This is a genomic window from Metabacillus sp. KH_069, assembly GCF_057838075.1.
Genome location: NZ_CM174460.1, coordinates 3259613 through 3317283, shown reverse-complemented (window position 1 = coordinate 3317283; position 57671 = coordinate 3259613). Strand labels below are relative to the sequence as shown.

Sequence of the window (57671 nt, the reverse complement as noted above, 5' to 3'; positions counted from 1 at the left end):
CGGGATCGCAGGCGATACACCTGGGATTACAGAGAAAGAAGCTTCAAGCAAAATGGGGGAAGGCCCGCAGATTATTCTTTATGATGCATCAATGGTTTCTCATAAAGGACTTCGTGACTTTGTTGTCGGGGTTGCCGATGAACTCAGCATTCCATACCAATTTGATGCGATTGCAGGCGGCGGAACCGACTCAGGCGCCATTCATATGACAGCAAACGGTGTACCTGCGCTTTCCATTACAATTGCAACGAGGTACATTCACTCTCATGCAGCTATGCTTCATCGCGATGATTATGAAAATGCAGTAAAACTGATTACTGAGGTTATTAAACGTCTTGATGAAGAAACCGTTAAAACAATTACCTTCGATTAATCATAAAAATGCTGGGCAGATTGCCCAGCATTTATTTCTTTTTTAAACCTTCTTCAAGAATCGTCAGCATTTCATTTTTCTCATCCTCGCTTGAATTCTGCCAGATTACCTCGAACAGAACGCCTAAGCCAGGAAGCATTTTTTCTTCTCCGTTTTGAATGGCATCTACAATTGTATCCTCCAGCTGACCTTGATCATTGCCTGATACATTTGAGATAATGGCATTTCTTAAATTTAAATCCATCATTATCACTCCATATCTTATAATATTTACCTACCCATATCCTGTGTTATTTTGTGTTTTTTATGTATGTTTTATAAGATATAATATAAAAAGCTGGACAAGAGAAAAAAGTGATTCAGAATCACCTAATTATATAGAAGAAATGCAGCAGTAAAGGAGCAGTATACTCGTGAAACGAATTGAATCTTTGCAAAATCAGAAGGTTAAGCAGTGGCGTAAATTACATACAAAAAAAGAACGTGACACAACAAATACATTTTTAATTGAAGGCTTGCATTTAGTAGAAGAAGCTTTAAAGGATAAATCCGTGATTAAAGAATTGATTATTTCAGAAGAAACGGACATTCCATCTCACTGGAATGCGGATGACCTGTCAATTACATATGTCACAAAAGAAATCATGAAAGCTATCTCTGAAACCGAATCGCCTCAGGGTGCAGCCGCAGTCTGTGTTCAATCAGAAAAGCACGAAATCAGTGCCTGGAAAAAGGTCGTACTGATAGATGCAATCCAGGACCCTGGTAATTTAGGGACAATCATCCGGACTGCAGATGCTGCAGGCATGGATGGAGTCATTCTTGGTGACGGGACAGTTGATGCATATAATTCTAAAGTTGTCCGTTCCAGTCAGGGATCAATCTTTCACATTCCTATTGTAAAAAGGAAATTGAATGAGGCAATCTCAGAGCTTAAACAGCAAAATGTCTCCATATACGGAACCTCGCTCCAAAATGGTGTTGATTACCGCAAAACGGAAGCAGCAGCTTCATTTGGCCTGCTCATTGGCAATGAGGGTAGCGGAGTAAATAAAGAATATCTTCACCTTACTGATCAAAATCTGTACATTCCAATCCTCGGAAAAGCGGAATCCCTAAATGCAGGGATTGCAGCGGGAATTCTTATGTATCACTGTATTGGGGATCAATAAGGGCGGAGTTTTCGCAGCTCCTTATTTATTCCGGTGTGTCTGGAAAATAAAATTTCAAATTTGGCTAGATGCCCCTCGGCCAGAACAGTCGGCTCCGCTTTTCGGTGTTGTCTAGCTCCATCGCCCAACTCCTCAGCCAGAACGGATCCGGCAGTAAAGGCAAAAAGCGCCTTTTCTGTCGGATCCTTATCTGTCTGTCGGAGCTAACCGGGCGATTCCGCTTTTCGGCGGTGTCTAGCTCCGCCTCCTAGTCCCTCGGCCAGAACAAATTCCCCCAAAAAGTCAAACCCGGACTTTTCGGGTGAATTCTTATCTGTCTGTCGGGCCTGAACAGTCGGCTCCGCTTTTCGGTGTTGCATGAACAATTTCTTTTCATTATAATAAGATACAGTTACATACTCTAACAGCGATGATAGAGAAGAGTAGTTTACGGGAGCGTCAATCAGGGAGAAAATGCCGGTGACTGAGAGCATTTTTTTGACTGCGGTAAATGAATTCACCTCTTTAGCTGGCATCAGGACCATTCGGCTTTTGAATGTAAAGGTGTTCCGGATCAATTCCGTTATCTTAGAACGAAGTGAACAGCTTATGTTTTTTGGGCTGTTAACAAGGGTGGTACCGCGATATTCAACTCGTCCCTTTTTTGGGCGGGTTTTTTATTTTGGAAAAAAATGATCATTCATTTGAAATAAAGGAGGAAACAGCATGCAGGAACAACTGAAACAGCTTCAGTTAGAAGCACTTGAAAAAATACAAACAGCAAATGATTTAAAAAGTCTGAATGACATCCGTGTCTCATACTTAGGAAAAAAAGGACCGATTACAGAAGCGCTCCGCGGTATGGGGAAATTATCTGCAGAAGAGCGTCCGTTAATGGGTGCCCTTGCAAATGAGGTCCGTGAAAGCATTGCGACGAGCATTGCAGCAAAACAGGAAGGCCTTGAGGAAGCTGCGGTTGAGGAAAAACTGGCTGCAGAAACAATTGATGTGACTCTTCCTGGACGTCCGGTTCGAGCTGGTAACCATCATCCTATTACAGCAGTTATTGAAGAAATTGAAGATCTGTTCCTTGGCATGGGTTATTCAGTTGAAGAGGGTCCTGAAGTTGAAACAGATTACTTTAACTTTGAAGCATTGAATCTTCCAAAAGGGCATCCTGCTCGTGATATGCAGGATTCGTTCTATATTACAGATGAAACGCTGCTTCGTACACATACATCCCCTGTTCAGGCCAGAACGATGCAAAAGTACAAAGGTCTAGGGCCTGTTAAAATTATTTGTCCTGGTAAAGTGTACCGCCGCGATAACGACGATGCGACACATTCTCATCAATTCACTCAAATTGAAGGGTTAGTAATCGATGAAAACATCAGCATGAGCGATCTAAAAGGAACACTGGAAGCCTTTGCTAAAAAGATGTTTGGAGAAGACCGCGAAATTCGTTTGCGTCCAAGCTTTTTCCCATTTACAGAGCCTTCAGTAGAGATTGATGTTTCATGCTTTGCTTGTGGAGGACATGGGTGCAATGTATGTAAAGGCACTGGCTGGATTGAAATTTTAGGTGCTGGAATGGTTCATCCGAACGTTCTTGAAATGGCTGGATTTGACTCGAAAAAATACAGCGGATTTGCATTTGGAATGGGCCCTGAGCGCATTGCCATGCTGAAATACGGCATTGACGATATTCGCCACTATTACACTAATGATGTTCGTTTCTTAAAACAATTTAAAAGAGCATAAAAGGAGGTTTACTGATGTTTGTTTCATATAAATGGCTGCAGAATTACGTTGATCTCAGCGGAATATCAGCAGAAGAACTGGCAGAAAAAATCACTAGAAGCGGGATTGAAGTAGAAGGTGTTGAAACACTGAACGAAGGCATGAGCGGTGTTGTAATTGGTCATGTGCTTGAAAAAGAACAGCATCCGAATGCTGATAAGCTGAACAAATGCTTAGTAGATGTCGGAGGAGAACTGCCTGTGCAGATCATTTGCGGTGCTGCAAATGTTGATAAAGGCCAAAAAGTAGCGGTAGCAACTGTGGGTGCCGTTCTTCCTGGAAACTTTAAAATTAAAAAAGCTAAGCTGCGCGGCGAAGAATCAAACGGAATGATCTGTTCTCTGCAGGAGCTAGGAATTGAGTCAAAGCTTGTGGCAAAAGAATTTTCTGAAGGGATTTTTGTTTTCCCGAATGACGTTCAGCCAGGTGCAGATGCTCTTGCCGAGCTGAGCCGTGATGATCAGATTCTTGAGCTTGGATTAACACCTAACCGTTCAGATTGCTTAAGCATGCTTGGTGTCGCACACGAAGTAGCTGCGATTTTAGGAAGAAGTGTCACTTATCCGGACCTTACTCATGCGGAAGCTTCTGAAAGAGCTGCAGATTATATTTCAGTTACAGTCCAGGCTAAAGAAGAGAATCCATTATATGTAGCGAAGGTGATCCGCAATGTGCGTATTGCACCATCACCTCTATGGCTTCAAACTCGGTTAATGGCAGCAGGAATTCGTCCTCATAATAATGTTGTGGATATTACCAACTATGTATTAATTGAATATGGCCAGCCTTTGCATGCCTTTGATTATGACCGCTTAGGTTCAAAAGAAATTCTTGTCCGACTTGCTGAAGCTTCCGAAGAAATCATCACCCTGGATGGCCAAAAGCGTATTCTGTCACCTGAACATCTTGTTATTACAAATGGAAAAGAGCCAGTTGCTCTTGCAGGCGTAATGGGCGGAGAAAATTCTGAAGTTCATTCAGATACAACAACGATCCTGCTTGAGTCTGCGTACTTCAATGGTCAAACTGTCCGCAAAGCTTCAAAAGATCATGGACTCCGCAGTGAAGCAAGTGCGCGTTTCGAAAAAGGCGTCGATCCAAACCGTGTGCGTGCTGCAGCAGAACGTGCAGCACAATTAATGATTGAGCTTGCAGGCGGTGAGGTACTTAATGGTTCTGCAGAAGTAAACTACTTAGAGGCAGAACCAGCTGTAGTCGGCATTCCTGCAGATAAAATCAACAAGGTGCTCGGAATGAACATTTCAGTTAATGAAATTCAGTCGATTTTCACTCGACTAGGTTTTGAGGTTAAGGAAGATAATGGAGCATTTGCGGTTACAGTTCCGACAAGACGCGGAGATATTGCGATTGAAGAAGATTTAATAGAAGAAGTAGCCAGACTGTATGGCTATGATAATATTCCTTCCACATTCCCGGTCAGTGCATCTTCACCAGGCAGACTGACTGAATATCAGTCTAACCGCCGCAAAGCACGCCGGTACTTAGAAGGAGCAGGCTTGTACCAGGCGATTACCTATTCATTAACAAGCGAAGAAAAAGCATCTCAATTTGCTCTTGAAGCATCAGACTATACTCGTCTTGCTATGCCGATGAGCGAAGAGCGCAGCGTGCTCCGCTTAAGCTTGGTTCCGCATTTGCTGGAAACACTGAAATACAATCTTGCTCGTCAAAATGACCAAGTTGCGCTTTATGAAATGAGCTCCGTTTTCATTTCAAAGGGAGCAGGCGAACAGCCTGTTGAAAAAGAACGGTTAAGCGGTGCTGTTACTGGTTTGTGGCATTTAAATCAATGGCAGGGCGAAAAGAAGCCGGTAGATTTCTATGTAGTAAAAGGAATTCTTGATGGATTGTTTGATGTTCTTGGATTAAAAGAGCAGATCACATACAAACAGGCTAAGCGCGATGGGCTTCACCCTGGACGTACGGCTGAAATCTTGCTTAATGGCCAGACTGCCGGATTCATCGGCCAAGTTCATCCAAAACTTCAAAAACAAATGGACCTGACTGAAACATATGTATTTGAACTTGCCTTACAGCAGCTCCTGGAGACGAATCTTGAAGAATTAAAGTTTTCTGTGATTCCTCGTTTCCCTTCAATGACACGGGATATTGCTCTTGTTGTTGACAGAGGAATTGTTGCAGGCGATCTTAAAGAAACGATTTCTGAAGCAGGCGGCAAGCTTCTAAAAGAAGTGTCTGTATTCGACTTATATGAAGGCGATAGACTGGAAGAAAATAAGAAGTCACTTGCCTTCTCTCTGCGCTATTTCGATCCTGAGCGTACATTAACAGATGAAGAAGTAACGAAGGCTCATGAAAAAGTGCTTCGTGCTGTTGAAGAGAAATATGCAGCGGTGCTGAGAGGTTAATGATTGACATGAAAAGCAGTGTAATCTCAGAGATTACACTGCTTTTTTTCCGTTCAGTTTTTCTCTGTCATGTCTCTTATAGACTGATAAAGAATATCAGCCATCTCATCCAATTCCTCTTTTGCAGCTGCAAGGGGCGGCATAAATACAATGACATTTCCGAGTGGTCTGAGGAGCATGCCGAGTTCTCTTGCCCGTCTGCAGACTTTAACTCCCACCCTGTCCTTCCAATCAAACGGTTCGGCTGTGTCCTTATTCTTCACTAATTCAATCCCGATCATAAATCCTTTTTGCCGGATATCACCCACGTGGTCCAACTGTGAAAAAGCTGTTAATCGAGTTGCCAGATATTCTGACATGTTCTCAACTTCTTGTACGAGATTCCGCTTCTCTATTAATTCAAGATTTGCAATGGCAACAGCACAGCCTAAAGGGTTTCCTGTGTAACTGTGACCATGGAAAAACGTTTTTTGCTCCTCATAGTCTCCTAAAAATGCACTGTAAATCTCTTCAGAAGCAACTGTAATGGCGACAGGAAGATATCCGCCTGTCAGTCCTTTTCCAGCGGTTAAAAGATCAGGAGTTACATGCTCGTGCTCACATGCAAACATTTTCCCTGTTCTGCCAAAACCCGTAGCGACTTCATCCGCTATCATTAGGGCGTCATATTTTGTACAAAGCTCTCTGACGCCTCTCAGGTAACCTTCCGGCATCACAATAATTCCGCTTGCACCTTGAACAATCGGTTCAATAATCAGAGCAGCAATTTCATCAGAACGTTCTGCTAATAGATTCTCTAATTCATTTAACGATTCATGAACGATGACAGTTTCAGAATTGCCGAATGGTGAACGGTATACAGCAGGGTATGGAATTTTAATGCAGTCAAAAAGCAGGGATGAATAGGCTTTATGAAACAGGTCGATGGCTCCTACTGAAACCGCGCCTATCGTATCTCCATGATAAGCTTCCTTCATCGTGATAAATTGTCTCTTATTCCCTTTTCCTTTATGCTGCCAATATTGAAAGGCCATTTTAACAGCAATCTCTACAGAAGTGGCGCCTGAGTCTGAATAAAACACCTTAGTGAGTCCCTCTGGCATAAGTTTAATGACTTTTTCGGCCAAAAGAATGGCAGGAACATTTGCCATGCCAAGCAGGGTGGAGTGTGCTACTTTATCCAGCTGCTGTTTGATTGCTTCATTTAATTCTACTACATTGTGACCGTGTACATTTAACCAGATGGAAGAGACGCCATCCCAATATTCTTTGCCATTTACATCTATCAGTTTTCGTCCTTTCCCTTCAGCAATAATAACAGGCTGATCTTCTATGTAATCTTTCATTTGAGTAAAAGGATGCCAAATATATTGCTTGTTTTTTGCTGCCAGTTCTTCGTAGCTGATATCAGCGAGTGCCGGACTTTTGTACATGGTGAGCCCCCTGTAAGAATTTTTTATAACTCTATCGTATAAACAGAAAACACTATATGTCAACCAAAGAATAATTTAGTTGACATATATGTTTTGATGTAGATAAAATGAAGAAAAATAGAATGAGAGGAAGAAAAAGGATGAAGCGTTCACTGTCGGTCTATTCCATTTCAGTTGTATCAATGTTTGCTGCTCTAACAGCAGTAGGAGCCTTTATTAAGATACCGATGCCGGTTATTCCATTTACTTTGCAGATTCTATTTGTCTACCTTGCAGGTGCCCTTTTGGGGAGCAAGCTTGGTGCAATGAGTCAAATGCTGTATATTGGGATCGGACTTGCCGGGCTTCCGGTATTTTCAAGCGGAGGAGGACTTTCCTATATTTTTCAGCCGACATTCGGTTATTTAATCGGATTTGCTGCTGCAAGTTTTGTCATCGGCTATATCCTTGAAAGGTGCAATAAGCCAAAGCTGAAGCATTTTCTGTTTGCTCATTTTACTGGTCTTATCATTGTTTATTTATTTGGCGTAGGCTATTTATATCTCTCGTTAAATACATGGATTGGAACAGGGATTTCATTTAGCGCAGCATTTTACAGCGGTTTTCTGCTGAGTGTATTCGGCGACTTGCTTCTGTGTTTTGGAGCTGCTTTATTATCACTAAGATTGTATAAATCCGTGCGCAGGCCATTGGTCAATGTCTCCTATTCAGGGGAAGCGAAGGGATGAGCGGGATATTTATTACTGGCACAGACACGGGAATCGGAAAAACGTTTGTAACCGCTTATTTAATCGGAATGCTTCAGCGCTCGGGGATAAAAGCCGTTCCGTACAAACCTATTCAAAGCGGAGGAAGGCTGGAAGGGGGCTGTCTGGTTTCAGAGGATATTGAAGAATATCGTCTGGCCGCAAATTTGCCCTATCAGCAAGATGACCTATGTACTTACTGTCTGGAAGAACCCCTGTCCCCTCATTTAGCCGCGCAAATATCAGGCACTAAAATTGATAAGGATCGACTGGTCAATCAATATCTCAAGCTTCAAAAGGAAAACGATATTGTGATCGTAGAAGGGGCAGGCGGGCTGGCAGTGCCTCTTGCTGAAAATGAAGATGGATTCTATTTAACGAAAGATCTTATTAAAGAGCTGAACATTCCTGTCCTGATTGTTACTCATCCCGCACTTGGAACGATTAATCACTCCTTGCTGACAGCAGAATATGCAAAGAAAAACGGGATAGCCGTTCTTGGATTTATCATCAACAACATGTCTCAGGAAGAGTCTCTGATGGAGCAGGACAATGTTAGGATGATTGAGATTTTGAGCGGAGTTCCTGTAATTGGGAAAATTCCATACTCGAAGGGGAAATATGAAAGTTTATTAAATAGTGAGCCTCTTATTCCCATCGATCAAATATTAAAAAAACAGCGGCAAAATCAATGAGATTTTGCCGCTGTTTTTATTAGGTTTAATCTATCTTTTTTTCTTGGCAGCCAATTTTTTTGCTTTATCTGTATTGGCAAAATGAAATTTTGTTAAGTTTTTCAATGTGTCTTCACCTTTTTTTATAATAATGGCTGCTGCCGCTTCGTCAACCTTTGCTCCGGCACCTTTAGGGAGTATCATCCCGGCTTTTTCAGACAGACGATCCATTTCCTTGAGGAAAGCATATCTTGCCAAAATGGAAGCTGCTGCAACCGCCAGGTGGATTCCTTCTGCTTTTGTACTGAAAAAAGTATTTTCTTTCCGGTAGGAATTTCCGCTAAGATGCTTGAAATAGATGGAAGGCTCTGCAAACTGATCGATTAAAACACCTTCAGGAATTTCAGGTGCGATCTTATCGTAAAGTTTGTTGATCGCCTGATTATGAAGGATGGCCTTCATTTTCCCCTGTGACATTCCCGTGCTCTGCAGCTGATTGTATTTTTCATTATGCAGAACCAGCAGGCTGTAAGGAATGATAGAAAGAAGATCTTTGGCAATGGCCGTAATTTGTCTATCATTCAGATGCTTTGAATCTTTCACTCCCAATTCCTGAAGGAGGGGAATCTGTTCTTTTTTTACATAGGCTGCTACAACAGTAATCGGCCCAAAGAAATCGCCTGTTCCGACTTCATCCGATCCTATTATAGAGAGAGTTGATATGTTCGCCGGCGGACTAAAAACAGTAAGAGGCTTCGAAGGTTTCTTAGTAGTCTTTTGTTCAGGTTTTGACCACTTTTCTGCTTCTTCTGCGGCCAGATTGCCCTGAAACAGAACTTTGCCTGATTTGTAGGCTGTAATGGTACACCCATTTGATTTAGCAGTAAATACAGCACCCGGCGGGAGCTTTGAGCCTAGATCCGAAGAGTAGTAGGATTTCATTTTCAGGATGGTCGGCTGATCAATTTTAATAACGGCATTGGACAAGAGATGACACCTCTTTTAAAATATGATTGATACTGGATATTGATTGGCATTATCTTTCCATTATACTAGATATCATGTTATGATAAAGATTAGGATTCTCAAGAATGGAGGATTTTTCGTTGGATAACCACTCAAAAAAGAAAACGACAGTTGATATATATGGACAGCAATTTTCAATAGTAGGCACGGAGAGCACAAGTCATGTGCGCCTGGTGGCTTCTATTGTTGATGATAAAATGCGTGAAATCAGCAGCAAAAGTCCTAATCTGGATATAAATAAGCTCGCAGTTTTAACTGCAGTGAATGTTGTGCATGACTATTTAAAATTAAGAGATGAATTTGAAAAACTAGAGAAACAAATCATAGAAAAGGATTGACGCGGTAAATGCTTGATATTGCACTTTTCATCATTTTGGCCATGGGCCTGTTAGTCGGATTAAAACGCGGCTTTATTCTTCAATTCATACATCTTACAGGGTTTATCATCGCCTATATTGTAGCATATAAATACTTTGGTGTTTTAGCGCCAAAGTTAGAGCTGTGGGTTCCTTACCCATCACTTGGCGAGAGCGGATCCGCTATATCCTTTTTTACAGGCGGAAATCTTGAAGATGCTTACTATAGAGCGGTAGCGTTTGTCATTTTATTTATCGGCACAAAGATTTTGCTGCAGGTAGTAGGATCTATGCTTGATTTTGTTACATACCTTCCAATTCTAAAACAGCTGAATAAATGGGCTGGCGCCCTCTTAGGATTTCTCGAAATCTATTTAATCCTTTTCATCTTGCTGTTCATTGGCGGGCTTCTTCCTATTCCGGAAGTCCAGTCAGCAATGGGGGATTCAGGACTTGCAAAGGTTATCGTTCATCACACGCCGTATTTTTCTGATAAAGTTCAGGAATTATGGCTGCAATATGCACCGAATTAACTTCTCCTCCAATTAGGAGAAGTTTTTTTGGTAAAAGGTCTTTTATCCCTTTGTTGTACTTTTGGAGAAAATATTTGTATCATTTTAATTAAGCCCCAATAGATGTAAAACGACTTGACCCGAGGTGAAAGAACAATGAGCGTACATAAAAAAGATGTCATTAAATTACTTGAATATATAGCTGTACACATGGAACTTAAAGGAGAAAATCCGTTTAAGATCGCTGCTTTCCGGAAAGCTGCCAATGCACTCGAAACAGATGAACGAAGCTTGTCTTCAATCGAGGATTTTACAAAAATCGCAGGAATCGGAAAAGGGACAGCTGCGGTCATTACTGAGTATATCCAAGAAGGAAAATCAAAAACAATGGAGCAGCTGCAGTCAGAAGTTCCCCAGGGACTTATTCCGCTCCTGAAGCTGCCTGGACTTGGCGGTAAAAAAATTGCAAAGCTTTATAAAGAGCTTGGGGTTACGGACGTTGATTCTCTTAAAAAAGCTTGCCTTGAAGAGAAGGTCCAGAGTCTTGCCGGGTTCGGGAAAAAAACAGAAGAAAAAATTCTCGCTGCGATTGATGAAATTGGAACCCGTCCTGAGAGGCTGCCTTTATCATTTGCACTGCCGATTGCAGAGGAAATTGAGACGTATTTAGAATCTTGTGAAGAGGTTCAAAAATACAGCAGGGCAGGCAGTCTCAGACGAATGAGAGAAACCGTCAAAGATTTGGATTTTATTATCGCAACTGATCATCCCCACTATGTCAGAGATCAGCTCATAAAAATCCCGAATATCTCAGAAATCATTGCAAATGGAGACACAAAGGTCTCTGTGCAGCTGCAGTATGAATATGAAATCGGAGTGGACTTTCGGTTAGTGACTCTTGATGAATTTGCCACGACACTTCATCATTTCACTGGTTCAAAGGATCATAACGTAAAAATGCGGCAGCTGGCAAAAGAACGCGGAGAAAAAATCAGTGAATATGGGGTTGAAAATAGTGAGACAGGTGAAGTGATCACATTTTCAACAGAAGAAGAATTTTACGCTCACTTTGATCTTCCTTTCTTTCCTCCTGAGATCCGCGAAGACGGGACGGAAGTAGAAAAATACTTGAAGGATACCAAGCTGATATCTGCTGATGATATAAAAGGAGATCTTCATATGCACTCGACTTGGAGTGATGGAGCCTTTACAATCAGTGAAATGGCAGAGGCGTGCAGAATGCGGGGGTATCAGTATATGGCCATTACGGATCACTCTCAATATCTTAAAGTTGCAAATGGTCTGACTCCTGAACGATTAAAAGCACAGCGGAATGAAATTGACAAATTAAATGAACAGTATGAGGATTTTAAAATTTTCGCAGGAGTTGAAATGGATATCTTGCCGGATGGCTCTCTTGATTATGATGATGAAGTACTAGAAGGAATGGACTTTGTTATCGCGTCGATTCATTCCAGCTTTTCTCAATCACAGGATATCATCATGCAGCGCCTGAAAACGGCTCTAGAAAATCATCATGTGGATATGATTGCACATCCTACAGGCAGACTGATCGGCAGAAGAAGCGGATATGAGCCGGATGTTGACATGCTGATTCAGCTTGCAAAAGAAACAAATACTGTTTTAGAGCTGAATGCAAATCCGAATAGACTGGATTTGAGTGCTGAGCATATTAAAAAAGCGCATGAATCAGGTGTAAAACTTGCAATCAATACAGATGCACATAATATAGACATGCTTGAAGATATGAAAACAGGTGTTTCAACAGCAATAAAAGGATGGGTGAAAGCAGAAAACGTAATCAATACGTGGGATCTGAATCAGCTGCAATCCTTTTTTAACAGGCATAATAAGTAGCCTAAAAGACAGCAAGGAGGCTGTATATCGTGCAGCAGCGTGTGTTAAAAGTATTAGAATTCAATAAAGTAAAAGAACAGCTTTTAAAGCATATATCTTCTTCATTAGCAAAGGAAAAAGTGGAGAGGCTTGTTCCATCCACTGATTATGATGAGGTAAGAAGATGGCAGGAACAGACAGATGAAGCTGCAAAAGTCCTTAGGCTGAAAGGAAATGCTCCTCTTGGCGGTCTCGTTGATATTCGCCAGAGCATTAAACGGTCTAAAATCGGCGGTATGCTGAATCCGCATGAGCTGATGGAGATTGCGGGAACTCTTTATGCAGGCAAGCATATGAAGCGGTTTATTGAGGACATGGTGGAAAATGGAATCGACATTCCTCATCTGGAGGGATTTGCAGCAGAGATTGAGCCCATGCAGGAGCTGGAGCAGCACATTCTTCACTGTATTGGCGATAATGGAGAAGTTCTGGACGGAGCAAGCGATGCTCTTCGTTCGATTCGGACATCATTAAGAACGACAGAGTCACGGGTGAGAGAAAAGCTTGAGTCGCTGATCCGATCTTCTTCTGCTCAAAAAATGCTTTCTGACGCGATTATTACTATACGCAATGACAGATATGTGATTCCTGTTAAGCAGGAATACCGTTCAGCATACGGCGGAATTGTCCATGATCAGTCTTCATCAGGAGCAACGTTATTTATCGAGCCGCAGGCAGTAGTTGACTTAAATAACACGCTTCAGCAGGCGCGCATGAAAGAGAAGATTGAAATTGACCGCATCTTAACAGAAATGACGGTGAAAGTTGCTGAAGAAGCCGAACCTCTCTTGATTAATGTAGAAGCACTTAGCGAAATGGATTTTATGTTTACGAAAGCAGCGTACTCAAAAAAAATAAAAGCTTCAAAGCCTGAAATGAATAACAGCGGAAGAATTAAACTTTTCAAAGCAAGACATCCGCTTTTAAACGCGGAAGAAGTTGTCGCAAATGACATTGAACTTGGCGCTGAGTTTACGACAATTGTTATAACAGGGCCGAATACAGGAGGAAAAACAGTAACCCTGAAAACAGTCGGTCTGTTTACATTGATGGCCCAATCAGGACTGCAGATTCCATCTCTTGACGGCTCCGAAATGGCTGTGTTTGAAAATGTATATGCGGATATCGGAGACGAACAGTCGATCGAGCAAAGCTTAAGTACATTTTCTTCTCACATGGTAAACATTGTTGATATTTTAAAGCGTGTTGACGATAACAGCCTGGTATTGTTTGATGAGCTTGGTGCAGGAACAGATCCGCAGGAGGGGGCTGCACTTGCCATCTCCATTTTGGATGAAGTTCACCATCGCGGTGCCAGAGTGATCGCCACAACGCATTACCCTGAACTGAAAGCATATGGATATAACCGTGAAGGTGTTGTCAATGCAAGCGTTGAATTCAATATTGAAACATTAAGCCCTACTTATAAGCTTTTAATCGGCGTTCCCGGCCGAAGCAACGCATTTGAAATTTCAAAGCGGCTTGGCCTTATGCAAACAGTCATTGACCGTGCAAAATCCCATATGAGTGCTGAGAGCAATGAAGTAGATTCAATGATTGCGTCGCTTGAAGAGAGCAAAAAACGCTCTGACTCAGAGCTTACTGAAGCAGAAGAACTGCGCAAAGACGCAGAAAAGCTTCATTCAGAGCTGCAAAATCAAATTCTTTCATTCAACGAAGAACGCGACAAGCTTTACGAACAGGCTGAAAAGAAGGCGGCAGAAAAAGTTGAAGCGGCAAAAGCAGAAGCAGAGTCCATTATCCGCGAATTAAGGAAGATGCAAAAAGAACACCGAACGGGTATTAAAGAACATGAATTAATCGATGCTAAAAAACGTCTTGAAGAAGCGGTGCCTGAATTTGAAAAAAGCAGCAAACAGCCGAAAACGAAGACGCAGAAGCATCAGTATGCAGAAGGCGACGAAGTGAAGGTCATCAGCTTCAATCAAAAAGGCCACTTGCTGTCTAAAGTAGGCGATAAGGAATGGCAGGTGCAGATAGGCATTCTGAAAATGAAGGTAAAAGAAGATGATCTGCAGTACATCAGCAGACCTAAGCCTGTCGAAACGAAACCTCTTGCAATGGTAAAAGGAAAAGATTATCATGTCTCCCTCGAACTTGATTTAAGAGGCGAACGGTATGAAAATGCCCTCCTTAGAGTAGAAAAATATATGGACGATGCCGTACTTGCCGGCTATCCGAGAATTTCCATCATTCACGGAAAAGGGACAGGAGCACTTCGGACAGGTGTGCAGGAATACTTGAAAAAGCACAGAAATGTTAAGAGCACCCGCTACGGGGAATCAGGCGAAGGCGGTTCAGGCGTTACGATTGTTGAATTAAAATAATCGAAATATGGGAGATAAGAAATGAATCAATTTTGGGAGAATGAATTCGTTCAGACTGCAGCTTATTTTAGCGTCGTCATCTTATGTATTGTTGTGTTTCTGACCATTTTTGAACTGGTGACCAAATATAATAACTGGGAAGAAATTCAAAAAGGCAATCTTGCAGTTGCAATGACGACGGGCGGCAAGATATTTGGAATTGCCAATGTATTCCGTTTTTCAATCGGGCAGCATGATACGCTATTTGAGATGGTCGGCTGGGGAATGTTTGGTTTCGTTTTATTGCTTTTAGGCTATTTTATCTATGAATTTTTAACGCCTAAATTCAGAATCGATGATGAAATTCAAAATGACAATCGTGCGGTAGGCTTTATTTCCATGGTCATTTCAATTGGTCTGTCCTACGTGATCGGCGCAGGCATATAAGGGGAGAAAACAGTGGAAACATTAGCGAAAGTACTGCTTGGCATATGCGGTTTGTTTATTGTAGTAGGCATTATTTTTATGGTTTTTTTCGCTTGAAAAAATGAATATTATGAAGAAAATCCGGATCTCATGACATGAATCCGGATTTTTTTTAATACAATTTAAATAATTAAAAATATTTTATATTCTGAATATAACTTTGGTATACTTTCTTTATAAGCCAAAAGTCATGATGGCAACAAAGGGAGGAAATAAAATGGAAGTTCAAAAACCTTGGCTTCATCTATATCCTGAAGAAATACCTCATTATGCTGAAATTGACAACAAGCCTCTTCAATCTTATCTCGCGCAGGCAGCACAAGAATTTCCGACAAAAACAGCTATTCATTTTTTAGGCAAGGAACTGACTTTTACAGAGGTTTATGAACAATCTTTAAAACTTGCGGGCTACCTCCAGGAGCTTGGGTTAAAGAAGGACGAAAGAGTATCTATTATGCTTCCGAATTGCCCGCAGGCAGTCATTGCTTATTATGGTATTTTATTTGCCGGAGGAATTGTCGTTCAAACGAATCCTCTTTATATGGAAAGGGAGCTTGAGTATCAGCTGAATGATTCTGATGCGAAATACATTATTACGCTTGATCTCCTTTATCCAAGAGTCTCAAAAATGAAAGCGCTGACAAGAATTGAACATATTATTGCGACAAGCATAAAAGATTATCTGCCTTTCCCGAAAAATCTATTATATCCTTTTGTGCAGAAAAAGCAGAATCAAATCGTTGTAAAAATTGAGCACAGCGGCCACACGCATTTATTCAAGGAAATCATGAAACGGGAAAGCACATCTATTGAGGAAATAGAGATAAATCCTAAAGAAGATATTGCCTTGCTGCAGTATACAGGAGGAACAACCGGTTTTCCAAAGGGAGTTATGCTGACGCATGAAAACCTGGTTGCAAATACGTCCATGTGCTCATCCTGGATGTATAAATGCAGACGCGGAGAGGAATCAGTGCTTGGCATATTGCCGTTCTTCCATGTTTACGGGATGACAGCGGTTATGAATCTATCGATTATGCAAGGCTTTAAAATGATCCTGCTTCCCAAATTCGATGCGACGGATACCCTTAAAGCCATTGATAAATTAAAACCTACGCTGTTCCCTGGAGCACCTACTATTTATATTGCATTATTAAACCATCCGGATTTGAAAAACTATGATCTTTCATCAGTTGAATCATGTATTAGCGGATCAGCTCCGCTTCCGGAAGAAGTCCAGGAGAAATTCGAGCGGGAGACTGGCGGAAAGCTTGTGGAAGGCTACGGCTTGTCAGAAGCATCGCCTGTTACACACTCAAACTTCCTCTGGTCACATCGGAAAAAAGGAAGTATAGGAGTGCCATGGCCTAACACAGAATCTATTATTCTTTCTTTTGAGACGGGAAAGCAGGCAGAATACAATGAGCTTGGAGAAATTGCTGTGAGAGGTCCGCAGATCATGAAAGGGTACTGGAAAAAACCAGAGGAAACAGAAGCCGTATTAAAGGACGGATGGCTTTTAACCGGTGACATTGGCTATATGGATGAAGAGGGATATTTTTATATCGTAGACCGGAAAAAAGATATGATAATAGCCGGGGGATTCAACATTTATCCGCGTGAAATCGAAGAGGTTTTATATGAGCATGAAAAAGTGCAGGAAGTAGTAGTAGCCGGCATACCGGACCCTTACCGGGGAGAAACGGTGAAGGCATATATCGTTTTAAAAGAAGGGGCGGAAGCGACTGAACAGGAATTTGACGAATTTGCCCGCAAGCATATGGCAGCATACAAGATCCCGAGAATCTATGAATTCCGCAAAGAGCTTCCGAAAACAGCAGTCGGGAAAATTTTAAGGCGCTCACTTGTAGAAGAAGAAAAAGAAAAATTAAAAAATGCCAATTAATCAGGAAAAAACGCTGTATTAAATATAATGATAAGCAATAAGAATAGAAAAATGATAAAGAACCATCTCTTCCTATTGCTGAGAGGGTTCTTTTCATCTATTATGATGAAAGATAAAATCATTCTTTCTTCTTGACAGATGGATGATGTAATTTTATGATTACAATATGAATGATGATTCATTCAGTTTGAAAGGACGAATTCATATTGAAACAGAAAAGACCAAAATATCTCCAAATTATAGATGCGGCTGTCATAGTTATTGCTGAAAATGGCTATCATCATGCACAGGTTTCGAAGATTGCCAAGCAGGCAGGAGTCGCAGACGGAACCATTTATCTTTATTTTAAAAATAAAGAAGATATCCTGATTTCTTTGTTTCAGGAAAAAATGGGCGTATTTATCGAAAAAATTCAACAAGAAATAGCAGGAAAGGACACAGCGGCGGAGAAGTTATACATGTTGATAGAAAAACATTTTTCTCTTTTAGCCGAAGATCATCATCTTGCCATCGTTACCCAGCTTGAACTCAGGCAGTCAAATAAAAATCTGCGCCTGAGAATCAATGAGGTTCTGAGAGGGTATTTAAACATTCTTGATTCGATTATTCAAACAGGAAAAGAAACATCCGAATTCAGTGAAGCCCTGGATACACGCCTGGCGAGGCAGATGATATTTGGAACCATTGATGAAACGGTGACAACATGGGTCATGAATGATCAGAAATTTGATCTGACTGCACTTGCAGGAAGCGTTCATGAACTTATGATCAAAGGCTGCGGAAGGGTTTAGCAAAATCCTTCCTGACGTAATTGTTTAAATGCATAAGGAGGCCTGAGCTGTGAGTTATTTAAATGTTAAAGTAGAAGATTATGTTGCGGTCGTAACCATTCACCAACCTCCCGCAAACGCCCTTTCATCTTATGTTTTGAAAGAGCTTTCATCCCTGATGGATGAGTTTGAAGCAAAAAAAGACGTCAGGGTCATTGTCATTAATGGCGAGGGAAGATTCTTCTCAGCAGGGGCTGACATCAAGGAATTTGTTTCAGTGCCGAACGGGGAAGAGTTCTCTAAGCTTGCTGCAAACGGACAGGAACTTTTTGAGAGAATTGAAACATTCAGAAAACCAGTCATCGCATCGATTCATGGAGCTGCTCTAGGCGGGGGCCTTGAGCTTGCAATGAGCTGTCATGTAAGGCTTGTTACCGAGAATGCAAAGCTCGGGCTGCCTGAGCTTCAGCTTGGACTCATTCCAGGCTTCGCCGGCTCGCAGCGTCTTCCTAAGTATGTAGGAGAAGCGAAAGCGCTTGAAATGCTGCTGACAAGTGAACCGATCTCAGGAGCAGAGGCAGCCAAATACGGTCTTGCCAACCATGCTTTTGCAGAAGAAGACTTATTAGATGAGACGATGAAGCTTGCGAAGAAATTTGCTGCAAAAAGCCCGATATCTGTCAGTGCAGCCATCGATTTAATCAATGCTTCTAAAACACTTCCGTATCATGATCGGGTGAAAAAAGAAGCGGGCTATTTCGGTACAGTATTTGAAAGCGCAGATGCAAAAGAAGGAATCAGTGCTTTTCTTGAGAAAAGACAGCCGCAGTTCAAAGGCGAATAAATGATATGATAAAACGTTCCTGACGTTTTTTCTATACAACTAAATTGAATGCTTAACGTAAATAGGGGGATGGACATGAATATTTATGTAATCATGAAGAAAACGTTTGATACGGAAGAAAAAATAACGCTTCAAAACGGCAAAATTAATGAAGATGGCGCAGAATTCATTATTAATCCTTATGATGAGTATGCGATTGAAGAAGCAATTCAGATCCGCGATGCAAACAGCGGTGAAGTAACCGTTGTGACAATCGGCGGGGAAGAAGCTGAAAAAGAATTGCGAACAGCTCTTGCAATGGGGTGTGACAAGGCTGTATTAATTAATACGGAAGATGATCTTGAAGATGGAGATCAATTCACAACTTCTAAAATTCTTGCTGAATTCTTCAAAGATAAAGATGCAGATCTAATTTTAGGAGGAAATGTTGCGATTGACGGCGGATCTGGACAAGTAGGACCTCGTCTGGCTGAGCTTCTTGACATTCCTTATGTAACTACGATTACAAAGCTAGAGATTGATGGAAACAAAGCGACAGTCGTACGCGATGTTGAAGGTGATTCAGAAGTCATTGAAACGACATTGCCGTTGCTTGTTACCGCACAGCAGGGTCTGAATGAACCGCGCTATCCTTCTTTGCCGGGTATCATGAAAGCAAAGAAAAAGCCTTTGGATGAACTCGAACTGGATGATCTTGATCTCGAAGAAGATGAAGTTGAGCCTAAAACAAAAACAATCGAAATTTATATGCCGCCTAAAAAAGAAGCGGGTAAAGTACTTCAAGGGGATTTAGATGCACAAGTGAAGGAATTGGTATCTCTTCTTCGCAACGAAGCAAAAGTAATCTAAGTATTACCTGAAAGCAGATTTTTCAATCAAACGTATAACAGGGGGACTTTATAATGGCAAGAAAAGTGCTGGTATTGGGAGAAGTACGCGATCAATCATTGCGCAACGTGTCTTTTGAGGCGATTGCAGCAGGGAAAACGGTATCCGAAGGCGGCGAGGTAACAGCTGTTTTAGTTGGAGACAGTGTAGCAGCTTTAGCTGAAGAAATGATTCATTATGGTGCAGACCGCGTCATTACAGTTGAAGACGAAAAATTGAAAACGTATACACCTGACGGCTATTCACAGGCATTGCTTGCCGTTATCGAAGCTGAAAAACCGGAAGGTCTTGTTTTCGGGCATACAGCTCTTGGAAAAGACTTATCACCGAAAATCGCTGCAAAGATTGGATCCGGACTTATTTCAGATGCTACAGATTTAGAAGTAGCAGGCGGAAATGTCGTATTCACACGTCCGATCTATTCAGGAAAAGCTTTCGAGAAAAAGATTGTGACAGATGGAACGATTTTTGCAACAATCAGACCAAATAACATTGCTCCTCTTGAAAAGGATGAAACAAGAACGGGTGAAGTTTCTTCTGTTTCTGTGGAGATCAAAGATCTTCGCACAATCGTAAAAGAAGTGGTGCGCAAAGCAACAGAAGGTGTTGATCTTTCTGAAGCTAAAGTCATTGTAGCCGGCGGACGCGGAGTAAAAAGCACAGACGGCTTTAACCCGCTGAAGGAGTTATCAGATGTTCTCGGCGGAGCAGTCGGAGCTTCCCGCGGTGCCTGTGATGCTGATTATTGCGACTACTCGCTGCAAATCGGCCAAACGGGAAAAGTTGTCACTCCTGACTTGTACATTGCATGCGGTATTTCTGGAGCGATCCAGCATTTAGCCGGTATGTCTAACTCCAAGATTATTGTTGCAATTAACAAAGATCCTGAAGCAAACATCTTCAAAGTAGCTGATTATGGCATTGTCGGAGATCTATTTGAAGTTGTACCGATGCTGACGGAAGAGTTTAAGAAATTAAAAGTTCATTCTTGATTCCTAAAAACACGCTCCCAGCGGCGTGTTTTTAATTTGAATGAAAAAATGTTTTTCATCACAAAGTAAGGGAAAAGGAATAGTGAGCAAAAAATTAGCAGGTCACATTCTTTAATGCTATACTTTAGGCATCACTTGAACATTTAGGAGGAAAATATAATGGCAATTACTAATGTAACAGATCAAACTTTTACAGCTGAAACTAGCGAAGGCGTCGTACTGGCAGACTTTTGGGCTCCTTGGTGCGGACCTTGCAAAATGATTGCACCGGTTCTTGAAGAGCTTGATCAGGAGCTAGGCGATAAAGTGAAAATCGTTAAACTTGATGTTGACGAGAACCAAGAAACAGCAGGCAAATACGGTGTTATGAGTATTCCGACATTGCTTGTTTTCAAAAACGGCGAAGTTGTAGACAAAACAGTTGGCTTCCAGCCTAAAGAAGCTCTAGCTGATCTATTAAATAAACACGCATAATTAAAATGAAATTAGATCCGGTATTCCGGATCTTTTTTTATGTCTGCAAAAACGGTCATCTGCCGAAAAAATTGTCAATTATTGCTCAGGAAATGATTTGGTGCAATAGTCCTGAAATTTAGGGAGGTAAGTGCCTGCAGTCGAAAGCAGCGGGCAACATTTATAATCAAAAACAACAATCTATGCAAAAAAGCCGATGGAATAGAATCCTTGGAGGCAAACAAAAGACTCCCTCCCTCTAAAATGGTACAATAAAGGGAATAACTTGGCGCTGATGACCGATACTTATTCTGCGCTAATCTTTAAGGAAACGGAGTGTCCGCTATGGAGCAACTAATTAAAGAAAAGCTGGCACTTCTGCCAGATCAGCCGGGCTGTTATTTAATGAAAGACCGTTTCGGAACGATTATTTATGTTGGAAAAGCAAAAGTTCTTAAAAACCGGGTGCGGTCTTACTTTACCGGCTCACATGACGGGAAAACACAACGGCTCGTAAATGAAATCAAGGATTTTGAGTATATCGTCACGTCTTCGAATATTGAGGCGCTGATTTTAGAATTAAATTTAATTAAAAAACATGATCCTAAATACAACGTCATGCTAAAGGATGACAAAACGTATCCTTTTATTAAAATTACAGCTGAACGGCACCCTCGGCTGATTGTTACGAGAAATGTCAAAAAAGATAATGGGAAGTATTTCGGTCCATATCCGAACGTCCAGGCGGCCAGAGAGACCAAAAAGCTGCTCGACCGTCTTTATCCGCTTAGGAAATGTACTACGCTTCCTGATAAAGTTTGTCTCTACTATCATATCGGACAATGTTTGGCCCCCTGTGTCTATAAGGTAACACAAGAGCAAAACAGGCAAATGGTCGATGAAATGTCCCGTTTCTTAAAAGGCGGCTTTAAGCAGATTAAAGAAGAACTTTCAAAGAAGATGCTGGCTGCTGCTGAGAACCTGGATTTTGAACGGGCAAAAGAATACCGGGATTCCATTGCGCATATAGATGCAACCATGGAAAAACAGAAAATGACACTGAATGATTTTGTCGATCGTGATGTGTTTGGCTATTCCTATGATAAAGGCTGGATGTGTGTTCAGGTTTTCTTCATCCGTCAGGGTAAATTGATCGAGCGTGATATTGCCATGTTCCCGCTGTACCAGGAGCCAGAGGAAGAATTTTTAACGTTTCTTGGCCAGTTTTATTCCAAGAACAATCATATTCTGCCTAAAGAAATACTGCTGCCTGAAAGCGTTGATCATGAAATGGCAGAACAGCTTCTTCACGTTTCAGCCATCCATCCAAAGCGCGGCAAGAAAAAGGACCTGGTGCTGCTTGCACATCAGAATGCCAAAATCGCTTTAAAAGAAAAATTTTCACTCATTGAGCGTGATGAAGAAAGAACAATCAAAGCAATTGATCAGCTTGGTGAAAAAATGGGAATCTATACACCGGCAAGAATCGAAGCATTTGATAATTCAAACATACAAGGGACAGATCCTGTATCTGCGATGATTGTGTTCATAGATGGCAAGCCTGCCAAAAAAGAGTACCGCAAGTACAAAATTAAAACAGTGCAAGGACCAGATGATTACGAGTCTATGCGTGAAGTTGTCCGCAGAAGGTACACGCGCGTGTTAAAAGAGGAGCTGCCGCTTCCTGATTTGATTATCATTGACGGAGGAAAAGGGCACCTGGCTGCAGCTCAGGATGTACTTGAAAATGAACTCGGATTATCCATCCCTGTCGCAGGACTTGTAAAGGATGAGAAGCATCGGACTTCTAATTTAATGCTCGGGAGTCCTCCGGCTGTCATTGAACTTGAACGCAACAGCCAGGAGTTTTATCTTCTACAGCGAATTCAGGATGAAGTGCATCGGTTTGCGATTACTTTTCACAGGCAGACAAGAGGAAAAACAGCCTTTCAATCGATCCTGGATGATATACCAGGCGTTGGGGAAAAACGTCGCAAGACTTTGCTCAAGCATTTCGGTTCTGTAAAAAAAATGAAAGAAGCAAGCCTCGAAGAGCTGATGGCGGCGGGAATTCCGGCAAACACGGCACAGCTTATTGCAGAAAAATTGAAAGAATAGATTGCACAAAGACAAATTCTTTGCTACAATTCTAACTAATTTGATAACCAGATCGTTTAGTTCGTTAAATGATGGTAGAGGTGCGAACTTCAAGAGTAGCCCTTCCGAGGACAATGGAATCCTTTGAAGATGGGTGAAAGGGGAGAGTCGCCGAAGCAAAAAAAGAGCCATTTCTTACTTTTGCTGGTTTTGCGTTTAATAGACGTAAAATTGTCAAGAAGATGTATTTTTCTTGGAGCGCTATCTCATTGTATGAATGAAGTTCCATTATTCGTTTATGCAAGCAATGAGATAGAGAATCTCATTGCTTTTTTGCGTTTTCTGAGATTCTCCCTTTTACCTGCTGACGATCAATATAACTTGAAAGGCGAGAGGCTGATATGGGTTTAGTTGTACAAAAATTTGGAGGCACATCTGTTGGATCTCCGGAAAAAATCATGAATGCTGCAAGAAGAACAATCGAGGAAAAAATGAACGGGAATGATGTCGTTGTTGTTGTTTCGGCAATGGGGAAAACAACGGATCATTTAGTTTCACTGGCAGCTGAAATCACTCAAAAACCGAGCAAGCGCGAAATGGATATGCTTCTGTCAACGGGAGAACAAGTGACAATTTCTCTTTTGACGATGGCTCTTCAGGCACAAGGATACGATGCAGTTTCTTACACAGGCTGGCAGGCTGGCATTAAGACTGAAAATGTCCACAGCAATGCGAGAATTTCAGGGATTGATTCAGAAAAAATTAATAATCAGCTACAAGCTGGAAAAGTAGTTGTCGTTGCTGGCTTTCAGGGACTAGCAGACGGACAGGAAATAACGACGCTCGGCCGCGGGGGTTCAGATACGACAGCTGTTGCGCTGGCTGCTTCTCTAAAAGCTGATAAATGTGATATTTATACAGATGTAACAGGTGTCTTTACGACAGATCCGCGCTTTGTAAAAAGTGCAAGAAAATTAGACGGCATATCTTATGATGAAATGCTTGAGCTTGCTAATCTTGGAGCAGGCGTTCTCCACCCCCGGGCTGTTGAATTTGCAAAAAATTATGGAGTTCCCTTGGAAGTCAGATCAAGCTCAGAAAAAGAAAGAGGCACGTTAATTGAGGAGGAAACAAAGATGGAACAGAATTTAGTTGTTAGAGGAATTGCGTTTGAAGATCAAGTTTCAAGAATAACGGTTTGCGGATTGCCAAGCGGCCTTTCCGCTCTGTCAACCATTTTCAAAACGCTTGCAAGCCACGGAATTAATGTAGATATTATTATTCAAAGTTCAACAGACAGCAGCCTGGCCTCTCTATCTTTTTCGGTGAAAACAGGTGATGTGGAAGAAACGGTTCACGTGCTTGAAACCTATCAATCAGAGCTTGGCTTTGAAAAAATAGAATCAGAAGGCGGCCTTTCAAAAGTTTCCATCGTCGGATCCGGCATGGTATCAAATCCTGGTGTAGCGGCAGAAATGTTCGATGTTCTTGCTCAAGAAGGAATTGAAGTGAAAATGGTCAGCACGTCTGAAATTAAAGTGTCAACTGTTATCAGCCATGCTGACATGGTAAAAGCGGTTGAAGCGCTGCATGATGCCTTCGAATTATCACAGCAGCCTGCACAGGTGCTTTAAACGATATAAAAAAAGGGGTGGGTATACTAGATACCCATCCCTTTAATCGTTGCCGAATTCCATGTCTTTGTAGTCCCATTTCACTGTAAAATGCACTTTATCCGCACGTTTTTTTACTTGTTCATAGGTTTCTGTAATCTGCTTGTTCATCCGCTGCACCTGCTGGGCCAGAAATCCCGCTTCAAGCTGAAAAGAAGGCTCTTTCATTGTTTTGAATCTTGTTTTGATCAGTTCGCTCTCAAGCTGAAATTCCATTTCATCTTTTTTCTTATGTACCAATGAAAGAGTTCCAAAGCCGGCTAATGAAAAGAAAGCAATAAGCTCTTCAATTGATTCTGCAGGATATTTGCGCGCAAGGCTCTTGCCTGCCCAGTAAAGCATAGATGCGGACTCGTTTCCAAGAATATCAGGAATAAGAACTTCCCGCAGCAGCTCATAGGCGAATGCGGGCACTTGCATGTCCCTCAGCTGCGTCATATCGATTTGTTCGCTGGTTTTTTTCACATTCTTCCCCTCTTTCTGACTTTATTATATATCAAGTTGGGCGGGTAAGAACATGCAATAAAAGTAAATTACAAGCTCCAAAATCGCTTTGAAAGTATTTCAGGAAAGTAAAAATAGGGAGAAAATAAGATTTGTCACAAAATTAAAATTTATGAACGCGTTTTCTTGACGCTGTAACTCGTTGGGAGTACAATAAATTTGTCACATTTTATCATACAATGTTTATTTTTTAAAAGATTGCCGGGAATAGGAGAAACATTAAAAAAAAGATTTTAAGATTACTAGGGGGTTATGTTGAGATGGCTGGAAACAGAGAGTATTTGAACCGAAGACTTCATTCTTTGCTTGGAGTTATTCCGGTTGGCGTCTTCTTAATTCAGCATCTTGTTGTAAATAACTTTGCAACAAGAGGAGAAGAAGCATTTAATAATGCTGCACATTTTATGGAAAGCTTGCCATTTAGAGTTGTTCTGGAAACTTTTATTATATTCCTGCCGCTTTTGTACCATGCGATCTATGGAATCTACATTGCGTTTACAGCTAAAAATAATGTAAGCAAGTTTGGCTACTTCCGCAACTGGATGTTTATGCTTCAAAGGATTTCTGGCGTGATTACACTTATCTTTGTATCCTGGCATGTATGGGAAACAAGAATTGCAGCCGCATTTGGCGCTGAAGTGAATTTTGACATGATGGCCTCCATTTTCAGTAATCCATTTATGATTGTATTTTATGTTGTCGGTGTCGTTTCAACGATTTTCCACTTTGCAAACGGACTGTGGTCATTTGCTGTGAGCTGGGGAATTACTGTGACACCAAGATCTCAGCTGATCTCAACTTATGTGACGATCGCACTTTTCCTAGCATTATCTTACGTTGGAGTCAGCACTATTTTTGCATTTGTTTAATAGGTAATAGAACCAAAGGGAGTGGGCCAGATGAGTAAAGGTAGAATAATAGTCGTCGGTGGTGGCTTAGCGGGCCTAATGGCTACGATCAAAGCTGCAGAAACTGGCGTTCATGTAGATTTATTTTCTTTAGTTCCAGTTAAGCGCTCTCATTCAGTTTGTGCTCAGGGCGGAATCAACGGAGCGGTTAACACAAAAGGGGAAGGCGATTCTCCTTGGGAGCATTTCGATGATACAGTATACGGCGGGGACTTCCTTGCAAACCAGCCTCCTGTAAAGGCAATGTGCGAAGCAGCACCTTCCATTATCCATTTGCTTGACCGTATGGGAGTTATGTTCAACCGTACTCCTGAAGGTCTTCTGGACTTCCGCCGCTTCGGCGGAACGCAGCATCACCGTACAGCGTTTGCCGGAGCAACAACTGGACAGCAGCTGCTTTATGCACTTGATGAGCAGGTGCGCCGCTATGAGGTTGCCGGATTAGTAACGAAGTATGAGGGCTGGGAATTCCTTGGGGCTGTTCTCGATGATGATGGCGTATGCCGCGGTATTACTGGTCAGGACTTAACGACAATGGAAATGAAAGCATTCCGTTCAGATGCCGTTATTATGGCAACAGGCGGACCTGGAATCATTTTCGGAAAATCAACAAACTCTGTCATTAACACAGGATCAGCTGCTTCAATCGTCTATCAGCAGGGTGTGCATTATGCAAATGGAGAATTCATTCAAATTCACCCAACAGCAATTCCTGGAGATGATAAACTGCGTCTGATGAGTGAATCGGCACGCGGAGAAGGCGGTCGTGTCTGGACGTATAAAGACGGTAAGCCTTGGTACTTCCTTGAGGAAAAATATCCTGCATACGGAAACCTTGTGCCTCGTGATATTGCAACACGCGAAATTTTTGACGTGTGTGTATCTCAAAAGCTTGGAATCAATGGAGAAAACATGGTTTACCTTGATCTCTCTCATAAAGATCCTAAAGAGCTTGATATCAAACTTGGCGGAATCATTGAAATCTATGAAAAATTCATGGGTGATGATCCCCGCAAGCTTCCAATGAAAATCTTCCCTGCTGTTCATTATTCTATGGGCGGACTTTGGGTTGATTATGATCAAATGACGAATATCCCTGGACTATTTGCAGCAGGCGAATGTGATTACTCTATGCACGGAGCCAACCGTTTAGGAGCGAATTCATTGCTGTCTGCCATCTATGGCGGTATGGTTGCAGGACCGAAAGCAGTCGAATATGTGAGCGGTCTTGATGTATCTGCTGAAGATCTTTCTTCTTCATTATTTGACGGTCATGTGAAACAGGAAGAAGAAAAATGGCAGAACATCATGAACTTAAATGGAACTGAAAATGCATATGTTCTTCATAAAGAGCTTGGCGAATGGATGACGGACAATGTAACGGTTGTCCGCTACAATGATAAATTGCTTAAAACAGATGAAAAAATTCAAGAGCTTCTTGAAAGATATGAAAATATCAACATTAATGATACAGCTAAATGGAGCAACCAGGGTGCGACGTTTACCCGTCAGCTTCAAAACATGCTTCAAATGTCCCGTGTTGTTACACTTGGCGCCTATAACCGCAATGAAAGCCGCGGTGCTCATTACAAACCGGACTTCCCTGAACGTAATGACGAAGAATTCCTGAAAACAACGATGGCTACATTTGCCGGTCCAAAAGCTGCTCCTAAGTTCCATTATGAAGAAGTGGACGTTAGCTTAATTGAACCGCGTAAGCGCGACTATTCGAAGAAGAAAAAGGGGGAATAAAAAATGAACAGTGAAAAGAAAGTAGTTCGTTTTATTATTACTCGCCAAGACCAGCCTGGGGCTGCCCCTTATGATGAAACATTTGAGATTCCTTATCGTCCAAATATGAACGTGATTTCTGCATTGATGGAAATCAGACGGAATCCTGTTGACTCACAAGGGAAAGAAACGACTCCGATTACATGGGATATGAACTGTCTCGAAGAGGTGTGCGGAGCATGTTCCATGGTGATCAACGGCAAACCGCGCCAGTCCTGTACTGCCCTTGTTGACCAGCTTGAGCAGCCGATTCGCCTTCAGCCGATGAGAACATTTCCTGTTGTCCGCGACCTTCAGGTTGACCGCAGCAGAATGTTCGACTCCCTGAAAAAAGTAAAGGCCTGGATTCCGATTGATGGAACCTATGACTTAGGCCCTGGCCCGCGTATGCCTGAGAAAAAACGTCAATGGGCATATGAATTATCAAAATGCATGACTTGCGGTGTCTGCTTAGAGGCATGTCCGAATGTAAACAGCAATTCAGATTTCATCGGGCCAGCTCCGCTTTCACAAGTTCGTCTGTTTAATGCACATCCGACAGGTGCATTAAATAAAGCAGAACGTCTCGAGTCCATTATGGGCGACGGAGGTCTTGCAAACTGCGGAAACTCTCAAAACTGTGTGCAGTCTTGTCCGAAAGGAATTCCTTTAACGACTTCTATTGCTGCACTCAACAGAGATACAACGTTCCAGGCATTCCGTAATTTCTTCGGAAGCGATCAAGTTTAAAACACAGATATCCAGAATCAGCGGATATCAATTAATAAGAAAACACCTCTTCCTTTCGATGAAGAGGTGTTTTTTCACTTAAACATGAAAAGAGGAAACAATCATGAAACAAATCTCATACATACAGCTGCCGTTCAGGGAATGGAAGGATACGTTTTCTTTTTATTTTCAGGTGAAAGTTCGTTTTTCCGAAACAGATATGTTCGGACATATGAACAATACGGCACCAATTTCATATTTTGAAGAAGCGCGAATTGAATTCTTTAAGCACGCAGGTCTTATGAATAATTGGCTGAAAAAAGACGGGGATCTGATTCCTGTTGTTGCAGATATTCAATGCGATTACGTCAAACAGGTCTTTTTTGATGAGAAAATCCGCCTTTATGTAAAAGTAGCATCAATCGGGAATTCATCAATGGATCTGCATTACTGTGCGGTGAATGAAAAAAATGAAGTTTGTTTTACAGGACGAGGCACCGTTGTGCAAATATCCAAATACAATGGAAAAAGTGTACCGTTTCTAGAAGTGGAGAAAAAGATGCTTGCTCAAACTGCCATATTTGCCACTTGAAAAATAGACACGGAATTTCTTGCTTTCAACTAAGATTCCTGTCACCGCCAATACAGTGTGCACATACTATATGTTGACTAATCTTATACCCATTCGTTAGATCGGCTCGCACCTAGCAAGGAGGGTTACAATTCTTGAAAGAGAAAGAGTTTCAATCAAAGCCATTACTCACAAAAAGAGAGAGAGAAGTATTCGAATTATTAGTTCAAGACAAAACAACGAAAGAAATAGCGGGCGAGCTCTTTATTAGTGAAAAGACAGTTCGGAACCATATTTCCAATGCGATGCAAAAGCTTGGTGTTAAGGGGAGATCACAAGCTGTTGTTGAGCTCCTTCGTATGGGTGAACTTGAGCTCTAATACCTACCGGCTGACCTTGATTTAAGGGTAGCCGGTTATTATTTCTGTGCAGAAAAATCGGAGCTGCTCCAATCTGACTATGCCATTTCTTATTTTTTAAATTGGACATCTAAAATATGAAACTTGCAATTTTCAGCGAAAACATAGAAAATGGATATGATACGCACATTCCTACTGTTAAATTTCATTCCGTGCGGTCAGATTGAATGAGTGAGGGTTGCTGATGACAGTTCATAATGATGTAGTAAGTGATAAAATGGTTGCTGATATGGAGAAATCCCTGAGACATATTTCTGTTATGGTCAAACAGAAGGGACGGGAGATCCTAAATCAATTTCCGATTACACCGCCTCAATTCGTAGCGCTCCAATGGCTTTCCGAACATGGCGACATGACAGTCGGTGAATTATCTAATAAAATGTACCTTGCATGCAGCACCACCACAGATCTTGTTGACCGAATGGAAAAAAACAAACTGGTGGTAAGGATCAAAGACCCGAATGACCGTAGGGTTGTGAGAGTGCATCTTCTTGAAGAAGGCCAGCGCATCATTGAAGAAGTTATACAAAAGCGACAACAATACTTAAAAAATGTAATCAAAAATTATGATATGCAGGAAATCATCCAGCTTGAAAGCTCATTATTGAAATTACACCTAGAAATGAGAGAAGAATGAGGCGATTTTTTGAACAGAGCAATTGGCGTCATTGATTCCGGCGTTGGCGGGCTGACCGTTGCACGCGAAATCATGAGGCAGTTACCAAACGAAGACATCATCTACTTAGGTGATACGGCAAGATGCCCATATGGACCGAGACCGCTTGAAGAGGTGCGGTCATTTACTTGGCAAATGACGAATTATCTCTTGTCAAATCACCATATAAAAATGCTTGTGATCGCCTGCAATACGGCAACAGCCATTGCTTTGCAGGAAATCCAGGAAGAGCTTGACATCCCTGTAGTAGGCGTCGTTTTCCCAGGAGCCAGAACAGCGATCAAAGTCACAAGAAACAATCATATCGGCGTTATTGGAACGGTTAATACAGTTGCAAGCCGTGCATATGAGAAGGCTCTTAAAACGATTAAGAAGACAGTTGAAGTCGAGAGCTTGGCATGTCCTGCATTTGTTCCGCTTGTAGAAAGCGGAGATTACGAAAACGATTATGCTGTATCCATCGTACGTGAATCGCTTTTCCCTTTAAAAGATCAGCCGATTGATACACTTATTCTTGGATGTACGCATTATCCGGTTTTAAAGACGTTAATTGAGGATTATATGGGTCCCAAGGTGAAAATTATCAGCTCTGGTGATGAAACAGCCCGTGAAGTCAGTACAATCCTGTCTTATAAAGAAGCATTGAATGAGACGCAGGAAGAGAATCATCATTTGTTTTTAACGACTGGATCAAAGGAGCTTTTCCAGAGGATTGCTTCTCAGCTGTTTGAGCAGCCTGTTGAAAATGTAAAATCTATTACACTGTAAAAAGAGGAGCCGATTGCCGGTTCCTCTTTTTAATGTTATCCAGCTCCACCCCTAAACTCCTCGGCGCGAACAAAATCCTCCAATTAATTTGGAAACCCCTCCAATTAATTCGGAAACCCCATGAATTAATTCCAAAACCCCTCCAATTAAATTGGAAACCCCATCAATTCGGGATTTTCTCCGCGGCCTGTGAACAGCCGGATCCGCTTTTCTCACTGTCTAGCTCCATCGCCCAACTCCTCGGCCAGAACGCCTCCGTCTGTAAAGGCAAAAAGCGCCTTTTCAGCCGGATCCTTATCTGTCTGTGGGAGCTAAACGGGCGATTCCGCTTTTCTTATTGTCCAGCTCCACCTCCTAGCCCCTCGGCCAGAACGGATCAGCAAGCATTGGCAAAAAGCGCCTTCACTGGCTGATCCTTATCTGTCTGCCTGAGTCTGACCAGTCGATTCCGCTTTTCTTAGTACAAAAATTCTTTTCAAATTCGGTCTAATTCAATAAACAGCTCGTATACATAGTAGTACAAACTGCCTTAGGAGGGAATTGTATGTCTCAAACTAGAAACATGAAGATTGCTGCTACTGTTGTAACATCGACGCTGCTCTTGTCAGGATGCGGATTATTCGGCGGGGAAAAAGCAAAGGAAATCGATCCTCCGCAAGATGTTTCATACACAGAAGATGCTGATAAAGGGAACGAAGAAACGCTGAAAGAAGAAAAGACAACAGCAGAGGGTGAAAAAGGAGAAGAGTCTGCTCAAACCTATACTAGGCAGTTATACTTGATTGACAGCAACGGGCTTGTTGTTGCCCAGACATTTGACTTGCCTAAGCAAGAAGGAGTAGCCAAACAGGTTCTTGAATACCTTGTAGAGGGCGGACCAGTCAGCAATATCCTTCCTGATGGCTTCAGAGCCGTTATCCCTCAGGATACTCAAGTGGATGTGAATGTTAAAGATGGTACTGCCATCGTAGATTTCTCTAAAGAATTTAAAAACTATCAAGCTGAAGATGAGAAGAAAATCCTTCAGTCGATTACATGGACACTGACTCAATTTGATTCTGTGAAAACAGTCAAAATCATGATAAACGGTCATGAACAAAATGAAATGCCTGTTGGCGGCACTCCAATCAGCAGCGAGCTTAGCCGTGCTGACGGCATTAATCTGGATACAGCAGGTGTTATGGATATTACGAATACAAAGCCTCTGACGGTTTATTACACAGCCCAGCATAACGATCAGACATACTATGTACCTGTAACGACCCGGGTAAGCAATGACGAAGAAGATCCGATAGCAGCTGTGGTGAAAAAATTAACAGAGGAACCGAATATCTCACAAGCATTGCTCACTGACATGCAGAAGGATGTGAAGCTTCTTGAAGAACCTAAAGTGGAAGACGGCACTGTCACACTGAATTTCAACGAGTCCATTTATGGAAGTGCAGATGAAGAGAAAAAGATGGTTTCAACTCATGTTCTAAATTCCCTTGTCTTATCACTGACAGAACAGCCTGGCATTGAAAACGTCGTATTAACGGTTGACGGAAAAGCAGAGCTTGTAAATGAAGAAGGCAAAAAGATTACTGAACCTGTCTCCCGTCCAGTCAATGTGAACACAGGTAGTTTTTAATCGCTGATTTTTGATATACTATATAGAGAAACTAAGAGGTAGACATAAGCGCTGCCTCTTCTTTATTGTTATACATAAAACGAAAGCTTGATCAGCATAAGAATTGATCGGAGGAATATGATGAGACATGATGGACGCAAACAAGATGAATTAAGAAGAGTTGAAATTCTGACAGACTACGTGAAGCACCCTGAAGGTTCAGTTTTAATAAGTGTTGGCGATACAAAGGTAATTTGCAATGCAAGCATTGAGGATCGTGTACCTCCATTTATGCGGGGAGAAGGCAAGGGATGGATCACAGCCGAATATTCCATGCTGCCCCGAGCTACTGAACAGCGGACAATCAGAGAGTCTTCAAAAGGTAAAATAACAGGCCGCACCATGGAAATACAGCGCTTGATTGGACGAGCTTTGCGCGCAGTGGTTGATCTTGAAAAGTTAGGTGAGCGCACCATCTGGATTGACTGCGATGTGATACAGGCAGATGGCGGGACGCGCACAGCTTCCATTACCGGAGCTTTCGTTGCTATGACTTTAGCGCTTGGAAAGCTGATGTCTCAGAAGAAACTCAGCACGCTGCCAATCACAGATTTCCTTGCGGCGACATCAGTCGGACTGGATTCAAAGCTTGGAGAGATCTTAGATTTAAACTATATTGAGGATTCATCAGCAGAGGTGGATATGAATGTCATCATGACGTCTTCAGGAAAATTCGTTGAGCTTCAGGGAACTGGAGAAGAAGCGACTTTTTCAAGAGAAGAACTGAATGAATTACTTGATTTAGCTGAAAAAGGAATAAATTCGCTAATTTCTATTCAAATGGAGGCCCTTGGAGATTTAGCTCTGAAAATCATCGATCAAAAAGATGGAAAGGGATGAATCATATGAAGGAAGTTATTATTGCAACGAAAAATGCAGGTAAATTACTTGAATTTCAATCGATCTTATCTCAATACGATTTAAAGGCCATTTCACTGATGGATTTGGAAGATTCTCCAGAAGTTGAAGAAACGGGCTCTACATTTGAAGAAAATGCCGTTTTAAAAGCTGAGGCAATCTCAAAGCTATATGGAAAAATGGCCATTGCAGACGATTCAGGGCTATCAGTCGATTATCTAGGCGGAGAACCTGGGGTTTATTCAGCACGCTATGCAGGAGCTGAGAAAAATGATGCGGCCAATATTGAAAAAGTGCTGCTTCAGCTGAAGGGTGTTTCAAAGGAAGAACGGAATGCCAGATTCCGCTGTGCACTGGCACTTGCTGAGCCTGGCCGTGAAACGGTTACAGTAGAAGGTTCAGTTGAAGGCTATATCACAGAAGAGCCAATTGGAGAGAATGGGTTCGGGTACGATCCTATTTTCTTAGTGAAAGATAAAGCAAAAACGATGGCACAGTTAACGAAGGAAGAGAAAAATAAAATCAGCCATCGTGCAGTTGCGCTGCAAAAGCTTGCAAAACTGCTTAAAGCCTGACGATGGGGAGTTTTAAACGTGAAAGTTTTAATAATCAGTGACAGCCACGGCTTAACAGATGAGCTTCAGGAAATCAGAAAACGCCATGAAGGGGAAACAGATGCCATGTTTCATTGCGGAGACTCTGAACTTGAAGCAGATCATTCTGCTATTCAGGGATATACTTCTGTCCGCGGCAACTGTGATTTTGAAGCACGGTTTGCAAATGAAGTCACCCAAGATGTGGAAGGATATCGTTTCTTTGTTGCTCATGGCCACTTGCACAATGTAAAATCGACTCTTATGAATGTGATGTACAGTGCGAAAGAGCACGATGCGAAGATTGTCTGCTTTGGTCACTCTCATATGGCAGGAGCGGAATATGTCGATAATATCCTATTCATTAACCCTGGAAGCATCAGGCTCCCGCGGATGCGGACTGAAAAAACATATGTTATATTAGAAATACAAAATCAAACGGCACAAGTTACCTTTTTCGAGCTGGATGGATCTCCTGTAACCGGCCTCTCGCAAAGGTTTGAAATGGCTTCATCGTGAAAGAGGGATATTTTTCCCTCTTTCATAAAATTTTAGAAAAAGTTATTGACTTTTAATCTAATCGAACATATAATAAAAAATGTCGCTGATACATAAACGCGATGTTAACAAAATAATATGTCCCAGTAGCTCAGTGGATAGAGCAACGGCCTTCTAAGCCGTTGGTCGGGAGTTCGAATCTCTCCTGGGACGCCATACTTTATACATATAACTTCTTTCGATTTATCGAAAGAAGTTTTTTTGTTGTTTCATAATTTTTTTCAAAAAAAGTTTAGGATATTTAACAGGATCATATCTGCTTTGCAAACACTTCTATTGCTAACAAATTTCATTTTGGACTCAAAAAAATTATTAATTTTTTTGAGTCCAAAATTTTTTTCTCCCCTATTTACCCCTTATCAAATCAGCCAAAACCTTGTAAGACAATCTCACAGAAAAAAACTTCTAAAATTTTTTTAAAAAACACAATTCCTATTATGACAGGCATGTAAGCGTATACAAATTATTAAACAAATCTAAATTATCTAACAATTCGAAAAAAGACGGTTGACACCGCTATTTAATGGGCGTAATATAGGCTCAAATATAAGTTACATGAACATGTGAGGTTCATTTAAAAGAGTCCATAACAAACGTTATACGGATTTTTTTTACACACTAGAATTCAACTGATTAACGCGTTTAGACTTTAAAAGAAAGGTGTGCTCTTTATGGGTGACCAATGGATTTTTCTAAATAACGAATTTGTAAAAAAAGAAGATGCGAAAATTTCGGTGTATGACCACGGATTCCTTTACGGAGACGGTATTTTCGAAGGGATCAGAGTATACAGCGGCAACATCTTCAGATTAAATGAGCACATGAAAAGATTATATGAGTCAGCTAGATCCATCTTGCTCAACATGCCTTATACGCAAGAGGAAATGACGGATTTAACAGTTAAGACTGTTGAGAAAAACGGATTAGATGACGCATACATCAGACTTGTTGTCTCAAGAGGAGTCGGCGATCTTGGGCTTGATCCATATAAATGCAAAGAAGCAAATGTTGTCATTATTGTAGAGCCGCTGTCAATCTTCCCTAAACATCTTTATGAAACAGGAATTGATATTGTGACAGTTCCAACAAGGCGAAATAGACCGGACGTTTTAAGTCCTAAAGTAAAATCACTGAATTACCTGAACAACGTACTTGTAAAAATTGAAGCACATCTCGCAAATGTAAGCGAAGCTCTGATGCTGAATGATCAAGGCTATGTCGCAGAAGGATCAGCAGATAATGTCTTTATCTATAAAAACAAAAAACTTCTAACTCCTCCAGGTTACTTGGGAGCGCTTGAAGGAGTTACAAGAAATGTCATCATCGAAATAGCTGAAGAACTTGGCTACGATGTGCGTGAGGAACCTTTCACAAGACATGATGTTTATACAGCAGATGAAGTCTTCCTGACTGGAACTGCCGCTGAAGTCATTGCTGTAGTAAAGGTAGACGGCAGGGAAATCGGCGATGGGAAGCCAGGAGAGCATACGAACCGTCTGCTTGAGTGTTTCAGAGAAAAAGTATTATCTGATGGTGTAAAAGTAAAAGGAAGCAGTTCAAGCTTAAGTGTAAGCTGATAAAATTATAATTTAAAACGCTGAAGAGGATAAGTAGCTTAGAAAACAAGGATCTAAAGAGAGCTGGTGGAGCTGAGAACCGGCGGTCCCTTTTTAAGTGAACTCGCCTCTGAGTGCTGATTTGAAGTTTAGTAGAATCAGCCGGGTGTCATTTACACAGCACTCGTTATTAAAAAGAAAGCCAAGTGCTTTCATAAGGTGGTCTAATGCAGACCATGAACAAGGGTGGTACCGCGAAAAGTGTTTTCAAACCTTCTCGCCCCTTTGACTCACATTACACGTGGGCAATATTGGGGCGGGGAGGTTTTTTATTTTGAAATAATCAGATATAAAAATTAAGGCTTTTGATGATAGCGGGAAAAAAGGAGGCAAAAATCAATGAGTATGAAGGTACAATTGGATGCAAACTCTGCCAAGTGTACGAAAACGATGTCCGGGGCCGTAATGATGATTGAAGCTTTAAAACGTGAGAAAGTGGAGGTGATTTTCGGATATCCGGGAGGGGCAGTTCTACCAATCTACGACAAACTCTATGACTCTGGCATGTATCACATTTTAACAAGGCATGAGCAAGGGGGAATTCATGCAGCTGAGGGCTATGCGAGAGTATCAGGCAAACCTGGAGTCGTCATTGCCACATCAGGGCCAGGCGCCACGAACCTGATTACAGGACTTACAGATGCTATGATTGATTCCCTGCCGCTCGTTGTATTTACAGGCCAGGTTGCATCTTCCGTCATTGGAACAGATGCTTTCCAGGAAGCGGATGTACTCGGAATCACAATGCCGATTACAAAGCACAATTATCAAGTCCGGGATGTAAATGATTTCCCGCGCATCATCAAAGAAGCTTTTCATATCGCAACAACGGGAAGACCGGGTCCGGTTCTCATTGATGTTCCAAAGGATATCGCTGTAGCGGAAGGGATCTTCAATTATGACGCTCCTGTCCACCTGCCGGGATATCAGCCAAAAACAGAACCGAATTATCTTCAGATCAGAAAGCTTGTCGAAGCTGTCAGCAGTGCAAAAAAGCCGGTCATTTTAGCCGGTGCAGGAGTTCTTCATGCCAAGGGAAGCGAGCAGCTGAAAGAATACGCGGAACAGCAGCACATTCCAGTTGTAAACACATTGCTTGGTCTTGGGAGTTTTCCAGCAGATCACCCGCTCTTTCTCGGGATGGCCGGGATGCACGGTACATATACCGCAAACATGGCGTTATATGAATGTGATTTATTAATCAGTGTCGGTGCAAGGTTTGACGACAGGGTAACAGGAAACTTAAATCATTTTGCCAAAAGCGCAACGATTGCCCACATTGATATCGATCCTGCTGAAATCGGCAAAGTGGTTGAAACAAAAATTCCAGTCGTTGGCGATGCAAGACTTGTTCTTGAAAATCTCATTCATCAAAACGGCAAACGCAGTCAGCACGATGAGTGGCATACAGCCTTGCAGAATAACAAAAAGTCCTTGCCGTTATGGTACAAAAAATCAGATGAAGAGCTTAAACCTCAGCATATGATTGAACTCATTCATGAGTGGACAAATGGAGAGGCAATTATTACAACAGATGTCGGCCAGCATCAAATGTGGGCAGCGCAGTATTACCGCCTGCAGCAGCCTAATCGCTGGGTTACATCAGGAGGACTCGGCACAATGGGATTTGGATTGCCTGCAGCAATCGGAGCCCAGCTTGCTGAAAAGGACGCAAATGTCATCGCAATCCTTGGAGACGGCGGTTTCCAGATGACTCTTCAGGAACTATCTGTTATCCATGAGCTGAATCTGCCGGTTAAAGTAATTTTATTGAACAACGGAGTGCTAGGAATGGTCAGACAGTGGCAGGAAATCTTCTATGAAGAAAGATATTCACAATCTGTTTTTCAATCACAGCCTGATTTCGTTAAGTTAGCGGAAGCGTACGGCATGAAAGGACTGAAAATTCAGACTGAAGAAGACTTTCCGGCGTTCAAACAGGCTCTTTTATCAAAAGAACCTGTTCTGATAAACGTAAATGTTAGTCAGATGGAAAATGTATACCCGATGATTGCTCCAGGAAAAGGATTACATGAAATGGTGGGTGTTAAACCGTGAAGCGAATTCTTACACTGACTGTCAATAATCGCTCAGGGGTCCTTAATCGGATCACCGGTTTATTTACAAAGAGACATTATAATATCGAAAGCATCACAGTCGGTCATGCAGAAATTGAAGGAATCTCAAGAATGACGTTTGTCATTCACGTAGAAGACGAAAAAGAAGTTGAACAGATTACAAAACAGCTGAATAAACAGATTGATGTTTTAAAAGTACAGGATATTACGAATCAATCAATTGTCGCCAGAGAGCTCGCATTAATTAAAGTCATTGCACCTCCTGCGACCAGAATGGAAGTTCAAGGTGTGATTGAGCCTTTCAGAGCAACAATTATTGATGTAAGCCGTGACAGCGTAGTTGTTCAGGTTACAGGGGAAGCAGAAAAAATTGAAGCAATCATTGATCTTTTAAGACCTTATGGAATCAAAGAAATTGCCAGAACAGGCACAACCGCTTTCCCAAGAGGAACTCAGCGTGCTGCAAATGGCGCAAAAACATATTCAATCGTCTAACTAATTGACATTAAAAGGAGAGAATGGACATGGTAAAAGTATATTATAACGGTGATGTTAAAGAGGAAGTATTAGCAGGTAAAAAGGTTGCAGTTATTGGTTACGGTTCACAGGGGCATGCTCATGCACTGAACTTAAAGGACAGCGGAATTGATGTTGTTGTCGGCGTTCGTAAAGGAAATTCCTTTAACAAGGCTGCCTCAGACGGAGTAGAGGTTACAACGGTTAAAGAAGCAGCAGCTCAGGCAGATGTTGTAATGGTGCTCTTGCCGGACGAACAGCAGCAAAAAGTATATGAAGCAGAAATCAAAGACCAGCTTCAGCCAGGAAATGCATTAGTATTTGCACACGGATTTAACGTGCATTTCAACCAAATTGTCCCTCCTGAATTTGTAGACGTATTTTTAGTCGCTCCAAAAGGTCCTGGACATCTTGTCAGAAGAACGTTTGAAGACGGTGCGGGTGTTCCTGCCTTATTCGCAGTCTATCAGGATGTAACAGGCGAGGCGAAGGATCTTGCTTTAGCCTACGCAAAAGCAATCGGAGGAGCTCGTGCAGGAGTGCTTGAAACAACTTTTAAAGAAGAAACAGAAACAGACCTTTTCGGAGAGCAGGCGGTTTTATGCGGAGGGTTAACGTCTCTAGTAAAAGCCGGATTTGAAACATTAGTAGAAGCGGGATACCAGCCGGAGCTTGCATACTTCGAGTGTCTGCACGAGCTGAAGCTGATTGTTGACCTTATGTATGAAGATGGAATGGCAGGAATGAGATATTCCATTTCAGACACAGCACAATGGGGAGATTTCGTATCTGGACCTAGAGTTGTAGATGAAAGAGTAAAAGAATCGATGAAAGAAGTCTTGCATGATATCCAATCCGGTAAATTTGCAAAAGACTGGATCATTGAGAATCAGGTAAATCGCCCTCAATTCAACGCAATCAACAATCGTGAAAATGAACATCAAATTGAGGTAGTAGGGAGAAAGCTTCGTGAAATGATGCCATTTGTTAAGCCAAAACGGAAAGAAGTGGTCGCAAGTGCGAAAAATTAACCTATTTGATACAACTCTGAGAGATGGGGAACAATCAGCCGGAGTCAATTTAAATGCAAAAGAAAAACTGCAGATTGCCCTTCAGCTTGAACGTCTTGGTGTTGATATTATGGAGGCCGGGTTTCCGGCTTCCTCAAAAGGAGATTTTTTAGCTGTACAGGAGATCGCCAGAACAATTAAAAACTGTTCAGTTACAGGACTTGCAAGATCAGTTAAAACAGATATCGATGCAGCATGGGATGCCCTGAAGGATGGTGCAAACCCGAGACTGCATGTATTCCTTGCTACATCGCCCATTCATATGCAATATAAATTAAAGCAATCTCCTGAACAAGTCATTGAAACAGCCGTTGAATCAGTCAAGTATGCATCAAAATACTTTCCGCTTATCCAATGGTCTGCCGAAGATGCCTGCAGAAGCGAACTTCCATTTTTAGCGAAAATTGTGGAAGAAGTGATTGCTGCGGGTGCAAACGTAATTAATATCCCGGATACAGTGGGCTATATTAACCCGAAAGAATACGGTGAGATTTTTCAATATTTGAAATCAAATGTAAAGGGCATTGATAACGTCATCTTATCTGCACATTGCCATGATGATCTTGGCATGGCAGTTGCGAATTCTCTGGCAGCCATCGAAAACGGAGCCGGGCAAATTGAAGGTACGATTAATGGAATAGGTGAGCGTGCTGGAAATGCTTCACTTGAGGAGATCGGCGTAGCTCTCCATATTCGCTCAGATTACTTTGGTGCAAAAACCAATATGAAGCTTGATGAAATCAAGAAAACGAGTGATCTAGTAAGTAAGCTGACAGGAATGATGATTCCCCCGAATAAAGCTGTGGTCGGAAAAAACGCTTTTGCCCATGAATCAGGCATTCATCAGGATGGTGTGCTGAAGGAAAAAACAACGTACGAAATCATCTCACCGGAGCTTGTGGGAGTCGGCTCAAATTCGATGGTTCTTGGAAAGCATTCAGGGCGTCACGCATTCAAAAGCAAGCTTGCAGAGCTTGGATTCAGTGTAACAGAAGAAGAATCTCATAAAATCTTTAAAACGTTCAAAACGCTGTCTGAGAAAAAGAAAGAATTCACTGACGAAGATATTGCCGCTCTTGTAATAGAAGAAAAAGTAGAAAGAAGCGAGGATATGTTTGAACTTGTATCCCTGCAGGTTCAGTACGGAACATCCCAGGTGCCGACTGCTACAGTTACTCTCAAAAATCAGGAGCAGCAGTTAGTGCAGGAAGCAGCCACTGGCGGAGGAAGTGTAGAAGCCATCTACAATACGCTTGAGCGGTGCACAGGTTTTTCTATTAAACTGCAGGACTACCGGATTCAATCTAACAGCAGCGGCCGCGATGCCTTTGCTCAAGTCTTCGTAAGAGTTATGGTCGGAGGCGTTGAATCAAGCGGCAGAGGAATGGCGCAGGATGTTCTTGAAGCCTCTGCGAAAGCCTATCTGAATGCTGTAAATCGAATTCTTATTTTAAATGCTCAGGCTCGAGAAAGTCTAAAAGCTACTGTTTAATAAAAATCATGAAGGAGGCAGAGTTAAATGGAGAAGAAAATTGCATTATTGCCGGGAGACGGTATTGGAAAAGAAGTTATGGATGGTGCTGTGGAAATTTTAAAAGCAATTGAAGAACATTACTATCATCGTTTTCATTTTCAATATGGAATGATTGGAGGAGCGGCGATCGATGAAATGAATTCTCCTCTTCCGCAGGAAACGCTGCAAATGTGCAGAGAATCTGATGCAGTTCTGCTGGGTTCAGTAGGAGGGCCTAAATGGGATAAGAACCCATCTCATTTAAGACCTGAAAAAGGTCTGCTCGCTCTTCGGAAGGAACTAGATTTGTACGCAAATCTCCGGCCTGTTGAAACGGTTGAAAGCCTGCTCGATTCATCTCCGCTTAAGCGGGAGTATGTGGAAGGCGTCGACTTCATGATTGTAAGAGAATTAACGGGCGGTCTTTATTTCGGCAAGCCGAGTGAACGGAATGTGAAAAATGGGGAACACACGGTAGTCGATACGCTGTTTTATAAGCGTGATGAAATGGAGCGCATTATTGAACGAGCGTTTCAGCTTGCACAGGATAGAAAAAAGAAAGTGACTTCTGTTGATAAAGCGAATGTTTTAGAATCAAGCCGAATGTGGAGAGAAGTCGCTGAAGAAGTCGCAATGAAATTCCCTGACGTTGAGCTTCAGCATATGCTGGTTGATCATGCAGCAATGGCGCTTATTCATAATCCAAAACAATTTGATGTGATTGTCACTGAAAATATGTTTGGTGATATTCTAAGCGACGAGGCTTCTATGCTGACAGGATCCCTTGGAATGCTGCCGTCAGCAAGCTTGAGTGCAACAGGGCTGCATCTTTATGAACCTGTTCATGGCTCTGCTCCTGATATTGCGGGAGAAGATAAAGCGAACCCTGTCGCCATGATTTTATCAACAGCTATGATGCTGAGACACTCCTTTAAAATGGAGGAAGAGGCGGAAGCAATCGAAAATGCTGTTAAACATGTACTCGATTCAGGCAAAAGAACGGCTGATTTAACAAGAATGGGAGAAACACCGCTTTCTACCTCAAAGCTTGTTGAAGAAATCAAAGCAGCTCTTGCAGATGATCATACGATTTTTAACATTATGGAAGCTTACGCATAAACCTTTTCGGCGCTTTTCATTAGATGAAGAGCGCCAATCTTTTAAATTTTAAAGGGGGTATTTGTTTGAAAGCCAGAACAATTGTAGAAAAAATATGGGATGATCATGTTGTCTACCGGAAAGATGATCAGCCTGATCTACTTTATATAGATCTTCATCTGATTCATGAGGTCACTTCCCCGCAGGCGTTTGAAGGTTTAAGGCAGAACGGGAGAAAGGTAAGAAAGCCCGGAAATACGTTTGCTACAATGGATCATAATATTCCAACTGTTAACCGGTTTGAGATTAAAGATGAAGTTGCAAAACTTCAGGTAAGCGCACTCGAGGCCAATTGCCGCGAATTTGGAATCAGGCTTGCTGACCTTAATAGTACAGATCAGGGAATTGTCCATGTAATCGGACCTGAGCTTGGACTTACGCTGCCAGGAAAAACAATTGTCTGCGGAGACAGCCATACCTCTACACATGGCGCCTTTGGGGCATTGGCATTTGGCATTGGAACAAGTGAAGTGGAACATGTGCTGGCAACTCAAACGCTTTGGCAGCAGAAACCGAAAACATTAAATATCCATATAAACGGCTCGCTGAAAAAAGGGGTCACAGCAAAAGATGTGATCTTATATATTATCGGGACATTCGGGGTTCGCTTTGGTACAGGGTATGTCATTGAATTTACCGGAGAAGCGATTGAAAAAATGTCAATGGACGAACGAATGACCGTCTGCAACATGTCAATTGAAGCGGGAGCTCGTGCAGGACTCATGGCCCCTGATGAAACCACATTTGAATATATTAAAGGACGTCAATATGCTCCAAAGGGAAAAGACTTAGAGGAAGCCATTGCCTATTGGCAAAACCTGAAGAGTGATCCAGGGGCTGAATATGACGATAAAATCACCATTGAAGCTGCCGATATTTCTCCAATGGTTACTTGGGGAACGAACCCGGGCATGGCTGTAGCAGTTGATCAAAAAGTGCCGAACACCAGCATGTTCAACAAACAAGAAGAGAAGCAGGAAGCAGAGAGAGCTTATTTCTATATGGGGCTTGAACCGGATACAAGAGTGCAGGATATTGAAATTGATTATGTGTTTATCGGATCCTGTACAAATTCCAGAATAACAGACCTTCGTCAGGCTGCTGATGTGATTAAAGATAGACAAGTAAATCCATCTGTAAGAGCAATCGTTGTTCCCGGCTCCCAAAAAGTGAAGCTTCAGGCAGAAGAAGAAGGACTGCATCAGATTTTTATGAATGCAGGATTTGAATGGCGCGAATCAGGCTGCAGTATGTGTCTGAGCATGAATGATGATATTGTGCCTGAAGGAAAGCGCTGCGCTTCAACGTCAAACCGGAACTTTGAGGGCAGACAGGGAAAAGGTGCCCGGACCCATCTTGTCAGTCCGGCCATGGCAGCAGCAGCAGCAGTTTACGGCAGATTTGTTGATGTCAGAGAACTTACAGGAGGGATTGAAAGTGGAAGCATTTCAAGTGCACAAAGGTAAACTGGCTGTTTTAAACCGGTCGAATGTAGATACAGATCAGATTATTCCGAAGCAGTTTTTAAAAAGGATTGAACGGACCGGATATGGCAGATTTGCTTTCTTTGACTGGAGATATTTAAATGACGGTACAGACAATCCTGAATTTGAGCTGAATAAGCCTGAAGCAGCAGGAGCAAGCATCTTAGTGGCAGGAGAGAATTTCGGCTGCGGATTTCACGGGAGCATGCACCATGGGCCTTAGGGGATTACGGGTTCAAAGTCATCATTGCCCCGTCTTTTGCAGATATATTTCATCAAAATTGCCTGAAAAATGGACTTCTTCCTATTAGAATAGAAGAAAACTTTCATCAGCAGTTAATTCAGCGGGCCTCAACCCCTCATTTTGAGTGCACGATTGACCTTGAAAAACAAGAAATCCGCGACGGGGAAATGGTCCTTTACTCGTTCACGGTCGATCCATACTGGAAAGATATGCTGCTGAACGGACATGATGAAATTTCACTTACTTTCATGTATGAAGAACAGATTGCTGAATATGAAAAATCAAGAAGAGTCTGGATGTCGTAATTCCGGGCTCTTCTTTCCTTGTTTTCTAAAGCGTCCATTGGTACACTTGTAGGCAAATAGCAAGCCGGAGTTGATTCTACAATGATGGATGGAAAAAAACAGAGAAAAGTCATTCCCTTTCCTAACTTAAGTGAGCGTTTAGTTGATAAAGGATTGGAAGCGCTGAAAAATAAACAATTTAAAGAAGCTCTCTCACTTTTTTATGAAGTGCTGGAACTTGGAGAGGAAAGGGCTGAAATTCATCTCGGAATCGCATTATGCCTGATGGAACTTGGAGAGCTTGAAGAAGCAAAGGCAGTTTGCCGTAAAATGCTCCATGAAGACATCGGGGACTATTTTACTGTGCTGCAGGTTTATTTAACGGTTCTTATTCAGCTAAGACAATACAGTGAAGTACAGCAGACGATCGAGGCTGTGCTGCAGGAAAATCAGCTGCCTCACGATCAGGCTGAGCATTTTTACAAACTGCTTGATTTTAGCCGTAAAATGACCGAGGACGAAGATTTTCCGATTGATGAGGAAGAGGAAGATGAAAGCTATACAGAACCGAGAAATTTGCTTGATACGATTAATCAGCAGGTTGCCTATGTTCAATCCTTAAAAGACCGAAATGTATCAAGGCACATGCTGCAGCTTCAATCCATCTTGAAGAATGGTGGCAGCCATCCTGTTGTTCAATCAATGATTCTTCATTTGCTTATGGAGAATGAGGTGGCAAAAGAAGTGAAAATTGTTAAGTTCGGCAAAACGATGTCGCTGATTCCCGCAGAGCTTGAAGACTTATCTGAGCTTCCTTTTACAAAGAAAGTCCTGAATGTCCTGGATGATATTCTAGGTCAGGAGAATCCTGCTCTGTTCGAAGCAGTAAAAGAAGTATGGATCCGCCATTTGTACGTGTTATTTCCATTTTTGCCGGAACCGGCCGAAGCAAGGCTGTGGGCAGCTGCCCTTCATTATGCAGGCTATGAAATGCATGGCATAGCCGCACCGGCAGAAGAGGTCAGTTATACATATGAAGTAAAAGAAGATAGGCTGATGGAAGCAGCAAGAAAAATTTATGAAATAGAAGAAATTTCTTATTTGCAAATCTAACGTAAATGTTGAAAGGAATTTTTTCTATGTTATAATAAAATGGTTGTAAAATGATGATCAGCCGTACCAAAGAGAATGTACTCTTATGCGCGCAGACATCATACACTACACTGGCCGATTTAGTAAATCATCTACATAGGGGTATAACAAAGGAAGCACTTGTTTAAAATGGACAAGGCATACTTTGCCAAACCTAACCTAGATTATGTCACTATTTCAATAGATTTTTTGGAGGGAAACATATGTCTGCAAAATGGGAAAAGTTAGAGGGTAACCAAGGCGTTCTGACAGTAGAAGTTGATGCGGAAACGTTCAGCAAAGCCCTTGATGAAGCATTTAAAAAAGTATCAAAGCAAGTAAATATTCCGGGGTTCCGCAAAGGTAAAATACCGCGCGGCATGTTCGAACAGCGTTTTGGTGTAGAGTCACTTTATCAAGATGCTTTGGATATCATTCTTCCAGAAGTATATCCTCAAGCAGTTGAAGAAGCTGGCATCGAGCCAATCGACCGTCCTGAAATCGATGTTGAACAAATCGAAAAAGGCAAAAACTTAATTTTCACTGCTAAAGTTGTTGTAAAACCAGAAGTGAAATTAGGCGAATACAAAGGCCTTGAAGTAGAAAAAGTGGATGCAGAAGTATCTGAAGAAGATGTAGATGCTGAACTTAAAACATTGCAGGAGCGTCATGCTGAACTAGTTGTTAAAGAAGACGGCGCTGTTGAAAATGGCGATACAGTCGTAATCGATTTCGAAGGTTTCGTTGACGGCGAAGCATTCGAAGGCGGAACAGCTGAAAACTACACACTAGAAATCGGATCTGGCTCTTTCATCCCAGGCTTTGAAGATCAGCTTGTAGGCCTTGAGGCTGGCGGAGAAAAAGACGTTGAAGTAACATTCCCTGAAGAATACCACGCTGAAAACCTTGCTGGAAAGCCGGCAACTTTCAAAGTGAAGCTTCATGAAATCAAAGCAAAAGAACTTCCTGCTTTAGATGATGAATTTGCTAAAGACGTTGATGAAGAAGTGGAAAGTCTTGAAGCTTTAAAAGCTAAAACAAGAACACGCCTTGAAGAAACTAGAAAAGCTGAAGCGGAAAACACACTTCGTGACTCACTTGTAGACAAGGCTTCTGACAATGCAGAAGTTGACATTCCTCAAGTATTGATCGAAAACGAAGTAAACCGCATGATGCAGGAGTTCGAACAGCGCCTTCAAGCACAAGGCATGAACCTTGAGTTATACTTCCAATTCTCAGGTCAAGATGAAGATGCATTAAAAGAGCAAATGAAAGAAGATGCTTCTAAACGCGTGAAGTACAACTTGACTCTTGAAGCAATCGCTAAAGCAGAAAACATCGAAGTTACAGATGAAGAAGTAGATGCTGAGATTGCTAAAATGGCTGAAATGTACAACATGCCTGTTGAGAACATCAAGCAAGCTCTAGGATCTTTAGAAGGATTAAAAGAAGATCTTAAAGTACGTAAAGCGATCGACTTCCTTGTTGAAAACAGCAAAGAAGCTGCATAATAAATAGTAAAGAAACAAGGCGCGAGATGATTCGTGCCTTGTTTTGCAAAATAGATTTATTTTTAATCGCATTGGGTACTATATAATTACCGGATGCTACATACATATGTTAAGAAAAAGATTCATTTCCAGAGCAAGGATTTTGAACCCAAAGAGCGAATTATATATACTAATACTCTAATCTGCTCAGGCAGAGTGGTTTTATTTCCTGTACTCTACATACTTATGGTACAATGCAATACATACCAATTTTTCAGACTTTAACCGCTTCGGACCAGCGGTCAAGGTAAGTTGCGTGATATTCATTCCCATTACCTTTATACTTAGGAATAAGAAAGATAATCCATCCAGAGCAGCTTCTCCTATAGATGAAGATGTATGGGTACTTTGATGAAACAAAGATATAAGGGGTGAAAACATGTTTAAATTTAATGACGAAAAAGGTCAGCTGAAGTGTTCATTTTGCGGTAAAACTCAAGACCAGGTTCGTAAATTAGTTGCTGGACCAGGTGTCTATATATGTGACGAGTGCATCGAATTGTGCACAGAGATCGTTGAAGAAGAACTGGGAACAGAAGAAGAAGTTGAATTTAAAGATGTTCCTAAGCCGAAAGAAATTCGCGAAATTTTGGACGAATATGTCATTGGGCAGGAACAAGCGAAAAAGAGCCTTGCTGTAGCTGTTTATAACCACTATAAACGCATTAATTCCAACAGCAAGATTGATGAAGTAGAATTATCTAAGAGTAATATTGCGATGATCGGGCCGACAGGAAGCGGTAAAACCCTCCTTGCTCAAACGTTAGCACGCATTCTGAATGTTCCTTTTGCAATTGCTGATGCTACATCTTTAACGGAAGCTGGATATGTTGGGGAAGATGTTGAAAACATCCTTTTAAAACTGATCCAAGCTGCTGATTATGATGTAGAAAAAGCTGAAAAAGGGATTATTTATATCGATGAAATTGATAAAGTTGCCCGTAAGTCTGAAAATCCGTCTATTACACGTGATGTTTCAGGTGAAGGTGTACAGCAGGCGCTTCTTAAAATTCTTGAAGGCACGGTTGCAAGTGTTCCACCTCAGGGCGGACGCAAACACCCTCATCAAGAGTTCATACAAATTGACACAACAAACATCTTATTTATTTGCGGCGGAGCCTTCGACGGCATCGAGCAAATTGTTAAGCGACGCTTAGGCCAAAAGGTTATTGGCTTTGGCTCTGACAAAAAAGATGATGAGCTTGACCAAAAAATGCTGCTTTCAAAAGTGCTTCCGGAAGATCTTCTGCGTTTTGGACTTATTCCGGAATTCATTGGCCGTCTGCCGGTTATTGCCAGTCTTCAGCCTTTAGATGAAGAAGCACTTGTTGAAATTCTGACTAAACCTAAGAATGCTCTTGTTAAGCAATATCAAAAAATGCTTGATTTAGATGGTGTAGAACTTGAATTTGAAGAGAATGCACTGATGGAAATTTCTAAAAAAGCAATTGAACGCAAAACAGGAGCGCGCGGACTTCGTTCTATTATTGAAGGACTCATGCTTGAAGTCATGTTTGAGCTTCCATCACGAGATGATATTACGAAATGCATCATTACTGCTGAAACAGTCACAGATAAAGTACCGCCTAAACTGGTACTGACTGACGGCACGATTATTGAAGAAGATACGAAAACATCTGCATAATAAAAGCCTTGCGGGATATAAACCCGCAAGGCTTTTTTGTGTTTTTTAATGGCTCATATTGTTGCTTTAGAGTAGAAGTTTAAAACCATTAGTGGATTGTGGGGGATTAACTTGACTCCTGCGGGAAAATAGAGCGAAATGGAAGACCCCGCAGGCTCGCCGCGGAGGCTTCCACGCTCTCCGCGGAAAGGAACGGACAACATTTATAATCATAAACAACAATCTATGCGAAAACAGCCTTTTTAATTTGAAAGACTGTTTTTTTTATACATTAATATCGTAATTATAGTTAGGATAATCACGTTTATTCCGCAAGTCCCTCGGAGATACTAGCTTATACAGTGAAACTTTCATCAGCAGAAACGGTGATGATATGTTGAACAGATCGGGTATTTACGGGCAGTTACCCTCACCAGAGAATAAGTATTCCCTACTATTATTAGGTGAGGGTTTTTACTGCCCGTTAATGCGGATAAATTGACATCGCAGTAGGAGGGACCACTATGAGCTGGACTGGAATTGCATTATTTGTGCAACTGTTTTTCGGGGTCATTATTGGCTTGTATTTTTGGAATTTATTAAAAAATCAGCGTACCCAAAAAGTATCAATCGACCGCGAATCACGCAAAGAAATGGAACAACTGAAAAAGATGAGATCGATTAAATTATCGGAGCCTCTTTCTGAAAGAGTCCGTCCTAAAAGCTTTTCAGATATTGTTGGCCAGGAAGATGGAATCAAAGCGCTGAAAGCAGCCCTATGCGGACCCAATCCTCAGCATGTAATCATATACGGTCCTCCAGGTGTCGGCAAAACGGCGGCTGCTAGACTAGTACTGGAAGAAGCAAAACGAAATAATAAATCGCCATTTAAACCTGCCGCTGTTTTTATTGAATTAGATGCAACTACTGCACGGTTCGATGAAAGAGGGATTGCAGATCCTTTAATTGGATCTGTGCACGATCCAATTTATCAGGGGGCAGGCGCGATGGGACAGGCTGGTATTCCCCAGCCCAAGCAGGGTGCTGTGACAAATGCGCACGGAGGCGTTCTGTTTATAGATGAAATCGGCGAACTGCATCCCATTCAGATGAATAAACTGCTGAAGGTTTTAGAAGATCGTAAAGTTTTTTTAGAAAGCGCCTATTACAGTGAGGAAAATACTCAGATTCCAAATCACATACATGATATTTTTCAAAATGGACTGCCGGCTGATTTTCGTTTGATCGGCGCAACGACAAGAACGCCTAATGAAATTCCTCCTGCCATCCGCTCTCGCTGTCTTGAAGTCTTCTTCAGAGATTTGGAGCAGGCCGAACTTGCCGTTGTAGCAAGGAAAGCGGCAGTCAAAGTAAATATGAAGGTAAGTGAACCGAGCATAGCCACTTTAACTTCATATGTGAGAAATGGCCGCGAGGTCGTGAACATGATGCAAATTGCAGCAGGCATGGCGATGACAGAAGACCGCACAGAAATTACCATGGAGGATATTGAATGGGTGGTAAGTTCAAGTCAGCTTACACCGAGGTATGATAAAAAAATCTATGCGGATGCGAAAGTCGGTCTCGTCAATGGACTCGCTGTTCACGGTCCGAATTCAGGTTCTCTTCTTGAAATAGAAGTGACGGTCATTCATGCCAAAGATAAAGGGAATATTAATATAACAGGAATTGTGGAAGAGGAAAGCATCGGTGACAGAGGCAAATCGGTCAGAAGAAAAAGCATGGCCAAGGGCTCGATTGAAAATGTCATCACGGTCTTGCGGTCAATGGGCATTAAAGCTGATGATTATGATATTCATGTTAACTTTCCGGGAGGCATACCAGTAGACGGGCCTTCAGCGGGAATCGCAATGGCAACAGGCATTTTCTCTGCTATCCACAAAATTCCCGTCGATCATACTGTTGCAATGACGGGAGAAATCAGCATTCATGGCAGTGTAAAACCGATTGGCGGGGTTGTGCCGAAGATTAAAGCGGCTAAGCTCGCAGGTGCGAAAACAGTCATTATTCCGGCTGAAAATATGCAATCGATTTTAAAAACGGTTGAAGGCATACATATCATCCCGGTTACGAATTTGCAGGAAGTGTTCGATGTCGCGCTGCTGAATCCTCCGACTGAGGTGCCTGCGCCGATTACATCATTAATAAAACAAGACCTCGGGTAATCTCGGGGTTTTTTAAGTGAAAAGAATGATAAAATTCTGCGAATGTATATATGGCTTCATCGCCAAACGCATCGGCCAGAACAAATTTGTCTGCCCGAGTCTGACCAGTCGGTTCCGCTTTTCTTGATGTCCAGTTCCATGCCCAACTCCTCGGCCAGAACGGCTCAGCAAGCATTGGCAAAAAGCGCCTTCACTGGCTGATCCTTATCTGTCTGCCTGCGCTAACCGGGCGATTCCGCTTTTCTTGTTGTCCAGCTCCACCTCCTAGCCCCTCGGCCAGAACAAATTCCCTCAGGAAAGTCAAAACCGGACTTTTCGGGTGAATTCTTATCTGTCTGCCCGAGTCTGACCAGTCGGTTCCGCTTTTCTTGATGTCCAGTTCCATCGCCCAACTCCTCGGCCAGAACGGCTCCGTCTGTAAAGGCAAAAAGCGCCTTTTCAGCCGGATCCTTATCTGTCTGTCGGAGCTAAACGGGCGATTCCACTTTTCTTTTTTCCAAGGAAGTTATTTCTTTAGTCTTCTGACCGAGGAAAGGGTATACTACATAAGGTAACACTATATGATTTACAAATAGACACTGTTTTGCCGATGAGATAGAATTGTACAAGAATGAACTCATTATATTATAATGATTGATACTAAAGTCATGGAGGTGTATGACAGTTGGCGAAAAAAGAAGAGAAAATCGTCCCCCTCCTACCTCTTAGAGGATTGTTAGTGTACCCGACAATGGTACTTCACCTTGATGTAGGACGCGAAAAATCCGTACAGGCGCTTGAAAAAGCGATGATGGATGATCATATAATCTTTTTAACAACTCAACGTGATATTTCAATTGATGAACCAACCGAAGAAGATATCTTTACAGTAGGAACATTAACGAAGATTAAACAAATGCTGAAGCTTCCTAACGGAACAATCCGGGTTCTTGTAGAAGGCATGCAGCGTGGGAAAATCACTAAATATGTAGATGAAGGTGACTATTTTGCAGTAGGTGCCGATTCCCTAGAAGAAAGCACAGAAAAAGACGCCGAAGATGAAGCGCTCATGAGAACGCTGCTCGATCACTTTGATCAATACATAAAGCTGTCAAAAAAAATATCCGGCGAAACCCTTTCAACTGTTACAGATATTGATGAGCCGGGTAGAATGGCCGACATTGTCGCATCTCACCTGCCGCTTAAATTGAAAGAAAAACAGGAAGTTCTCGAAACACTGGATATAAAAGAGCGTTTAAACCGTGTCATTGAAATCATTCATAATGAAAAAGAAGTGCTTCAGCTTGAAAAGAAAATCGGCCAGCGAGTGAAACGGTCAATGGAGCGGACGCAAAAGGAATACTATCTCCGTGAACAAATGAAGGCGATTCAGAAAGAACTTGGCGATAAAGAAGGTAAAACGGGTGAAGTGGATATTCTGAACGAGAAGATTGAGAAGGCGGGCATGCCGGATCATATCAAACTTACTGCTTTGAAAGAACTTGAACGCTATGAAAAAGTTCCTTCAACCTCAGCTGAGAGTTCAGTAGTCCGCAATTATCTCGAGTGGCTCATCTCATTGCCGTGGTCGAATGCAACGGTGGACCGTCTTGATTTAAAACGTGCAGAAACGATTTTGGACGAGGATCACTACGGGCTTGAAAAAGTAAAAGACCGTGTGCTTGAATACTTGGCCGTTCAAAAACTGACAAACTCGCTTAAAGGACCGATTTTATGCTTATCAGGGCCTCCTGGAGTAGGGAAAACATCGCTTGCCCGTTCAGTTGCTAAATCTTTAGACCGGAATTTCGTGCGCATTTCACTCGGAGGAGTACGGGATGAATCTGAAATCCGCGGTCACCGCCGGACGTATGTCGGCGCAATGCCGGGACGCATTATTCAGGGCATGAAAAAAGCGGGAACCATTAACCCGGTTTTTTTACTTGATGAAATTGATAAAATGTCCAATGATTTCAGAGGAGATCCTTCTTCAGCCTTACTCGAGGTTTTAGATCCGGAACAAAATCATACGTTCAGCGATCATTATATTGAAGAGACCTATGATTTATCTAAAGTTATGTTTATCGCTACAGCAAACAACCTATCAACCATACCTGGCCCTTTGCGCGACCGAATGGAGATTATTACGATTGCAGGCTATACAGAAATTGAAAAAATTCATATAGCCAAGGATCATCTGCTGTCTAAGCAGTTAAAAGATCATGGTTTGAAAAAGTCTAACTTGCAAATCCGTGAGTCAGCTATTCAAAATATCATTCGCTATCATACCCGTGAAGCAGGCGTCAGAAGTCTTGAGAGACAGCTTGCAGCGATTTGCCGAAAAGCAGCCAAGCAAATTGTTGCTGAAGAACGCAAGAAAATTATCGTAACAGACAAAAATCTTGCTGATTATTTAGGAAAGAACAAGTTCCGCTACGGTCAGGCTGAGCTGGAAGATCAAATTGGTGTTGCAACCGGCCTTGCTTATACAACTGTAGGCGGAGACACGCTCTCAATTGAAGTATCGTTATCGCCTGGAAAAGGCAAGCTGATTTTAACCGGAAAACTTGGAGATGTCATGAAAGAATCTGCACAGGCAGCATTCAGCTTTATCCGTTCACGGGCAAAAGAGCTGAATATTGATGAGAATTTTCATGAATTGCATGACATTCATATTCATGTTCCAGAAGGCGCAGTTCCAAAGGATGGCCCTTCAGCAGGAATTACAATGGCAACAGCGCTGATTTCAGCTTTGACCGGAAGACCGGTCAGAAAAGAAGTCGGCATGACCGGAGAAATTACATTAAGAGGAAGAGTTCTGCCAATCGGCGGATTAAAAGAAAAAACGCTGAGTGCGCACCGGGCAGGATTAACAAAGATCATTATGCCGAAGGACAATGAAAAAGATATTGAAGATATCCCTGAAAGTGTCCGCAATGATTTAACATTTGTGCCTGTATCACACCTTGATGAAGTGCTGCAGCATGCGTTAGTAGGAGAGAATGAATGAAAGTAACAAGTTCCGAGATTGTCATAAGTGCGGTAAAGCCCGAGCAGTATCCAGATCTGGAATTGCCGGAAATTGCTCTTGCCGGACGATCAAACGTAGGAAAATCGTCGTTTATCAATAAATTGCTGAACCGGAAAAACCTGGCGAGGACGTCATCCAAGCCAGGCAAAACGCAAACCTTAAATTTTTATATCATTAATGAAGTGCTTCATTTTGTCGATGTGCCGGGTTACGGCTATGCAAAAGTTTCTAAGTCGGAGCGGGATGCATGGGGGAAAATGATTGAAACATATTTCACAAAACGCAGACAGCTTTGTGCTGCTGTATTACTTGTGGACCTTCGCCATGCACCATCAAAAGATGATGTGATGATGTACGAGTTTCTTAAGCACTATGATATTCCGACAATTGTAGTTGCCACTAAAGCCGATAAAATTCCTAAAGGCAAATGGCAAAAACATATGAAGGTTGTCAGAGAAACACTGAACAAGGATCCGGATGATCCGCTGATCTGTTTCTCTTCTGAAACAGGACAGGGCAAAGTAGAAGCCTGGTCTGCAATCGAGCATTATACAAATTTAAAGAAATAAGATGGAACCAGCCACACGGCTGGTTCTTTTTATAGGGCAAAAAAAACCAGCCGCACTCTGGGGCTGGAAGCTCATCATTTAAATCCCTGATCTTACATAATTTACTTTCTTTTAATAAATAATAAGTAAAAACCTCCAAGAATTAGCAGGACAGGCCAAAATTTCTGGATGACCTCCATCCCTTGCTCAACCCAGCCAAGCCCGTTTATGATTGAATCAAATGAGTGGAGAAAAACGGCTAGCAGGAGTAAAATGAAACCTTGTAAATAGCCTGTTTTGGTTTTTGCTCCCCGCAGCAGCATGCCGAGTCCGATAATAAAGGTAATGGCTGGTGCATGCTCTGGCCAGTTCGGAAAACGTTCGATGCTATGAAAATGAATCCCAAGTCCCAGCAGGAGAATCCCGGGAAGAATAGCGCTGTCATCTTGATCGAAGTGCCCGCCAATCAGAAACACCAGGCCAAACAGGACGAGCAAAGTTTGCCAGGATTCCTGATTTTCAAACAGCTGGATTTGAAAGGTTTGCAGAAAGTAATAAAATCCGATAGCAAGCAGGGCGAGAGCAGAGAAATTTGTCGATTTTTTCATTGATTTTCACCTCTAAATAGAACGATTTCCTTGATTGTAAGCACTTTTTTTGGTATTGTTCAAGGTGGACGAATATGTAACAGCTTTTGCTTTTAAATAGTATCATACCATAGACAAACAAGCTTTCAAGAACTGTTCACATTTAAAAAAAGAGAAAAATGCAGGTCATGGTATAATGGTAATAGTATTCTTGTATGTGGGGTGTATAGGATCATGCATATTTTAGTTGTAGGCTTAAATTATAAAACTGCCCCTGTCGAAATCCGTGAAAAATTAACGTTTAATCCAAATGAGCTCGGAGATGCAATGAAAGCTTTGAAAGGCAAGAAAAGCATCTTGGAGAATATCATTGTTTCGACTTGTAATCGGACAGAAATTTATACTGTTGTGGACCAGCTTCATACTGGCCGTTATTATATTAAAGCATTTTTAGCAGAGTGGTTTGGAATCGACAAAGATTCTTTTTCACCCTTTTTAACGATGTATGAAAATGATGGAGCAATCGATCATTTATTCAGCGTTTCATGCGGACTTGATTCTATGGTTCTTGGTGAAACCCAGATTCTTGGACAAGTCCGGTCAAGCTTCATGCTGGGGCAAACGGAAGACACAATTGGAACGGTCTTTCAGCACCTGTTTAAACAAGCCATCACCCTTGCCAAAAAAGCACACTCAGAAACAGATATTGGCGCAAATGCCGTTTCTGTTAGCTATGCTGCTGTAGAGCTTGCAAAGAAAATCTTTGGAGATTTATCATCCAAGCATGTTCTTATTCTAGGGGCAGGCAAAATGGGAGAGCTTGCTGTGCAGAATCTGCATGGAAGCGGAGTGCGCAAAGTGACAGTCATCAACCGCACATTTGAAAAAGCAGAACTTCTGGCTAAGAAATTCAGCGGCAGCGCAAAAAGCATGAATGAACTTCAATGCGCGCTTGTGGAAGCTGATATCCTGATCAGTTCTACAGGTTCAAAAGAGTTTGTTATTACGAAGGAAATCATGGCAGGGGTCGAAAAAATGAGAAAGGGCAAACCGCTGTTTATGGTGGATATTGCTGTTCCACGTGATCTTGATCCTGCACTTGATGAGCTTGAAAGTGTCTTTTTATATGATATTGATGATCTGCAGGGGATTGTGGATGCAAATCTTCAAGAAAGACAAAAGGCAGCTGAAGAGATTGGAATTATGGTTGAAGGTGAGATTGTTGCCTTTAAACAATGGCTCAGCACACTTGGTGTTGTTCCTGTCATTTCCGCTCTTCGTCAAAAAGCACTCGGTATTCAGGCTGAGACAATGCAAAGCCTTGAACGGAAGATGCCAAATCTTACAGACCGTGAATTAAAACTTTTAAACAAGCATACGAAAAGCATCATCAATCAAATGCTCCGTGATCCAATATTAAAGGTGAAAGAATTGTCTGCAGCACCTGATGCAGATCACACGCTGGATCTTTTCATGAAAATCTTTGATATTGAAGAAGCGGTAGAAGAGCAAAAAAGACAAGAAAACTCAATTTCTTTAAGCAGCTCAAAAGCACCGGTTGAGCAAGCAAAAGCTTCACTTCAATCGTAAGTGAGAGGAATTTGATTTATGCCAGAGATGAGTTTAACAAGAATCAATGAATTAATCATTATTATCTATGCGTTTAGTGTTCTCTTTTTTTTCATAGATTTTATTCATAACAACCGGAAGGCAAACAAGATTGCCTTCTGGTTGCTTTCTATTGTTTGGCTGCTGCAAACAATTTTTTTGTTTTATCAAATGTTTACAACCGGAAGATTTCCAATCTTGAATATTTCTGAAGGCTTGTACTTTTATTCGTGGGTGCTTGTTACGCTGTCAGTTGTATTAAACCGCTTTCTAAGAGTAGACTTTATTATCTTTTTTACTAACGTCTTAGGGTTTATTATGCTATCGATTCATACATTTGCTCCTTCCCAGTATGAATCGGCGGCTGTTTCAGGTCAGCTGATCTCTGAACTGCTGTTTATCCACATTACGATGGCCATTCTCTCATATGGCGCATTTACGCTGTCATTCGTTTTTTCTCTGCTTTACTTGATTCAATTCAATCTGCTGAAAAAGAAAAAATGGGGAAAGCAATTACTCCGAATCGATGATTTGGCAAAGCTTGATCATATGTCATATGTATTAAATGTCATTGGAGTACCAATGCTGTTATTAAGCTTAATTCTAGGAGTTATTTGGGCGTATTTG

At 41.8% G+C, this 57671-nt stretch carries 50 protein-coding genes, 1 tRNA gene, 1 pseudogene, 1 riboswitch and 2 other annotated features (2 of these 55 running past the window's edge); of the genes and pseudogenes, 47 read left to right on the top strand and 5 right to left on the bottom strand.

All coding sequences use genetic code 11. The features are described 5' to 3' along the window. Positions 1–373: the final stretch of a M42 family metallopeptidase gene (locus AC3ISE_RS16745; protein WP_489221843.1), read on the top strand. It extends 713 nt beyond the left edge of the window; the window shows 373 of its 1086 coding nt (coding positions 714–1086); its start codon lies beyond the left edge, outside the window; its stop codon occupies positions 371–373. A gap of 31 nt (positions 374–404) precedes the next feature. Here the strand turns inward: AC3ISE_RS16745 and sspI are convergent, their stop codons facing one another. Beyond that, positions 405–617 carry a small acid-soluble spore protein SspI gene (sspI, locus tag AC3ISE_RS16740; protein ID WP_029279208.1) on the bottom strand — a complete coding sequence of 71 codons (213 nt, stop codon included), beginning with the start codon at positions 615–617 and terminating at the stop codon, positions 405–407. A 169-nt stretch (positions 618–786) separates the two neighbouring features. On the opposite strand from sspI, the gene AC3ISE_RS16735 reads away from it, so the two are divergent. The 3 genes from AC3ISE_RS16735 to pheT all read left to right on the top strand — a co-directional run bounded on the left by AC3ISE_RS16735 (position 787) and on the right by pheT (position 5714). Continuing rightward, complete coding sequence (locus tag AC3ISE_RS16735) at positions 787–1545, top strand: TrmH family RNA methyltransferase (protein WP_489221842.1); 759 nt, start codon at positions 787–789, stop codon at positions 1543–1545. 400 nt (positions 1546–1945) lie between these two features. Beyond that, positions 1946–2188, top strand: a binding site (T-box leader). Positions 2189–2250: 62 nt separating this feature from the next. After that, positions 2251–3285 carry a phenylalanine--tRNA ligase subunit alpha gene (gene pheS, locus AC3ISE_RS16730; protein ID WP_489221841.1) on the top strand — a complete coding sequence of 345 codons (1035 nt, stop codon included), beginning with the start codon at positions 2251–2253 and terminating at the stop codon, positions 3283–3285. 14 nt (positions 3286–3299) lie between these two features. After that, on the top strand, positions 3300–5714 hold the full coding sequence (gene pheT, locus AC3ISE_RS16725; protein WP_489221840.1) for a phenylalanine--tRNA ligase subunit beta: 2415 nt from the start codon (positions 3300–3302) through the stop codon (positions 5712–5714). 53 nt (positions 5715–5767) lie between these two features. Here pheT and bioA read toward each other — a convergent pair whose 3' ends face one another. Next, positions 5768–7147, bottom strand: a complete 1380-nt coding sequence (gene bioA / locus AC3ISE_RS16720) for an adenosylmethionine--8-amino-7-oxononanoate transaminase (protein WP_489221839.1) — start codon at positions 7145–7147, stop codon at positions 5768–5770. A 140-nt stretch (positions 7148–7287) separates the two neighbouring features. Between bioA and AC3ISE_RS16715 the strand changes: the two genes are divergently transcribed. Both AC3ISE_RS16715 and bioD read left to right on the top strand, forming a co-directional pair. Beyond that, complete coding sequence (locus AC3ISE_RS16715) at positions 7288–7875, top strand: biotin transporter BioY (protein WP_489221838.1); 588 nt, start codon at positions 7288–7290, stop codon at positions 7873–7875. Further along, a complete protein-coding gene (bioD, locus tag AC3ISE_RS16710; RefSeq protein WP_489221837.1) occupies positions 7872–8588 on the top strand; it encodes a dethiobiotin synthase in 717 nt (238 codons plus the stop codon). The genes AC3ISE_RS16715 and bioD overlap by 4 nt, the downstream gene beginning before the upstream one ends. 30 nt (positions 8589–8618) lie before the next feature. On the opposite strand, the gene rnhC is transcribed toward bioD, so the two are convergent. Next, positions 8619–9554, bottom strand: coding sequence for a ribonuclease HIII (gene rnhC / locus AC3ISE_RS16705; protein ID WP_489221836.1), 936 nt, complete (start codon positions 9552–9554; stop codon positions 8619–8621). A gap of 104 nt (positions 9555–9658) precedes the next feature. On the opposite strand from rnhC, the gene zapA reads away from it, so the two are divergent. The 13 genes from zapA (at position 9659) to AC3ISE_RS16640 (ending at position 24775) form a co-directional block, all read left to right on the top strand. Continuing rightward, complete coding sequence (zapA, locus tag AC3ISE_RS16700; protein ID WP_070876341.1) at positions 9659–9931, top strand: cell division protein ZapA; 273 nt, start codon at positions 9659–9661, stop codon at positions 9929–9931. Positions 9932–9939: 8 nt separating this feature from the next. Further along, the gene (locus AC3ISE_RS16695; protein ID WP_489221835.1) at positions 9940–10482 is read left to right on the top strand and encodes a CvpA family protein; all 543 of its coding nucleotides are present in this window, start codon (positions 9940–9942) and stop codon (positions 10480–10482) included. 135 nt (positions 10483–10617) lie between these two features. After that, entirely contained in the window at positions 10618–12339 is a 1722-nt protein-coding gene (polX, locus tag AC3ISE_RS16690) for a DNA polymerase/3'-5' exonuclease PolX (RefSeq protein ID WP_489221834.1), read from the top strand. A 29-nt stretch (positions 12340–12368) separates the two neighbouring features. Next, positions 12369–14726 (top strand): endonuclease MutS2, encoded by a 2358-nt coding sequence (locus AC3ISE_RS16685; protein ID WP_489221833.1) that lies wholly within the window; start codon positions 12369–12371, stop codon positions 14724–14726. A gap of 21 nt (positions 14727–14747) precedes the next feature. Continuing rightward, entirely contained in the window at positions 14748–15152 is a 405-nt protein-coding gene (locus tag AC3ISE_RS16680) for a DUF350 domain-containing protein (RefSeq protein ID WP_489221832.1), read from the top strand. A 256-nt stretch (positions 15153–15408) separates the two neighbouring features. Beyond that, a complete protein-coding gene (locus AC3ISE_RS16675) occupies positions 15409–17097 on the top strand; it encodes an AMP-binding protein (RefSeq protein WP_489221831.1) in 1689 nt (562 codons plus the stop codon). Between the two features lie 206 nt (positions 17098–17303). Then, entirely contained in the window at positions 17304–17888 is a 585-nt protein-coding gene (gene fadR / locus AC3ISE_RS16670) for a fatty acid metabolism transcriptional regulator FadR (protein WP_489221830.1), read from the top strand. Between the two features lie 49 nt (positions 17889–17937). Next, on the top strand, positions 17938–18711 hold the full coding sequence (locus AC3ISE_RS16665) for an enoyl-CoA hydratase (protein ID WP_489221829.1): 774 nt from the start codon (positions 17938–17940) through the stop codon (positions 18709–18711). A 75-nt stretch (positions 18712–18786) separates the two neighbouring features. Then, the gene (locus tag AC3ISE_RS16660) at positions 18787–19560 is read left to right on the top strand and encodes an electron transfer flavoprotein subunit beta/FixA family protein (protein WP_489221828.1); all 774 of its coding nucleotides are present in this window, start codon (positions 18787–18789) and stop codon (positions 19558–19560) included. A 53-nt stretch (positions 19561–19613) separates the two neighbouring features. Continuing rightward, a complete protein-coding gene (locus AC3ISE_RS16655) occupies positions 19614–20591 on the top strand; it encodes an electron transfer flavoprotein subunit alpha/FixB family protein (protein WP_489221827.1) in 978 nt (325 codons plus the stop codon). Positions 20592–20750: 159 nt separating this feature from the next. Then, positions 20751–21065, top strand: coding sequence for a thioredoxin (trxA, locus tag AC3ISE_RS16650; protein WP_070876361.1), 315 nt, complete (start codon positions 20751–20753; stop codon positions 21063–21065). A gap of 324 nt (positions 21066–21389) precedes the next feature. After that, complete coding sequence (gene uvrC, locus AC3ISE_RS16645; RefSeq protein ID WP_489221826.1) at positions 21390–23162, top strand: excinuclease ABC subunit UvrC; 1773 nt, start codon at positions 21390–21392, stop codon at positions 23160–23162. A gap of 67 nt (positions 23163–23229) precedes the next feature. Then, a riboswitch (Lysine riboswitch) is annotated at positions 23230–23413 on the top strand. 129 nt (positions 23414–23542) lie between these two features. Continuing rightward, on the top strand, positions 23543–24775 hold the full coding sequence (locus tag AC3ISE_RS16640) for an aspartate kinase (protein WP_489221825.1): 1233 nt from the start codon (positions 23543–23545) through the stop codon (positions 24773–24775). A 42-nt stretch (positions 24776–24817) separates the two neighbouring features. Here AC3ISE_RS16640 and AC3ISE_RS16635 read toward each other — a convergent pair whose 3' ends face one another. Continuing rightward, positions 24818–25252, bottom strand: coding sequence for a YslB family protein (locus tag AC3ISE_RS16635; RefSeq protein ID WP_191556109.1), 435 nt, complete (start codon positions 25250–25252; stop codon positions 24818–24820). Positions 25253–25578: 326 nt separating this feature from the next. Between AC3ISE_RS16635 and AC3ISE_RS16630 the strand changes: the two genes are divergently transcribed. The 26 genes and pseudogenes from AC3ISE_RS16630 (at position 25579) to yihA (ending at position 54870) form a co-directional block, all read left to right on the top strand. Further along, complete coding sequence (locus tag AC3ISE_RS16630) at positions 25579–26187, top strand: succinate dehydrogenase cytochrome b558 subunit (protein WP_070876365.1); 609 nt, start codon at positions 25579–25581, stop codon at positions 26185–26187. A 30-nt stretch (positions 26188–26217) separates the two neighbouring features. Further along, positions 26218–27978, top strand: a complete 1761-nt coding sequence (gene sdhA / locus AC3ISE_RS16625) for a succinate dehydrogenase flavoprotein subunit (RefSeq protein ID WP_489221824.1) — start codon at positions 26218–26220, stop codon at positions 27976–27978. A gap of 3 nt (positions 27979–27981) precedes the next feature. Continuing rightward, the gene (gene sdhB / locus AC3ISE_RS16620) at positions 27982–28746 is read left to right on the top strand and encodes a succinate dehydrogenase iron-sulfur subunit (protein ID WP_489221823.1); all 765 of its coding nucleotides are present in this window, start codon (positions 27982–27984) and stop codon (positions 28744–28746) included. A gap of 103 nt (positions 28747–28849) precedes the next feature. Further along, complete coding sequence (locus tag AC3ISE_RS16615; protein WP_489221822.1) at positions 28850–29317, top strand: acyl-CoA thioesterase; 468 nt, start codon at positions 28850–28852, stop codon at positions 29315–29317. A 134-nt stretch (positions 29318–29451) separates the two neighbouring features. Next, a complete protein-coding gene (gene gerE, locus AC3ISE_RS16610) occupies positions 29452–29676 on the top strand; it encodes a spore germination transcription factor GerE (protein ID WP_029279253.1) in 225 nt (74 codons plus the stop codon). A 223-nt stretch (positions 29677–29899) separates the two neighbouring features. Continuing rightward, on the top strand, positions 29900–30352 hold the full coding sequence (locus AC3ISE_RS16605) for a MarR family winged helix-turn-helix transcriptional regulator (RefSeq protein ID WP_154319093.1): 453 nt from the start codon (positions 29900–29902) through the stop codon (positions 30350–30352). A 9-nt stretch (positions 30353–30361) separates the two neighbouring features. Next, on the top strand, positions 30362–31159 hold the full coding sequence (gene racE, locus AC3ISE_RS16600; protein ID WP_309192443.1) for a glutamate racemase: 798 nt from the start codon (positions 30362–30364) through the stop codon (positions 31157–31159). Positions 31160–31703: 544 nt separating this feature from the next. After that, the gene (locus AC3ISE_RS16595; protein ID WP_489221821.1) at positions 31704–32789 is read left to right on the top strand and encodes a GerMN domain-containing protein; all 1086 of its coding nucleotides are present in this window, start codon (positions 31704–31706) and stop codon (positions 32787–32789) included. Positions 32790–32909: 120 nt separating this feature from the next. Then, on the top strand, positions 32910–33668 hold the full coding sequence (gene rph, locus AC3ISE_RS16590; RefSeq protein ID WP_489224363.1) for a ribonuclease PH: 759 nt from the start codon (positions 32910–32912) through the stop codon (positions 33666–33668). A gap of 5 nt (positions 33669–33673) precedes the next feature. After that, on the top strand, positions 33674–34261 hold the full coding sequence (locus tag AC3ISE_RS16585) for an XTP/dITP diphosphatase (RefSeq protein ID WP_489221820.1): 588 nt from the start codon (positions 33674–33676) through the stop codon (positions 34259–34261). 18 nt (positions 34262–34279) lie between these two features. Further along, positions 34280–34798 carry a metallophosphoesterase family protein gene (locus tag AC3ISE_RS16580; RefSeq protein WP_489221819.1) on the top strand — a complete coding sequence of 173 codons (519 nt, stop codon included), beginning with the start codon at positions 34280–34282 and terminating at the stop codon, positions 34796–34798. Positions 34799–34917: 119 nt separating this feature from the next. Next, positions 34918–34993 (top strand) — tRNA-Arg (locus AC3ISE_RS16575). Positions 34994–35508: 515 nt separating this feature from the next. Then, complete coding sequence (ilvE, locus tag AC3ISE_RS16570; protein WP_489221818.1) at positions 35509–36414, top strand: branched-chain-amino-acid transaminase; 906 nt, start codon at positions 35509–35511, stop codon at positions 36412–36414. An 11-nt stretch (positions 36415–36425) separates the two neighbouring features. Beyond that, positions 36426–36681 (top strand) — a binding site (T-box leader). A gap of 111 nt (positions 36682–36792) precedes the next feature. Continuing rightward, positions 36793–38511 (top strand): acetolactate synthase large subunit, encoded by a 1719-nt coding sequence (ilvB, locus tag AC3ISE_RS16565; RefSeq protein WP_489221817.1) that lies wholly within the window; start codon positions 36793–36795, stop codon positions 38509–38511. Beyond that, positions 38508–39026 (top strand): acetolactate synthase small subunit, encoded by a 519-nt coding sequence (gene ilvN / locus AC3ISE_RS16560; RefSeq protein ID WP_489221816.1) that lies wholly within the window; start codon positions 38508–38510, stop codon positions 39024–39026. The genes ilvB and ilvN overlap by 4 nt, the downstream gene beginning before the upstream one ends. A 29-nt stretch (positions 39027–39055) precedes the next feature. After that, a complete protein-coding gene (gene ilvC, locus AC3ISE_RS16555) occupies positions 39056–40078 on the top strand; it encodes a ketol-acid reductoisomerase (protein WP_070876390.1) in 1023 nt (340 codons plus the stop codon). Continuing rightward, a complete protein-coding gene (locus tag AC3ISE_RS16550) occupies positions 40065–41609 on the top strand; it encodes a 2-isopropylmalate synthase (protein WP_489221815.1) in 1545 nt (514 codons plus the stop codon). The genes ilvC and AC3ISE_RS16550 overlap by 14 nt, the downstream gene beginning before the upstream one ends. Positions 41610–41636: 27 nt before the next feature. Next, positions 41637–42749, top strand: a complete 1113-nt coding sequence (gene leuB, locus AC3ISE_RS16545; protein WP_489221814.1) for a 3-isopropylmalate dehydrogenase — start codon at positions 41637–41639, stop codon at positions 42747–42749. A gap of 65 nt (positions 42750–42814) precedes the next feature. Beyond that, positions 42815–44254 carry a 3-isopropylmalate dehydratase large subunit gene (gene leuC / locus AC3ISE_RS16540; RefSeq protein WP_489221813.1) on the top strand — a complete coding sequence of 480 codons (1440 nt, stop codon included), beginning with the start codon at positions 42815–42817 and terminating at the stop codon, positions 44252–44254. After that, positions 44226–44821 (top strand): annotated as a pseudogene (gene leuD, locus AC3ISE_RS16535) (3-isopropylmalate dehydratase small subunit). The gene leuC and the pseudogene leuD overlap by 29 nt, the downstream one beginning before the upstream one ends. Before the next feature lie 81 nt (positions 44822–44902). Then, complete coding sequence (locus AC3ISE_RS16530; RefSeq protein ID WP_489221812.1) at positions 44903–45913, top strand: tetratricopeptide repeat protein; 1011 nt, start codon at positions 44903–44905, stop codon at positions 45911–45913. Between the two features lie 242 nt (positions 45914–46155). Next, positions 46156–47442 carry a trigger factor gene (gene tig / locus AC3ISE_RS16525; protein ID WP_489221811.1) on the top strand — a complete coding sequence of 429 codons (1287 nt, stop codon included), beginning with the start codon at positions 46156–46158 and terminating at the stop codon, positions 47440–47442. Positions 47443–47860: 418 nt separating this feature from the next. Continuing rightward, the gene (gene clpX / locus AC3ISE_RS16520) at positions 47861–49126 is read left to right on the top strand and encodes an ATP-dependent protease ATP-binding subunit ClpX (RefSeq protein WP_070876402.1); all 1266 of its coding nucleotides are present in this window, start codon (positions 47861–47863) and stop codon (positions 49124–49126) included. 503 nt (positions 49127–49629) lie between these two features. After that, the gene (lonB, locus tag AC3ISE_RS16515; RefSeq protein ID WP_489221810.1) at positions 49630–51291 is read left to right on the top strand and encodes an ATP-dependent protease LonB; all 1662 of its coding nucleotides are present in this window, start codon (positions 49630–49632) and stop codon (positions 51289–51291) included. A 664-nt stretch (positions 51292–51955) separates the two neighbouring features. Further along, complete coding sequence (gene lon, locus AC3ISE_RS16510) at positions 51956–54280, top strand: endopeptidase La (RefSeq protein WP_489221809.1); 2325 nt, start codon at positions 51956–51958, stop codon at positions 54278–54280. After that, positions 54277–54870, top strand: coding sequence for a ribosome biogenesis GTP-binding protein YihA/YsxC (gene yihA / locus AC3ISE_RS16505; protein WP_309192456.1), 594 nt, complete (start codon positions 54277–54279; stop codon positions 54868–54870). The genes lon and yihA overlap by 4 nt, the downstream gene beginning before the upstream one ends. Positions 54871–54971: 101 nt before the next feature. Here the strand turns inward: yihA and AC3ISE_RS16500 are convergent, their stop codons facing one another. Further along, positions 54972–55457, bottom strand: coding sequence for a LiaF transmembrane domain-containing protein (locus AC3ISE_RS16500; protein ID WP_070876410.1), 486 nt, complete (start codon positions 55455–55457; stop codon positions 54972–54974). A 213-nt stretch (positions 55458–55670) separates the two neighbouring features. Here AC3ISE_RS16500 and hemA point away from each other — a divergent pair, with 213 nt between their 5' ends. Together hemA and AC3ISE_RS16490 are read left to right on the top strand one after the other, a co-directional pair. Next, positions 55671–57026, top strand: a complete 1356-nt coding sequence (gene hemA, locus AC3ISE_RS16495) for a glutamyl-tRNA reductase (RefSeq protein WP_489221808.1) — start codon at positions 55671–55673, stop codon at positions 57024–57026. An 18-nt stretch (positions 57027–57044) separates the two neighbouring features. Beyond that, positions 57045–57671 carry the 5' portion of a cytochrome C assembly family protein gene (locus AC3ISE_RS16490; RefSeq protein WP_070876414.1) on the top strand. Its footprint extends 207 nt past the window's final position, so the window shows 627 of its 834 coding nt (coding positions 1–627); its start codon is at positions 57045–57047; its stop codon lies beyond the right edge, outside the window.

Coding starts and splice junctions, on each gene's coding strand:
- sspI (WP_029279208.1), bottom strand. CDS start 617: ATGGATTTAAATTTAAGAAATGCCATTATCTCAAATGTATCAGGCAAT.
- pheS (WP_489221841.1), top strand. CDS start 2,251: ATGCAGGAACAACTGAAACAGCTTCAGTTAGAAGCACTTGAAAAAATA.
- pheT (WP_489221840.1), top strand. CDS start 3,300: ATGTTTGTTTCATATAAATGGCTGCAGAATTACGTTGATCTCAGCGGA.
- bioA (WP_489221839.1), bottom strand. CDS start 7,147: ATGTACAAAAGTCCGGCACTCGCTGATATCAGCTACGAAGAACTGGCA.
- AC3ISE_RS16715 (WP_489221838.1), top strand. CDS start 7,288: ATGAAGCGTTCACTGTCGGTCTATTCCATTTCAGTTGTATCAATGTTT.
- bioD (WP_489221837.1), top strand. CDS start 7,872: ATGAGCGGGATATTTATTACTGGCACAGACACGGGAATCGGAAAAACG.
- zapA (WP_070876341.1), top strand. CDS start 9,659: ATGGAGGATTTTTCGTTGGATAACCACTCAAAAAAGAAAACGACAGTT.
- AC3ISE_RS16695 (WP_489221835.1), top strand. CDS start 9,940: ATGCTTGATATTGCACTTTTCATCATTTTGGCCATGGGCCTGTTAGTC.
- polX (WP_489221834.1), top strand. CDS start 10,618: ATGAGCGTACATAAAAAAGATGTCATTAAATTACTTGAATATATAGCT.
- AC3ISE_RS16680 (WP_489221832.1), top strand. CDS start 14,748: ATGAATCAATTTTGGGAGAATGAATTCGTTCAGACTGCAGCTTATTTT.
- AC3ISE_RS16675 (WP_489221831.1), top strand. CDS start 15,409: ATGGAAGTTCAAAAACCTTGGCTTCATCTATATCCTGAAGAAATACCT.
- AC3ISE_RS16660 (WP_489221828.1), top strand. CDS start 18,787: ATGAATATTTATGTAATCATGAAGAAAACGTTTGATACGGAAGAAAAA.
- AC3ISE_RS16655 (WP_489221827.1), top strand. CDS start 19,614: ATGGCAAGAAAAGTGCTGGTATTGGGAGAAGTACGCGATCAATCATTG.
- trxA (WP_070876361.1), top strand. CDS start 20,751: ATGGCAATTACTAATGTAACAGATCAAACTTTTACAGCTGAAACTAGC.
- uvrC (WP_489221826.1), top strand. CDS start 21,390: ATGGAGCAACTAATTAAAGAAAAGCTGGCACTTCTGCCAGATCAGCCG.
- AC3ISE_RS16640 (WP_489221825.1), top strand. CDS start 23,543: ATGGGTTTAGTTGTACAAAAATTTGGAGGCACATCTGTTGGATCTCCG.
- AC3ISE_RS16635 (WP_191556109.1), bottom strand. CDS start 25,252: ATGACGCAGCTGAGGGACATGCAAGTGCCCGCATTCGCCTATGAGCTG.
- AC3ISE_RS16630 (WP_070876365.1), top strand. CDS start 25,579: ATGGCTGGAAACAGAGAGTATTTGAACCGAAGACTTCATTCTTTGCTT.
- sdhA (WP_489221824.1), top strand. CDS start 26,218: ATGAGTAAAGGTAGAATAATAGTCGTCGGTGGTGGCTTAGCGGGCCTA.
- sdhB (WP_489221823.1), top strand. CDS start 27,982: ATGAACAGTGAAAAGAAAGTAGTTCGTTTTATTATTACTCGCCAAGAC.
- AC3ISE_RS16615 (WP_489221822.1), top strand. CDS start 28,850: ATGAAACAAATCTCATACATACAGCTGCCGTTCAGGGAATGGAAGGAT.
- AC3ISE_RS16605 (WP_154319093.1), top strand. CDS start 29,900: ATGACAGTTCATAATGATGTAGTAAGTGATAAAATGGTTGCTGATATG.
- AC3ISE_RS16595 (WP_489221821.1), top strand. CDS start 31,704: ATGTCTCAAACTAGAAACATGAAGATTGCTGCTACTGTTGTAACATCG.
- rph (WP_489224363.1), top strand. CDS start 32,910: ATGAGACATGATGGACGCAAACAAGATGAATTAAGAAGAGTTGAAATT.
- AC3ISE_RS16585 (WP_489221820.1), top strand. CDS start 33,674: ATGAAGGAAGTTATTATTGCAACGAAAAATGCAGGTAAATTACTTGAA.
- ilvE (WP_489221818.1), top strand. CDS start 35,509: ATGGGTGACCAATGGATTTTTCTAAATAACGAATTTGTAAAAAAAGAA.
- ilvB (WP_489221817.1), top strand. CDS start 36,793: ATGAGTATGAAGGTACAATTGGATGCAAACTCTGCCAAGTGTACGAAA.
- ilvC (WP_070876390.1), top strand. CDS start 39,056: ATGGTAAAAGTATATTATAACGGTGATGTTAAAGAGGAAGTATTAGCA.
- leuB (WP_489221814.1), top strand. CDS start 41,637: ATGGAGAAGAAAATTGCATTATTGCCGGGAGACGGTATTGGAAAAGAA.
- AC3ISE_RS16530 (WP_489221812.1), top strand. CDS start 44,903: ATGATGGATGGAAAAAAACAGAGAAAAGTCATTCCCTTTCCTAACTTA.
- tig (WP_489221811.1), top strand. CDS start 46,156: ATGTCTGCAAAATGGGAAAAGTTAGAGGGTAACCAAGGCGTTCTGACA.
- clpX (WP_070876402.1), top strand. CDS start 47,861: ATGTTTAAATTTAATGACGAAAAAGGTCAGCTGAAGTGTTCATTTTGC.
- lonB (WP_489221810.1), top strand. CDS start 49,630: ATGAGCTGGACTGGAATTGCATTATTTGTGCAACTGTTTTTCGGGGTC.
- yihA (WP_309192456.1), top strand. CDS start 54,277: ATGAAAGTAACAAGTTCCGAGATTGTCATAAGTGCGGTAAAGCCCGAG.
- AC3ISE_RS16500 (WP_070876410.1), bottom strand. CDS start 55,457: ATGAAAAAATCGACAAATTTCTCTGCTCTCGCCCTGCTTGCTATCGGA.
- hemA (WP_489221808.1), top strand. CDS start 55,671: ATGCATATTTTAGTTGTAGGCTTAAATTATAAAACTGCCCCTGTCGAA.